Source organism: Asanoa sp. NPDC050611, assembly GCF_040654855.1.
Taxonomy (GTDB): Bacteria; Actinomycetota; Actinomycetes; order Mycobacteriales; family Micromonosporaceae; genus Asanoa.
Window position 1 is genome coordinate 1 of the sequence record NZ_JBFAIU010000018.1, and the last position, 47657, is coordinate 47657.

47 protein-coding genes are annotated in these 47657 nt (G+C 69.1%); 17 read left to right on the forward strand and 30 right to left on the reverse strand.

The features are described 5' to 3' along the window. Positions 1–75: 75 nt before the first annotated feature. The 3 genes from AB0H87_RS05055 to AB0H87_RS05065 form a co-directional block, all read right to left on the reverse strand. Positions 76–990: a conjugal transfer protein TrbL family protein gene (locus AB0H87_RS05055; RefSeq protein WP_360139821.1), complete on the reverse strand. Its 915-nt coding sequence runs from the start codon at positions 988–990 to the stop codon at positions 76–78. Next, entirely contained in the window at positions 987–1286 is a 300-nt protein-coding gene (locus tag AB0H87_RS05060) for a pilin (RefSeq protein ID WP_360139824.1), read from the reverse strand. The genes AB0H87_RS05055 and AB0H87_RS05060 overlap by 4 nt, the downstream gene beginning before the upstream one ends. Before the next feature lie 356 nt (positions 1287–1642). Then, on the reverse strand, positions 1643–2413 hold the full coding sequence (locus AB0H87_RS05065) for a hypothetical protein (protein ID WP_360139827.1): 771 nt from the start codon (positions 2411–2413) through the stop codon (positions 1643–1645). A 303-nt stretch (positions 2414–2716) separates the two neighbouring features. On the opposite strand from AB0H87_RS05065, the gene AB0H87_RS05070 reads away from it, so the two are divergent. Beyond that, a complete protein-coding gene (locus tag AB0H87_RS05070; protein ID WP_360139830.1) occupies positions 2717–3244 on the forward strand; it encodes a hypothetical protein in 528 nt (175 codons plus the stop codon). Beyond that, the gene (locus AB0H87_RS05075) at positions 3237–4079 is read left to right on the forward strand and encodes a DNA methyltransferase (protein WP_360139833.1); all 843 of its coding nucleotides are present in this window, start codon (positions 3237–3239) and stop codon (positions 4077–4079) included. The genes AB0H87_RS05070 and AB0H87_RS05075 overlap by 8 nt, the downstream gene beginning before the upstream one ends. 206 nt (positions 4080–4285) lie before the next feature. Here the strand turns inward: AB0H87_RS05075 and AB0H87_RS05080 are convergent, their stop codons facing one another. Beyond that, on the reverse strand, positions 4286–4660 hold the full coding sequence (locus AB0H87_RS05080; RefSeq protein WP_360139836.1) for a hypothetical protein: 375 nt from the start codon (positions 4658–4660) through the stop codon (positions 4286–4288). Between the two features lie 420 nt (positions 4661–5080). Between AB0H87_RS05080 and AB0H87_RS05085 the strand changes: the two genes are divergently transcribed. From AB0H87_RS05085 to AB0H87_RS05100, 4 genes are all read left to right on the forward strand, one after another. Further along, positions 5081–5551 (forward strand): hypothetical protein, encoded by a 471-nt coding sequence (locus tag AB0H87_RS05085; protein ID WP_360139839.1) that lies wholly within the window; start codon positions 5081–5083, stop codon positions 5549–5551. Between the two features lie 2 nt (positions 5552–5553). Next, positions 5554–6354, forward strand: coding sequence for a hypothetical protein (locus AB0H87_RS05090; RefSeq protein ID WP_360139842.1), 801 nt, complete (start codon positions 5554–5556; stop codon positions 6352–6354). Positions 6355–6494: 140 nt separating this feature from the next. Then, positions 6495–7190 carry a GGDEF domain-containing protein gene (locus AB0H87_RS05095; protein ID WP_360139845.1) on the forward strand — a complete coding sequence of 232 codons (696 nt, stop codon included), beginning with the start codon at positions 6495–6497 and terminating at the stop codon, positions 7188–7190. 98 nt (positions 7191–7288) lie between these two features. Then, positions 7289–8491 (forward strand): hypothetical protein, encoded by a 1203-nt coding sequence (locus tag AB0H87_RS05100; protein WP_360139848.1) that lies wholly within the window; start codon positions 7289–7291, stop codon positions 8489–8491. Positions 8492–8617: 126 nt separating this feature from the next. Here the strand turns inward: AB0H87_RS05100 and AB0H87_RS05105 are convergent, their stop codons facing one another. Next, the gene (locus tag AB0H87_RS05105; protein ID WP_360139851.1) at positions 8618–8830 is read right to left on the reverse strand and encodes a hypothetical protein; all 213 of its coding nucleotides are present in this window, start codon (positions 8828–8830) and stop codon (positions 8618–8620) included. Between the two features lie 218 nt (positions 8831–9048). On the opposite strand from AB0H87_RS05105, the gene AB0H87_RS05110 reads away from it, so the two are divergent. Beyond that, positions 9049–9309 carry a hypothetical protein gene (locus AB0H87_RS05110; RefSeq protein WP_360139854.1) on the forward strand — a complete coding sequence of 87 codons (261 nt, stop codon included), beginning with the start codon at positions 9049–9051 and terminating at the stop codon, positions 9307–9309. Between the two features lie 424 nt (positions 9310–9733). Here the strand turns inward: AB0H87_RS05110 and AB0H87_RS05115 are convergent, their stop codons facing one another. The 3 genes from AB0H87_RS05115 to AB0H87_RS05125 are packed head-to-tail and all read right to left on the reverse strand — an operon-like array spanning position 9734 to position 16298. Continuing rightward, positions 9734–11296: a class I SAM-dependent DNA methyltransferase gene (locus AB0H87_RS05115; protein ID WP_360139857.1), complete on the reverse strand. Its 1563-nt coding sequence runs from the start codon at positions 11294–11296 to the stop codon at positions 9734–9736. Further along, entirely contained in the window at positions 11293–12759 is a 1467-nt protein-coding gene (locus AB0H87_RS05120; protein WP_360139860.1) for a restriction endonuclease subunit S, read from the reverse strand. Before AB0H87_RS05120 ends, AB0H87_RS05115 begins: the two co-directional genes overlap by 4 nt. Beyond that, entirely contained in the window at positions 12756–16298 is a 3543-nt protein-coding gene (locus AB0H87_RS05125) for a DEAD/DEAH box helicase family protein (RefSeq protein ID WP_360139863.1), read from the reverse strand. Before AB0H87_RS05125 ends, AB0H87_RS05120 begins: the two co-directional genes overlap by 4 nt. Before the next feature lie 983 nt (positions 16299–17281). On the opposite strand from AB0H87_RS05125, the gene AB0H87_RS05130 reads away from it, so the two are divergent. After that, positions 17282–18121 carry a hypothetical protein gene (locus AB0H87_RS05130; protein WP_360139866.1) on the forward strand — a complete coding sequence of 280 codons (840 nt, stop codon included), beginning with the start codon at positions 17282–17284 and terminating at the stop codon, positions 18119–18121. Then, complete coding sequence (locus tag AB0H87_RS05135; RefSeq protein ID WP_360139869.1) at positions 18069–18470, forward strand: CBS domain-containing protein; 402 nt, start codon at positions 18069–18071, stop codon at positions 18468–18470. The genes AB0H87_RS05130 and AB0H87_RS05135 overlap by 53 nt, the downstream gene beginning before the upstream one ends. Positions 18471–18602: 132 nt before the next feature. On the opposite strand, the gene AB0H87_RS05140 is transcribed toward AB0H87_RS05135, so the two are convergent. Together AB0H87_RS05140 and AB0H87_RS05145 are read right to left on the reverse strand one after the other, a co-directional pair. Then, positions 18603–18827, reverse strand: coding sequence for a hypothetical protein (locus AB0H87_RS05140; protein ID WP_360139872.1), 225 nt, complete (start codon positions 18825–18827; stop codon positions 18603–18605). A 485-nt stretch (positions 18828–19312) separates the two neighbouring features. After that, on the reverse strand, positions 19313–21046 hold the full coding sequence (locus AB0H87_RS05145; protein ID WP_360139875.1) for an SEC-C domain-containing protein: 1734 nt from the start codon (positions 21044–21046) through the stop codon (positions 19313–19315). 334 nt (positions 21047–21380) lie between these two features. On the opposite strand from AB0H87_RS05145, the gene AB0H87_RS05150 reads away from it, so the two are divergent. After that, a complete protein-coding gene (locus AB0H87_RS05150) occupies positions 21381–22139 on the forward strand; it encodes a CBS domain-containing protein (RefSeq protein ID WP_360139878.1) in 759 nt (252 codons plus the stop codon). Positions 22140–22246: 107 nt separating this feature from the next. Continuing rightward, complete coding sequence (locus AB0H87_RS05155) at positions 22247–23293, forward strand: hypothetical protein (RefSeq protein WP_360139881.1); 1047 nt, start codon at positions 22247–22249, stop codon at positions 23291–23293. Positions 23294–23602: 309 nt separating this feature from the next. Here the strand turns inward: AB0H87_RS05155 and AB0H87_RS05160 are convergent, their stop codons facing one another. Both AB0H87_RS05160 and AB0H87_RS05165 read right to left on the reverse strand, forming a co-directional pair. After that, on the reverse strand, positions 23603–24142 hold the full coding sequence (locus tag AB0H87_RS05160) for a hypothetical protein (protein ID WP_360139884.1): 540 nt from the start codon (positions 24140–24142) through the stop codon (positions 23603–23605). A 19-nt stretch (positions 24143–24161) separates the two neighbouring features. Continuing rightward, on the reverse strand, positions 24162–25073 hold the full coding sequence (locus AB0H87_RS05165; protein WP_360139887.1) for a hypothetical protein: 912 nt from the start codon (positions 25071–25073) through the stop codon (positions 24162–24164). 353 nt (positions 25074–25426) lie between these two features. Here AB0H87_RS05165 and AB0H87_RS05170 point away from each other — a divergent pair, with 353 nt between their 5' ends. After that, positions 25427–26446, forward strand: coding sequence for a hypothetical protein (locus AB0H87_RS05170; protein ID WP_360139890.1), 1020 nt, complete (start codon positions 25427–25429; stop codon positions 26444–26446). A 95-nt stretch (positions 26447–26541) separates the two neighbouring features. Here the strand turns inward: AB0H87_RS05170 and AB0H87_RS05175 are convergent, their stop codons facing one another. The 8 genes from AB0H87_RS05175 to AB0H87_RS05210 all read right to left on the reverse strand — a co-directional run bounded on the left by AB0H87_RS05175 (position 26542) and on the right by AB0H87_RS05210 (position 35151). After that, positions 26542–27600, reverse strand: coding sequence for a hypothetical protein (locus AB0H87_RS05175; protein WP_360139893.1), 1059 nt, complete (start codon positions 27598–27600; stop codon positions 26542–26544). Between the two features lie 414 nt (positions 27601–28014). Then, positions 28015–29343, reverse strand: a complete 1329-nt coding sequence (locus AB0H87_RS05180) for a cytochrome P450 (RefSeq protein WP_360139896.1) — start codon at positions 29341–29343, stop codon at positions 28015–28017. Positions 29344–29350: 7 nt separating this feature from the next. Further along, a complete protein-coding gene (locus tag AB0H87_RS05185; RefSeq protein WP_360139956.1) occupies positions 29351–30643 on the reverse strand; it encodes a lanthionine synthetase LanC family protein in 1293 nt (430 codons plus the stop codon). A gap of 15 nt (positions 30644–30658) precedes the next feature. Continuing rightward, positions 30659–31645, reverse strand: a complete 987-nt coding sequence (locus AB0H87_RS05190) for an amidohydrolase family protein (protein ID WP_360139899.1) — start codon at positions 31643–31645, stop codon at positions 30659–30661. Then, a complete protein-coding gene (locus AB0H87_RS05195; RefSeq protein ID WP_360139902.1) occupies positions 31642–32418 on the reverse strand; it encodes a DUF1932 domain-containing protein in 777 nt (258 codons plus the stop codon). The genes AB0H87_RS05190 and AB0H87_RS05195 overlap by 4 nt, the downstream gene beginning before the upstream one ends. After that, a complete protein-coding gene (locus tag AB0H87_RS05200; protein WP_360139905.1) occupies positions 32415–33398 on the reverse strand; it encodes a VOC family protein in 984 nt (327 codons plus the stop codon). The genes AB0H87_RS05195 and AB0H87_RS05200 overlap by 4 nt, the downstream gene beginning before the upstream one ends. Beyond that, complete coding sequence (locus tag AB0H87_RS05205; protein WP_360139908.1) at positions 33395–34465, reverse strand: PrpF domain-containing protein; 1071 nt, start codon at positions 34463–34465, stop codon at positions 33395–33397. Before AB0H87_RS05205 ends, AB0H87_RS05200 begins: the two co-directional genes overlap by 4 nt. Beyond that, the gene (locus tag AB0H87_RS05210; RefSeq protein ID WP_360139911.1) at positions 34462–35151 is read right to left on the reverse strand and encodes a 4-carboxy-4-hydroxy-2-oxoadipate aldolase/oxaloacetate decarboxylase; all 690 of its coding nucleotides are present in this window, start codon (positions 35149–35151) and stop codon (positions 34462–34464) included. Before AB0H87_RS05210 ends, AB0H87_RS05205 begins: the two co-directional genes overlap by 4 nt. Positions 35152–35285: 134 nt before the next feature. On the opposite strand from AB0H87_RS05210, the gene AB0H87_RS05215 reads away from it, so the two are divergent. Next, positions 35286–35918 carry a GntR family transcriptional regulator gene (locus AB0H87_RS05215; RefSeq protein WP_360139914.1) on the forward strand — a complete coding sequence of 211 codons (633 nt, stop codon included), beginning with the start codon at positions 35286–35288 and terminating at the stop codon, positions 35916–35918. Here AB0H87_RS05215 and AB0H87_RS05220 read toward each other — a convergent pair. From AB0H87_RS05220 to AB0H87_RS05235, 4 genes are all read right to left on the reverse strand, one after another. Further along, positions 35915–36241, reverse strand: coding sequence for an STAS domain-containing protein (locus AB0H87_RS05220; protein WP_360139917.1), 327 nt, complete (start codon positions 36239–36241; stop codon positions 35915–35917). The two genes, AB0H87_RS05215 and AB0H87_RS05220, sit on opposite strands and share 4 nt — an antisense overlap. Positions 36242–36376: 135 nt before the next feature. Next, positions 36377–36661 (reverse strand): GlsB/YeaQ/YmgE family stress response membrane protein, encoded by a 285-nt coding sequence (locus AB0H87_RS05225; protein WP_360139920.1) that lies wholly within the window; start codon positions 36659–36661, stop codon positions 36377–36379. Continuing rightward, positions 36658–37521, reverse strand: coding sequence for an alpha/beta hydrolase (locus AB0H87_RS05230; protein WP_360139923.1), 864 nt, complete (start codon positions 37519–37521; stop codon positions 36658–36660). Before AB0H87_RS05230 ends, AB0H87_RS05225 begins: the two co-directional genes overlap by 4 nt. A gap of 2 nt (positions 37522–37523) precedes the next feature. Next, on the reverse strand, positions 37524–38288 hold the full coding sequence (locus tag AB0H87_RS05235; protein WP_360139926.1) for an alpha/beta hydrolase: 765 nt from the start codon (positions 38286–38288) through the stop codon (positions 37524–37526). A gap of 86 nt (positions 38289–38374) precedes the next feature. On the opposite strand from AB0H87_RS05235, the gene AB0H87_RS05240 reads away from it, so the two are divergent. After that, a complete protein-coding gene (locus AB0H87_RS05240; RefSeq protein ID WP_360139929.1) occupies positions 38375–38806 on the forward strand; it encodes a response regulator in 432 nt (143 codons plus the stop codon). 7 nt (positions 38807–38813) lie between these two features. Here AB0H87_RS05240 and AB0H87_RS05245 read toward each other — a convergent pair whose 3' ends face one another. From AB0H87_RS05245 to AB0H87_RS05265, 5 genes are all read right to left on the reverse strand, one after another. After that, positions 38814–39458 carry a response regulator transcription factor gene (locus tag AB0H87_RS05245; RefSeq protein WP_360139932.1) on the reverse strand — a complete coding sequence of 215 codons (645 nt, stop codon included), beginning with the start codon at positions 39456–39458 and terminating at the stop codon, positions 38814–38816. Continuing rightward, complete coding sequence (locus tag AB0H87_RS05250) at positions 39446–40663, reverse strand: sensor domain-containing protein (RefSeq protein WP_360139935.1); 1218 nt, start codon at positions 40661–40663, stop codon at positions 39446–39448. The genes AB0H87_RS05245 and AB0H87_RS05250 overlap by 13 nt, the downstream gene beginning before the upstream one ends. 38 nt (positions 40664–40701) lie before the next feature. Then, positions 40702–43158, reverse strand: coding sequence for an ABC transporter permease (locus tag AB0H87_RS05255; RefSeq protein WP_360139938.1), 2457 nt, complete (start codon positions 43156–43158; stop codon positions 40702–40704). Beyond that, on the reverse strand, positions 43155–43883 hold the full coding sequence (locus tag AB0H87_RS05260) for an ABC transporter ATP-binding protein (protein WP_360139941.1): 729 nt from the start codon (positions 43881–43883) through the stop codon (positions 43155–43157). Before AB0H87_RS05260 ends, AB0H87_RS05255 begins: the two co-directional genes overlap by 4 nt. 71 nt (positions 43884–43954) lie before the next feature. Continuing rightward, positions 43955–44530, reverse strand: a complete 576-nt coding sequence (locus tag AB0H87_RS05265) for a dihydrofolate reductase family protein (protein WP_360139944.1) — start codon at positions 44528–44530, stop codon at positions 43955–43957. Between the two features lie 139 nt (positions 44531–44669). Here AB0H87_RS05265 and AB0H87_RS05270 point away from each other — a divergent pair, with 139 nt between their 5' ends. Next, positions 44670–45482, forward strand: coding sequence for an SAM-dependent methyltransferase (locus tag AB0H87_RS05270; RefSeq protein WP_360139947.1), 813 nt, complete (start codon positions 44670–44672; stop codon positions 45480–45482). A gap of 7 nt (positions 45483–45489) precedes the next feature. On the opposite strand, the gene AB0H87_RS05275 is transcribed toward AB0H87_RS05270, so the two are convergent. Continuing rightward, a complete protein-coding gene (locus AB0H87_RS05275) occupies positions 45490–45924 on the reverse strand; it encodes a TetR family transcriptional regulator (RefSeq protein WP_360139959.1) in 435 nt (144 codons plus the stop codon). On the opposite strand from AB0H87_RS05275, the gene AB0H87_RS05280 reads away from it, so the two are divergent. After that, positions 45887–46483, forward strand: a complete 597-nt coding sequence (locus tag AB0H87_RS05280) for an aldo/keto reductase (RefSeq protein ID WP_360139950.1) — start codon at positions 45887–45889, stop codon at positions 46481–46483. The genes AB0H87_RS05275 and AB0H87_RS05280 overlap by 38 nt on opposite strands. 196 nt (positions 46484–46679) lie before the next feature. Further along, complete coding sequence (locus AB0H87_RS05285; protein WP_360139953.1) at positions 46680–47609, forward strand: NADP-dependent oxidoreductase; 930 nt, start codon at positions 46680–46682, stop codon at positions 47607–47609. Positions 47610–47657: the final 48 nt, after the last annotated feature.

Here is a 47657-nt window from a genome sequence, read left to right on the forward strand (position 1 = left end):
CGAGGTGGTTCATGTGCCGCTCCGATTGACGTAGACGTTGCGCAGCCGGCGGTAGTGGTGGCAAGTGTGGGTTGCTCATGTCGATCCGCGGGCCGGCGTCGGCGTCGTACGCCGACGCAGGTTGCGGGTCAGCCCTTGGAGGGCGACGGTGCGCACGACGAGCCCGACGACCCGCGGCCCGGACGGATGAGCAGCGAACCGGCGCATCACGCTGGGAATCTTCACTGTGGTCCAGAGGACGACGATGACCAGCAGCAGGTTGATCGTGTCCGAGCCGGGCAGGCCGAGCAGCATCGGCAGGTTCGCGTCCGGTTCTATGAGCAGGTTGACGCCGACGGTGAACGCGGTCGCCTGCAACGCGGGCGTGGCCAGGCAAGCGAGCAGGGTCCGCCACCACAGCTGCGCGACGCCCTGCGTCCAGGGGGTGGCGTAGCAGGCCAGCGCCAGCGGTCCGACACCGGCGAGGATGACCAGCAGCGCGATGCGGACGAGCCAGGTGCCGATCAGCAGGTACAGCAGGACGACGATGAGCACGCCGATGACGGCCATCAGCACCGCGGCGTCTCCGTCCGTCATCGCGGCTGTGATGCGCTTCTGCGTGAAGGTGACCGCCTCGGTGGTCGGCGCGGACATGCCGGTCATCGACACGGTCAGTGCGTTGGCGACGTCGATGAGAACGCCGGTGAGCGCGAGGGCGAACGTGGACAGGCCGAACCCGACGACCAGCCGCGGGATCAGCTCCTTGAGCCGGTACCGCATCTCGACGGAGTCGCCGACCATGCTGGCCACGCTCGTGGCGATGATCGCGAGGATGAAGCAGGCGTTGACGACCAGGGCGCTCTTGTCGGCGATCGATCGCACCTGCGGCAGCACCGTGACGTCCGGCGAGATGAAGATCGACGACGACAGGAAGGCCAGCAGGCCGGCGAGCAGGTCGACGACCGTGCCGGCGAGCCAGCCGACCATCCCGTCCATCAGCGAGTCGATCACTTGGGGCCGCCCACGATCCCGGCGAGGATGCCGAGCACGACCGGCGACAGAACCGCCAGGGCGTACCCAACCAGGGCTGACTTGAAATTGTTCTTGGCCTGTTCGACCTGGGCCGGGTCGCCACCAGCGGCCATGTACCGCAGGCCGGCGATGACGAGGAACATCGTCGCGACCATCGCGATGATGCCCATGATCCAGCCGGTGATGCCGGAAATGACCTCGTTGATGGTCTTCGGCGCGGCCATCGGCTCCGCGACGGCGGCGAGGTCGGACAGGACAGACAGAGTGGTGTGCATGACGGCGCTCCACAAGGGATCTTGGGGCCGCCGCAGTGGGGACCGGGCGAAGGCCGGTGGTCCGGTGGGGGCGCTCCTCCCTCACACGTCGGCGAAGGGATGGCGGTGTCAGTACGCCGCGCCAGGCCATGCCGGACCGTGGACCTCGCCGGACGGGGTCCCCGCCGGCGGGCATGCCGTGGATGGCATGCACCACTCAGATCTCGGCTGTCAGGGCGATCGAACTCGCTGGCGGCCTGTCACGCCCTGACAGACATCACGCGGTTCGTCCGGGTAGCCGATACGAGCTGCCGCACGGCACGCAGGAGGCCGTCCCGATCGAACCCCGGAACGGCCGCTTCAGATGGACGCGGCTGTCAGGCGGCGTCGGCGTGGTCCCTGCGGCTGGCGCGGCGGACCGGGCCGGATAGGTCGCCTCGTGCCACAGCGGCGGCAACGACCCGCTCGGCGCGCCGCCGGCGCATGCGCAGCGCCGCCGGGGTCACACCCTGCTCGGCGGCCAGGTGCTCGATCAGCGCATCACCGAACCGGGTTGCACTGATGAGCTCCGCCGCCGCCGCGGTGATCAGGCCAGCGGCAGCCGCCCGGCCGAGCAGAAGGTCCGGATGCCCGTACGGCTTCCTCGGCGAACGGGAGCCACTGGGCAGCTCAACCGGCAGCTCCTCGCCGTCGACCTCATCGACGACCGCCGCGCCGGCACGCCACGCCGCCCAGCACAACCGAAGCCACAACCGCGGCGCCACCAGATCAGCCGTGCGCAGCGCGTGCAGGAATCCGGCAAGGACTTCGGAGTCCACGTCGTCTGCGTGGCGGGCGTGGCCGCGGCTGATCCTCGCGGCGAGACGGGTCAGCGCCGGCAGGGCGACGCCGATCGCGCCGACGACCCAGGCCGGACCCCACTCGCGGGCATGCTGGGCGAGCTGGCACCACACCGCGTCGGCGGTGCCGCTGTCGTAACGCTCGCACACCAGCAACCGGCGTAGCTCGTCCAGCGGCAGTGTCTGGCTCGGCAGACCTGCCACCGCGCGAGCGTCGAAGACCAGCGGCGCCGGTTTACAGGTCAGCAAGCCGAACGCCTTCTCAGCGGTGGTCAACGCCGTGTCGCGTCCGCTGCGGTTGGTTGCCATCGTCATGCCCCCTCGGGTCCAGCGCTCCGCACTGCGCGAAGGCGCCACCTCCGATTGGGACAGCCCGGCCTGACAGCGCAGGGCGGTTGTCAGACCCGGACAGGTCCGGTCAGGTTCGTCCGTACCGGGGCCCGCCGGTGCGGCTCGGTGTCAGGTCGATGGGACGGTGCTGTCAGGGCAAGGGTGGGTTCGACCGGCCTGACAGCGGCGCACTGGGAATCGTCAGTACGCCCGCCCGGCCTGGGGGCCACCGCGCCGATGACCCACAGCAACCACGACCGCGCACCCGTTCCCATCGGGGACGTGGTACCCGGCGACCCGCCCGTACCCATCACCGTCTGGCCCGTCCGCTCCCCCGACCCCGGCGAGACCATGTCCAACGCGATGGGCGTGCGGCTGATCCACAACCTCAGCCACCCCTCGGATCTGGTCATCGACCTGACATCCGGGCCGCAGCTCGCCCGCGCTGTCATCGCCGCCCGCCGCCGCACCCACCTGCCTCACGCGCGCCCCGGCGGGTGGGGCAGAGAGGCCGCGGCACTCATCGTCACCGGCTGGCCGCTAGACGGCGCGACGCCGGCTGGGTTCTTCGACCGCTGCCGTGCCAGCCTCGCCGCGGGTGGATGCGTGGCGGTGCTCCTGCCTCACGGCGACCTCACCCTGCCCGTCGACGTCGTCATCGCCGCCAAGCAGGCCGGGCTCGCCTACCTGCAGCACATCGTCGCCGCCGACCGGCCACCTCGACGAGGCCTACGCGCCCAGATGGACATCCACACCGACGTGCTGATCCTCACCCGCAGCGCCGCCGCGGACGGCGTGGCCGATGACTGAGAGCCTGCCGGTCACCTCTGTCTGGCTGACCTGCCAGCAGCCCGCCCGAGACCAGCGGCGAGGCCGATACGTCCCGCAGACCTCCAGCCATCCCGGCAAGATGCTGCCCCACCTCGCCGCCCACGCCATCAGCGCGTACACCGCGCTCGGCGACCTGGTCTTCGACCCGATGTGCGGGTCCGGCACCACGCTGGTGGAGGCCATGCACGCGGGCCGGCACGCGATCGGGATCGACATCGAGCCCCGGTTCACCGCCTTGGCCGAAGCCAACGTCGGCCTCGCCGCCGAGCACGGCGCGACCGGCGCCGCGCAGGTGATCAGCGGGGACGCCACCGGCCTGCTCGACCTGGTCCCCGCGTCCGCGGTCGGGCGCGTGGCCCTTCTCCTGACCTCACCACCATATGGGCGAGGAACCCACGGCCTGGTCAAGACAACAGCCAGCGGTGTCCGCAAACGGGACCACCACTACGGCGACCGGGAAAGCGGCAACCTCGCCTACGGCGGATGGTCACGCCTGCTCGACGGATTCACCCAGATCCTCGCCTCCAGCCACCGCCTGCTCCGGCCCGGCGGAACCGTCGTGATCACCAGCCGGCCCGTACGCCGGCAACGGGATGATCTGATTGACCTGCCCGGGGAACTCCTCACCGCCGCCCGCTCAGCGGGGCTGACCCCGGTGGAACGGTGCGCGGCGATGCTCGCCGCAGTCCGTGACGGACAGATCGTCCACCGCGCCTCGATGTTCGGGTTGATGGCGGTCCGCCGGGCCCGCGCTGACGGCATTCCCGTTCACCTCGTCGCCCATGAGGACGTCCTGGTGCTGCGCCGCGAGTGAAACTCCGCGAGTTCGGCTGAACCCACGTGTCCTAACGGAACCACGCTGTCGTCCCGCAGTGTTGTACGGGCCGTTAGCGTCCGGGAGTCGGTGGGATCGTCCGACAAGCCTCGTGCACGATTCGCCGGGCTTCGTCGATGACCTGCGCATCGATGTCTGGTTCTGTCATGTCGGTGTACTCGATGGTGTCGTAGACGTCATCGAGTTCAACGAGTCGCTCGGCGAGAGCAAGCCGGCCATGGGCCGATCGTCGAATGCGCCCATGCGGCCAGGCTCACCGGGGACATCGTTCCGGCCAGCAGGCGGGCGGCCAACGCGGCAACAGCCGCTTCTTGGCCTGCCTGGCTACCTCGCACGTAGTAGGTCAAGCTGATGTCGGCCAGTGCGGCTTCGGCCACCTCCGGCACCTCCTCGTCCGCATTGCGGAACGGCACTGCGGCGAGCATCCGCAGGTTTGGCCCGTCGAACCCCGCCACGAGCAGGTCGCAGGCGCATCGCACCAGCTCTGCGGCGCTGACGTCGCCGACACTCCACAACGCGGCGGCGTCCCGCGTCGTGCTCAGTGCTTCGATCCCGTCCACGCGGTCATGGTGACCCAACAGCGGCCTGGACGCCTGTGGTTATCGCGGGCTGCACGGTTCAGGGGCTCGCATTCACCGTCGCCATGATGGCCGTTCAGTGGACCTCGAGTCGATGTCAGAGCGCTCCGCCGAGCTGGACGTCCCTAACCTGTTAGGTCAGGTCAGCCATCCCCGACCTGACAGCTCGGGCTCCCGTGGTGTCGGCCGGCTTAACCTGAAGTCTCTGTCTCTCCCTATCTGCTGATCTGCACGCCCGCGATCGCAACCGCGCCCACCACCTTGTGGTCGGCCGCCGTATCGCCGGCCTCAGCTCATCAGCAGTCAGGCCTGCCGCGTCGCTTCCGACGGGCCGGCCAATCCCCCTTCACCTCGCTGCGGTCCGCCGACGACCGCCGCTCAATCACGCCTCAGGGAGGTCACATGCTCAAGCCTGCGCCGTATCTCGTCGACGACGGCTTCCCCACCGAGCCGTTCCTGTCGGCCAGCTACCCGCAAGCGCACCAACTCGCGACCGCCTACGCCGCAGCCGCCGTGATCCTCAGCGACGACGGACGCTTCGACCGCGAGCACACCACGTTCGCGCTACGGCTCGGACTGCTGGCTGCGAACCGACTCCTTGACACGACCAGTCGGGACCGCGCACACCGCGACCGTGACGACCTCGCTCACCTGGTCAACGGCATGGCGCTGCTCCACGCCCACCTCGCACAGACGCTCCAGCGCCTCGCCGAGCTAGCACGGATCGCCGCCGCCGGCGCCATGACGGACCCGGCGGGCCGGCGGGCCGCCGAGTCGCTCGAGGCCGCCAGCGAGGGCGGCGAGTTCGTAGCCGGCGACCTCAAACGGGCGTACCTCGCCCTCACCCCGCCCCGACCCGCGGCCGGAGGTTGATCGTGTCGAGCTACCTCGTCAGCGTCTACCACAACCGCACCGGGCAGTTCGAGCCGTACACCGACGGTGAGTGGCTCACCGGAGCGATCCGCTGCCGCGTTCAGCTGGCAGCCCACTCGACCCCGCATGACGTAGCGGACTGGGCCTTCCAGACATTCAATGCGGACGTCGACCCGTTCAACGGGCTTCCCAGCGGGCTCCCGCCGGGTGAGGCGTTGGCTGCCTGGGTCTACCGGCTCGTGAGCCTGAGGTCACTGTCGATCGGAGACGTCGTCGCCGTCGATGCTGATCTCAACGGCACCACCTGGTGGGCGTGCGAGCCCGACGGCTGGCGTCCCATCTGCGCCCCGAACCGAATCGACCAGCCACCACTGCATGTCGACTACGTCCGCCCATACCTTCGCGGCCAGTCCGCGGTGGATGCGGCGACCGTGACCGAACCAGACACCGAAGTCCATCGGCTGTGCGTCTTCGACCTGTCGCTGGACTGCGGCCACATCGCGACAGTCGCGGTCAACGGCTGGCACCCGGTCAACATCGCCTGCTGCGACCGGCTCGGCGGCGTTATCGTGCACGGCGAGTACACCGCCTACTTCTCGACCATCGACTACGTCGACGTCCTGTCAGAGCGGTACGAGCACCGGCAGCCGGCCGCCGGGCGAGAACCCACCATCGTTCTGCGCCGCCGGCCACGGGGTGACGAACCGCGTCAGCCGTCGTGGCGGGGCGAGCCCACCAGCGCCGGACGCTTCCCGGTCCGCGTGGGCGCGACGTGGCACATCACCCACAAGGCCTGCCGCTAGACGCTCGAGCCGGCAGCTAACCCGTCCCGCTCGAAACAAACACATGGCCCGCCGTCCGGCGGGCCTTCGTCGTTCATGGACCCGGGACGCCCCGCCTCGAAACGACGGCGTCCCGGGTTCTCCAAACATGGAGGTTCCCAGTGTTTCTGCTCCTCGCCTTGATCGCCAGTGCGCTGATCGGGTTCACCGTCGGGCTGCTGGTCCGCCAGCGGTCCATCCGCCGCGCCGCCTCCCTCCGCGTCCTCGAGATGACCCGGCTACTGATCTCCGACCCGCTGACCGGGCTACTCAACCGCGACGGCCTGTTCCTCGAAGCCGACGCCGCCCCACTCGACCCGCCCACGGTGATGATCCTGATGTTGCTCGACATCGACAACTTCAAAGCGGTCAACGACACCTTCGGCCACCAAGCCGGCGACGAACTGCTCGTCACCGTCGCCCGCCGCATCAAAGACGTCGTTGCCGGCTACGACGGGACCGCCGCTCGCCTGTCCGGCGACGAGTACGCCGCGCTCGTGCCCGCAGCCGATCGTGACCCGTCGCAGATCGCAGCGCTGTTGGTCAGCCGGGTGGCTGAGCCCGTCTATGTGCGCGGCGCCGACGGCATCACCACGCAGATCACCCCAACTGTCAGCGTCGGCGTCACCGTCGCCCAGCCCGACGAGCCGTTCGAGGCGGTGGCCATGCGCCACGCCGACGCCGCGATGTACCACGCCAAGCACCGCGGCGGCGGCAACACCCACCGCCTCTACCAGCCCGGCATGACCATGCCTACCGTGACCGGTCGTCGCGGACCCCGCCCCCGGGACCACCGCACCGGGCAGGTGAAGCCGTGACCCAGCAGCCCGAGGAGATGGCCTGCCGGACCTGCCTACGCGTCCTCAACACCTCCGGCAATCCGGCCGTCTACGTCCATCCCGACGGCCACGGCCCCGTGACCGACCACCAGCCCGATCCCGTCCCGACTCGTAATTTGGACACCGTCCACCGCCGATGCGACTTCTGTGGCGACCCGCACCCACTCTGGACCCTGCACGGCGGGGACCTCACCGCCATCGCCCACGGCGCCGACACCACCCTCGTCAACCGGTACGGCGAACGCTGGGCCGCGTGCGCGACGTGCCACACCCTCATTCAGGACCGCAGATTCGACCACCTGTCCCGGCACGCCGCAAGCGCCCTCGGCATCGCCTCCCCCCGCGCATTCCAGCACGTCGCCGAATTCCACCGCGGGTTCCTCGAGCATCTGGACCCGGGCCGGACCATCCTGCTCACCACCACGGCATGGCCCGCCACCGCCATCGACCCACGCACCATCCCCAAAATCCGCGACCGGCTCGGTCGGCTGTACCGCAACCCACACCAGCTGCCGCCGGCGTTCCGGCCCGCCGCCCCCGCCGTCGCCGACGGCCTCGACCGCGGACACCTCATCTGGATCGACAGCGAGTTCACCGACCTCGCCGACGGCGCGAGCGCCAACCTGCCCGAGTTGACCGTCAGTCGCGACCTGCTGCCCGCCGACGACGGCCTGCTGGTCTGGTCACGTCCCGTTGGCGCGCAGCACGCTGGAGCCGCCTCCTGGACGAGGACCCGCACCGGATGGGACATCGTCTGCTACCGCACCATCGGCGAAGGCCTCCACGGCACACCGCTGCAAAGGGTCCGCGAGCAAGTCGGCTGGCTGCTACCTATGCGCGTCCGCAGCGTCACAGACAACGAGACGATCGGCGGAGCCGCCGAAGCGCCCGCTACCCTCGCAACCACGTGGCTGCTGATCGCCCAGGAGCTGGCCGAGCTCCGACCGTCCGCGGTTAGTAAGGCGATCCGTGGGACGTACGCCCGAGCCGGCCGTGCCGCCCCTAAGGTCACCATCGTCAGCATTCGGCAACGACCGGCCCAGAGCCGAAGCCGCGCCGACACCCTCGGCACGTCCCGCCGGCCGCTGGCCGAGCGAGTCTGGGTCACCCCGCACTGGCGCAACGTCGCCTACGGCCCGCGCAAGACTCTTCGGCGGCCGCGCTGGATTGATCCATTCCTACGCGGACCCGCGGACTCCCCGATCAAGGCGAGCACCACCGTGCGTGTCCTTGGCAGCCGCCCAGCACAACGCCCGCCCGACGCCGGCGAGAAGCCGTAACGGTCGTCGGCCTTTATGGAAGCCGAACACGCTTGTGTAATAGGAAGGGCCCCGACGGAGCGGTCGGGGCCCTTCGTCCTCGTCGCCGCGGTGAGTGCCAACTCGGAAGCGGACGATCCAAGGACCTCAATGAGGCTGGCGGGAGCCCGCGACGACAACGTCCGCGAGCGAACGGGTCAGCTTCTGTGCCTGATCGAGTGACAGAGCGACCACAGTGGTCACGCCGTCGTCGGTCAGCGCCAACCGCACGAGCGTGACCCCTGAGTCGTCGAGCCGCACGAGCGTGGCGTCGATGCCGACCAGGTCGCCCGTGGTGCTCATGGCCAGCGGCGCCGACACGTGCTCACCGCGACCGACGCAATCAGCACGTCGGCACCATGGGGGATGCGCGGTCAATGGTTCCACAGTTCCCCTTTTCGCAGCTGTCCGCACGATGGTCGGCCACAGGCGCCGACTACGCCAATTATCATTACGTATGTTGGCCTATTCGACAATAGGAAAGTGTGCCAATCACTGGCGCATAGACAGGCATAGCATGTCAACGTAAGAATGCCTCTGTGACCGAAGAATCCTCCGCAACGAGCCTTCACGAAGCAGTGCGCGCGTTAGCCCATGCGAAGGCCAAGGTCGAGCGCGCTCGCCAAGCTCTCAACGCCGCGCGAGCCGACGTTGCACAGTGCAAGAAGGCTGTTGCCCACGCCGCCGTCGTCGAGTACCAAAACGGCATGCGCCAGAAGGAGATCGTCAAGGTCACCGGCCTGACCCGCGAGACCATCCGCAAATACCTACGGGCAGAAGGAATCACCGCTTACGACTGACCCACAGACGGAGTCGTCATCGACACCCCGCTCGAACACGGCCGCTACCGCCACCCCGTCCATCACGTCCGCGCCAGCCGCGACGTGTCCATCTACGCCGTGCCCATCCTCCGGGTCGACGAATGGTCACCGCGGCTGGCGGGTGCCCATCGACCGCCCGCGGCTGAAGCAACCCGTACACAGGTCAACCCATCGATTGCCAGCGCGCTTTTCGCGACGAGAGCGACCTCGGGTTGACCGCCGCACGCGGCGCACTCCTGCGGTCCGGCGCCTCGATCCGCAGCCGCCAGGTCGGCAGATGGAGCAAGCGAACGACGGGCACCCTGGATAACCGGCGGTAACCGGTCTTGAACGCAGCGCTATACGTCGCCTTCAGGACCGGGTCGCATGATCGAGGTATCAGGGTCGCTGACTCTGTCCAAAGTCACTGCTCAGTCAGCTCGCCTACGGTCGACTCATCGGCGCCTGCCTCACCCAGCGCATCCGCGATGGCGGCAAACTCGTCGAGGGCGGCCTGAAGGTCGTCGACGATCTCGCGGGCAATCACCGCTGGCGGCAGGAGGCGGTCGCCGTCATCGAGCGCCGGGTCCTTGAGCCAGGTGATGTCGAGGTTGACCTTGTCGCGCTTAAGCAGCTCGTCGATGGTGAAGGCCTTGAACCGTTCGGTCTCGACTCGCTCGCCGTGGGGCTTGCCTGGCAGATACATTTCGACAAAATCATCAAGGTGCCTACGGCGCAACGGTCGGGTTTTGAGGGTGAAGTGCTCGCCGGCACGGAAGTCGTACACCCACAGCTTCGAGGTCCAAGGCTTGCCGTCGGTGCGCGGGTTCTTCTTGTCGAAGAACAAGACGTTGGCCTTCACCCCGCCTGCGTAGAAGATCCCTGTCGGTAGCCGCAGCAGTGTGTGGACGTCGAACTCTTTGAGCAGGCGCCGCCGGATGGCCTCCCCGGCACCGCCTTCGAACAGCACGTTGTCCGGCAGAACCACCGCTGCTCGTCCGTCGACCCTCAGCACAGACATGATGTGCTGCACGAAGTTGAGCTGCTTGTTCGTCGTGGTCGAGCGAAAGTCTGTGCGGTCGTAGGAGATGTCTTCCTTGTCGAGCCGCCCGTCGGTGCCGTACACGGTGATCGAAGACTTCTTGCCGAACGGCGGATTGGCCAGCACCAGAGAGACCCGCTCGTCGCCGGTCGGCTGCTTTGCCAGGGCGTCGCGCACGTCGATCAGCGACGGGCCGTCGCTCGTACCGACCCCGTGCAGGATCATGTTCATCGCAGCCAGCCGGGCGGTGCCCGGGACCAGTTCAACCCCGCGGATCGCACCGCTGGACAGGCGGTCCTGCTGCGCCTTCGTCATCCGCCCGCGGTGCTCGCGCGCGATGTACGCATGCGCGGCGATCAGGAAGCCGCCCGTGCCGCACGCCGGGTCTAGGATTGTGTCATCCGGTTTCGGCTGGGTGACCGCGACCATCGCGTCGATAAGCGCTCGCGGCGTAAAGTACTGGCCAGCGCCGGTCTTGACGTCTTCCGCACCCTTGGCGAGCAAGCCTTCGTAGGCATCACCTTTGATATCGACTCCGGCGGCGGCCCATTCCTGCTTTCCGATCAGATCAACGGCGAGTTTCTGCAGCTTCGCCGGATCCGTGATCTTGTTTTGGGCTTTGGCAAAGATCGTGCCGAGATTGGTGTGAGGATGCTTCGCCAACTCGATCAGGACGTGCCGGTAGTGCCGCTCCAGCTCGTCGCCCTTCTTCGCCACCAGCGACGCCCAATCCAGATTCTCGGGCACGACCCGCTTGGGCTCATCGCTCAGATCGTTTTGGTACTGCTCGTCGGCGATCTTCAAAAAAAGAAGGTACGAGAGCTGTTCTACGTAGTCGATCGTGGACAGGCCATCGTCGCGCAGCACTGTGCAGTAGTTCCATAGCTTCGCGACGAGGGAGTTCGTCTCAGCCTGAGCGGAGGCATTGATCATCTCGAGGGTCACAGCGGAAGCTCTTCCTGGATACCGACGGATACGTACTTGGTCTGCCTTGGCGGCACGGCAGATGTCCTCTGGGCGCGGGTCGTCTTGATCCGAACTCTGCGCTCAGCCTCGGTCCTCTTCAGGACCTCGATCGCCGGCTCCTCGGTTGGATCTTGTGATACGAGCTCTCCGGCGAACGTGCGCGACAGCAGCGCCTTACGCAGATGCTCCGCGCGCTGGAGCGAGCTGGTCAGCGCTTTCGTCAAGCGTTTGTGCTTGCCGAGGTAGTCGTCCACGACTTCCAGAATGGCCCGCTGTTCCTGCTGAGTCGGAAGCGGGATCGGCATGGTGGCCAGCTTCGTGCCGTTAATGTTGGCTTGGCCAACCTGTTGGCTCACCACCGAACTGAGGTAGGCACGACCGACAGGACTGTTGATCACCAGGTTGAGCCAGTCCGATTCGACTTCCGGAAGAACGCGACAGCGAATCAGATAAGAGGCGAAGGTCGCTGGGCCACAGTCGCTCCGGTACACCGCGCTCTTGCCGACAAGCTCGGCGCTATTTGTGCGGTTGAAGAGGATGTCGCCGTCGGTTAACGAGAGCTTCTGGACGTCGGGATGGCTTGATGACAGGTACTTCAACGATGTGAAATCGAGCTCGCGATTCTGAATATTGCCCATACGGATAACAGGTACGTCACTAGGCGCGGGCTCAGAGTGCGCCTTGGCTGAGGTCCCGTACTCGATACTCCAGGTGATCTCATCGACGGACTTGGTCGTCCAGTTCGTCGGAATACTCATGGCGAGCGAAGAAGAGGTAGGTTTCGGGATCGAGCGTCCGCCGGTCATTGACCGGCGGGAGCCACTAAGCCCCTGCACGTAAGGGCCGATCTCATCGGTGGAGTCGTGATTGACCAGTAACCCGCGAACGGCTTGGTCGATTACCGCCGCTTCCATAGCTTGGCACCGACGGAGATTCGCTCGGACGATTGAGCACGCGGCATCAAGGCGCGACAGGTGATCCTCGAGGGTTTCGATGACGCGCCGCTGCTCGGCAAGAGGAGGGAGAAGAATCGGAATTTGATTCATAGCTCCCTGAGTTAGCTTAAGGCGCGTCGTTCCGTTTACAAACCCTTCATAGTTGAAATGGTTCAGATAGTAACAAAGGAATCGCCTGTCGACCGACTGCTCGTGGGCTCGCAATACGTGAGCGTGGTTGTTGACCCACGCCCTGCCCGAGATCAAATAGGCTTTCGGCTTTGTTGGATCAAAGAACTGTACGCCGTCCTCACCGAGAAGGATCAAGTCCTCGTCGAACAGGTGGTCGTCTATCCATCCGACTTGTCCCGTGGCACCGTAGTATGGAATGTCTCCCGGACGGCTGGCACGTTCTCTTGCGTTTACCGGAACGCGTCTGCCGTCAAGTACATCGACGACGTCAGCCAGCTTCGCTGTTGCCCACCCGTTAGGAAGTTCGTCGGTCAAGCTAGTTCCCTATCCATCTCGGCGATGAGGGCGCGAGCACGGTCCCGGCCGCCGAAGCACTTGATCAGGCCGGCTTGGCCGCCGCGCTCGGTGAAGGGTACGCCATGGATGTCCTCGACTGAGATCCCCACACCGATGGCGACCGTGTCGCGGATCTGCTCCAGCCACCACGCCTGGTCGGCCGTGAACTCGATCCCTGCCTGCCTCTGGCGGAGCAGCCAGCCCGCGAAGCGTTCCTCAACCGCGCTGCGATACGGCTTGAGCTTGGTGTCCAGACCGAGTTCGTAGCGGATCAGACTAACCAGGTCCGGCAACTGTGCGTTCCCCCTGGGTGATGCGATCGACTTGTCGAGGGTCTCGTAGGCGTCCCATAGGATGTCCGGGGTCCACGCATGAGGTGGCCTTCGGATGCGTGCCGCGATCTCGGTGAGCTTGTCGAGCGCGTCGCGCCCGCCGCCACGGGCGGCGGTCAGGACCTGAATCGCCGTGACCTCGTCGCGATGCTGGGCAAGGTAGGCGCGCCACGACTGCACCGTCGAGGCTGCGCGTTCCTCTCTAGGCACCTCTACGAGGCTGATGACCTCGTCCTTGCTGGTCTCGTCGTAGGTGATGTCGTGGTCGCGGCGGATCTCGAGGATGCGGCCGCGCAGCGGCGGGTTGCCGGTCAGCGGAGCGATCGCGTCCTCGACGAGCTTGCGGGCGGCTGCCGACCCGCCCTTCGCGTGGGCCTGTTCCTGTCGGTCAGGGTCGATGGCGGTGACGATGCCGCGGGCGATCTCGGCGATGGTCACGCCGTTGCCGACAGTGGCCAGCTCCTGTCGTTCGGCTGGACTGATCTGATGGTTGAGGCGGGCGAGTCGGCCAGCGAGCGCGGCGGCCTCGGTTTCGTTGATGGCTTTAGTCGCGCATTTCTGGAGCAGCCTTTCGAGGCTGATCTGCTTTTCGGTTGCGGCCGTCAGGGGTTTGGCGTCGACCAGCGGGGAGTCGGTGACCCCGACCGCGTCCAGCAGGATGAAGCGGTCCTTGGCGATCCCGGCGTCTGCTCCCGGAGTGACCTCCCGCAGCTCGTCGGGGTCGAGGGTGCGTGCGCCACGACCCTTCATCTGCTCGAAGAGCACCGCGCTGCGCACGGCCCGCAGGAAGATCACGCACTCCAGGGCACGCACGTCGGTCCCCGTCGCGATCATGTCTACCGTCACCGCGATACGAAGCGCGGCGTCGTGACGCAGGTCGTTGATTAGCGTGTCTGGGTTCTTTCCCGCAGCACGGACCTTATAGGTGATCTTCGTGGCGAATTCGTCGCCTTCCCCAAAGACCAGCTTGGCGTGGCGCAGCACATCCTCGGCATGGTTGTCGTCCGCCGCGAAGATAAGCGTCTTAGGCAGCACCTGCCGGTCAGGGAACCAGCGCCGCCAGTTGTCCCGGTAGGTCGTGAGCACGGTGCGGATGTGATCCTCGGCGATAACCGAGCGGCCCAGCTGCCGGTTGGTGTAGACGAAGTCCTCGTCGAGCTGCTCCAGGCGCTGGGCACGGGTCTTGCGGTTGCGGACCTTGACCGTGGTGCCCTCGTCGATCAGCGAACCCTGCGACCCGATCTTGGTCGACAGCCGCACCACGTCGAAGTCGACATTCACGCCATCGGCGACCGCCATCTCGTAGGTGTACTCGGAGACCAAGTTCTGATGGAAGAACCCGAGGGTCTGCTTCGTCGGGGTCGCCGTAAGGCCCACGATGTGGGCGTCGAAGTAGTCCAGCACGCCTCGCCACAGCCCGTAGATCGAGCGGTGGCACTCGTCCACGACGATCATGTCGAAGGACTCCGGTGGCACCCGCGGGTTGTACTCGACGGTGATCGGCGCGTCGTTCTCGAAGTCCAGGCCGTCGGCGGTCGTGTCCTCGGCGTCGTCGACCGCATCGTCGTTGACCACGGCCTCGCCGCGCAGCAGCGCGTACATCTTCTGGATCGTGCAGATCAGCACGCTGGAGGACTCCTGGACTTGGTCGCCGGCCAGGCGCTCCACGTTGTAGAGCTCGCTGAACTTGCGCCCGTCGTCAGGAGTGACGTAATTGCGGAACTCGCCGAGCGCTTGGCGTCCCAGGTTGTTGCGATCGACCAGGAACAGAACCCGCTTGGCCTTGCCGTGCTTGAGTAGGCGATAAGTCTCGGTGACCGCCGTGAACGTCTTGCCAGCACCGGTCGCCATCTGGATCAGGCCGCGAGGCAGGTCATTAGCTAGAGACGCTTCCAGGCCGGTAATCGCATCGACCTGCGCCTGGCGCAGCCCGCTGGTCTCCAGCGTCGGCATCGACTTCAGCCGCGCCCGATAGGTGGGTGCGTCCGGTTCCTCGTCAGCCTCCCGCATCCATCCGGCGACCGTCTCTGGGCGGTGGAAGGAGAACACCTCACGGGTGCGGGCAGACGGATCCAGACGGTTGAGGAACACCGTCTCCGTCCCGGTGGTCGCGTACCGGAACGCCAAGGGCTCCGACTTTCGCCACACGGCGAGCGAATGCTCCTTCAGCACACCTTCGGCATAGCGAGCGTTCTGCTTCTGCGCCGCGGTGAGCGTCTCGCCCTCTCGCTTCGCCTCGATGACCCCGACGATCTTGCCGTTGACGTAGAGCACGTAGTCGGCCGGACCGGACGCCAGCCGGAACTCGCGGACCGCCACACCGCGCCCGGCCATGGGGTTGAGTTCGCCCATGTCCTGGACCAGCCAGCCAGCCTGGCCGAGCATGCTGTCGATCACCCGCCGCGCCTGGACCTCGTTGAGCGGCGCGGGCCGCAGCGCCCGCTCGACGATCGTCTCCCGGACTTTCGAGCTGACCTTGTTCGGCTGATCCTTGAGCACGTTGAAGGACGTCTGCTGCGCTGCTCGCAGCGCCGCCAGCTCGGCCAGCAGCGCCGCATTCTGCGTGCGCAGCTCCTCATGCCGCGAGCGGGACACCGCCACGAGTGACTCAGCTTCGACCCGCGCGCGCTCGTGCGCCTGGGCCAGATCCGCTACCTCGGTGAGCCTCAGTTTCGACTCGGCCAGCGCCTCTCGGTCACGCTGAAGTGCGATGCGCAGCTCCGCGAGCTCGGCCGGGTCGGCGATGACCGGTTCAGCGGGGGGTACGAAGCCTTCGACGGTGCGATCGCCGGACAGCGCCCGGTGCAGCCACACCCCCAGCTCCCAGGCCACCCGGATCGAGCCCAGCGCACGGGCCGTGTCGAACATGTGCCGGTGTGTCGCCTGGTTCCCGACGGTGCGCAGCGTGTCGAACGCCAAGCGCACATTGGGCGTCAGCATTCCGGCGTTCGCGAGTACGGCGACACGATGCACCTGGAGGTCGCCGGATACCCGCAGGCCGGCGCGAGTGATCAGCTCTTCCGCCAGGACCTCGCCGAACTGGCGGGTGTGCACCAGGGCGGCGTTCGAGTCGGTGAAAACGACCGCCTCAGCCTGCGCGCCATAGAGCGCCAGTAGCGGGTTGTAGTGGAAGAGCCTGCCGAAGTTGGCCGAAGCCCGAGCCAGATCAGCCAGCCGCTTATCCACGTCGCCCCACCCACCGCTCGATGAGAAAGCTTCCCGGCCTGCATCATATGCACCGCTGATCGTCTACGCGGATCTCGTTACAGCGGCCTGGACCCCATCAGTCGCCTTCGCGACACAAGGCATCTTCGAATCGCTCAACCACACCGGTCGGCGGCTCACGCAGGCCGATCTGCTGCGCAACTACCTGTTCATGCGGTTGCCCACCCCGTGATGAGCGCGTTTACCAGCACCAGTGGGTGCCGCTGCAGGCGGGGTTTCTCGCTTGGGACCGGTTTGCAGGTCGGGTCCCAGGTGGTGCGCCGGTATGGGCCGGCTGTACCGCATGGCATGGGCCTTGAGAAAGAAAACGCGCGGAAGTCGTCGACCGGCTCGGGCAGCGGTGCCTTCTTCCACCCCGCCTCAGGATCGATTAACCGAACCAAGCACAGAGACGACGCAACTCGCCGAAACACTGATGAGGTCGCGCAGCGTCCAGCGGCCTCACCGCGGACGCAAGTGCAGCGCTCCCGCGGCAGCGGCCGCCACGCGGGGGCTCCGAAAGCAGCTGCCGTCGACGCGAGGGACCGTGAGGGGAGGGACACAATCACGGGCGCTGCCGTCTTTCAGTCGACGATGGCGAGCTAGGTCCACAGACCAGCGACCCGCCCGGCACCCCCTGCGGCGCGGTCAATCACCGACGTACACGTCCGTGACCAGGGACAACCGCCCAGGCGGTGCGCAGTTGTGGGCTGTATCCCGCCGTCGAGATCTGCCTGACCCCGACCATTTGCCCAGCTCAAAGGCGGTGTATCGCTGCCCTTGAGAGTGCGTTTCGGTAGGCGGAGGTGGGGCTCGACCCTGCGCTCGATTAACTGGCCGTTGCTGGCGCGCTCGGTCAGCGGAGGGCCTCCTCTATTAGACTCATCGGCCATGAGTTTTCGACTGGTACACGGAGTTGCTGCGAGTTGCCGCCGATATCCGCTGCCCGTCGTGACCGCGCTGTCGTGACGGCGGGCTGGATGGTCCGTGCCGGGCGCACGGGCCAGCGCGAAGAAGAGGCTCTTCGTGAAGGGCTGGTCATCGTCGGCTGGCCTGAGCTGGACGATCTGACGCCTTGCCGGACCCGCGACGAGCTGCGGGAGCAAGTGGCTTCGGTCTACCCCGAGGCTTCGCGTGCCCGGATCGGCAACTGGACGGGCCAGCTGTGGCGCATCCGTGGGTTGATGGAGGTCGGGGACCTCGTCGTGACCCCTCTGAGAACGCATCACGATCAAATCGCCATCGGGCGTATCGCCGGACCGTACCGGTATCGGTCGGATGCTCCGCGCGGCTTTCAGCATGTGCGGGACGTGGAATGGCTGCGGCAGGTGAAGCGGTCAAAGATCCAGCAGGACCTGCTGGACAGCCTGGGATCTTTGCTTACCGTTTGCGAGATCAAGCGGTATGGGGCGGTCCGGCGCCTAGCTCAGGTCGTCGCCGACGGCGTCGACCCGGGGGCGGCAACCAGCGATGGCGCCGCCCTCGGTGACACGCCACGGGAGTTGATGGCGGCTGCGGCGGCTGCCGACGCGGGTCAACCCTTGACGCTCACGATTCGCGAACTCATTAGCCGGTGGGGGTTCGCTCGCCGCACCGCTCGGGTCGTGGCACGCATCGAGTCGGATCTCGCTGACGCCGGCCTTGCCACCCGACCTCCCTTCAGTGAAGGGTGGATCGGCAATCGGATCGCGCTCATTCAGGTCGGTGAGGAACCGGGTGCCGGCGTGCCAGTGGCGGTTCCCGTGCAGGCGGGTGGGCGACGCCACCGAGCCGGACGTCAAGAAGCTGACGCTTCGCCTGGGTGATCTCGCGTCGGCGAACGCCGGCGTGGCGTTCGTGCGTGCGGATCAACCTCTCGCCGCCGCCGTGACGAAGATGGTTGCCAAGGATTACTCCCAGCTGGCCGTCCTTGCGGACGATGACACCATCGTCGGGTCGGTGAGCTGGGAGTCCATAGGAAAGGCCCAGCTGTCCCACAAGCACGTCGACCTGGTGGCGGCGACCACGCCCCCAGAACGGTTGGATATCACGACGATCTGCTTGGCCAGATCGGCGAAATCTTCACGCACAACTTCGTCTTCGTCCGCGCCTCCAACGGCGGCGTCCTCAGTGGCATCGTCACGGCCGCAGACCTCACGCAGCGTTTCGGTGTGACGGCGAGCCCGTTCAACCTCATGGAGGAGGCGGAGCTCAGACTGCGTCGACGGGTCGACGGGTCGACGGGTCGACGACACGATCGACATCGAGACGATCCGCTCTTCAGCCACGAACAAGAAGAAGGTCAGTTCAGCCGCGGACCTCTCGCTCGGTGACTACAAGTACCTGCTTACTGAAGAGAACTTCGCGCTGCTGGACTGGCCGCTGGATCGCGAGGTCTTCATTGAGCAGCTCGAGAAGGTCCGGCTGCTCCGCAACGATCTCATGCACTTCTCCCCCGACCCACCGGATGAAGAGGCACTCAGCGACTTGCAGGGATTCGTCGACCTGCTCCGGCTGGTCAACGCCGCCCAAGAAGCCGCTTAATTAGCGATCTTCCGATTAGGAAGGGTCGGGTCTAGCGGAACGCGTGAACGTAGCTCGTCGTAAGGCTCGATCAGCAGAAACTCGGTAGCCGGCCGCCATCCAACCGAGACGACTCTGGCTGTGGGTACTACCGGGGTCAGCTTCATTGTTCCACCACGCGTCATACCGATACGCGCTCGATGGCAGGCCACCCGGGACCAGACCGCTGATCTCCTCGAACGACATGCGTACCTCCGACTTGCCGGAGGTACGGAGCCGATCGCGAAGCCCTGAGTACTTGCTCACTCCCGCAACTTGCCAGAGCCCAAGCCATCGACGCAAGGCGGTGCTCCTACCAGACTTGTAGTAGCCATCGCGCCGTCGCCCACCAGCGCCGGTCGGGCCTTGTCTGCGAGTTCGGTTGGATGCAGCGGAACAGCGGATCAACGCGGGTCTCCTGCTGCTCACCGGTTCGCAACCGTCGCCTCGGTGGATCAGCGGCGGCTGCGGTGGGCCAGGTAGAAGAGGAAGGCGGCGTTGCGGCGGCGGTTAACGCGGGTTGCGAAGTAAGGGGCAAGAGACGTGGCGGCGCCCAGCGCGGTGCCCGCGATGGCCGCGGGTCCGCCGGCGGCGCCGAGGGCGATTGCGGCGACGCCTCCGAGGAGTGGGGCGATGGCGTTCCAACGGCGTTCGGTGCGGAGGGTGCGTTCGAGTTGACGACTGGCGTGAGCGAGATCTTCGCCAAGGCCGGTGAGGGCGTCGGCGCGCGTGTGGAGGTCGCGGGCGCCGCGCATGGCGCTGCGGACTCTTTGGCGGAGATCTTCGACGGCTTCGTCTTCGGCGGCAGCGCGGGCCAGGGTGGCCGGGTCGGCGTCAGGCAGGATCGGGATGTCGGCCCACACCGCAGCGTGAGCCGGCTCGTCTAGCAGGGCGCCTTTGCGGGCAAGAAGCCGCGCCTGGAACGGTGAGGTGGTGAGGTAACCGGCGGTGAAGACCTCGCCGGTGACGAGGCGTTCGTTGGCGCGCCGCAGATATGCCCCGACGGCCTTGTTGAGGTTCTGCTCGCGCCAAGGCCCGTAGTCGTGCGTGGGGTCGTACGCCCCGAACAGGCGAGCCATGAAGGCGATGTCGCCGTGCTGGCCGGTCTGGACCTGGTTCTGGCGGGCGTAAAACCACGAATGAGGCCAGCGTTCGTGGTCATCCATCGCGGTGATGAACATCGCTTCCCGAGCAGTGGGTCCTTCGACGAGCAGTTGGGTGCGGACCCAGTCGGTGAGGTCGCGCCGGCGCAGATCGTGCTCGGTGAGGACGTTAACGGTGTCGGCTTGGGCGGCAATGCCAAGTTCCTCGGGGACGGGGACAACCAGACCAGCCTCGATCAGGGGCCGAAGCCGCCGCTGTTCGGTGACGGCCGCGCGGACGGCGTCGTCGTCACGGCCGGAAACGAGGGCGGCGAAGACCCGGTCGGGAACGCAAACATGATCGGCGAACAAGAGGGTCTGGCCGACCAAGCGACCCGGGTTGACCTCGTCGTTCCACAGCACCGTCGGGTGCGGCTCGGGCAGATGAGAGATGGCGGACAGGCTCCCCATCACAGCGACCGCGATCCCGGCGACGCTCTCCGCGAGGGCGTCCCGGTCGTGTTCGGTGTGGTCATAGAGGTCAAATCGATGTCTGCCCAGGACGGCGAGCGGCAGGGTCCTTACCGGTGTCGGCGCCGCCAGCAGCGTCCGAATGACGGATGTCACTTCGACGGGCCGGGCTTCGGGTCGGCCTGTCGGCACAGTGAAGGCAACGCCGTCCGCGGGCAGGCGCAAGGCGTCCCGCGCGATACGGATGTGCGGGGACACCCAGATCCAGCTCTCGTCGTCGTCGGCGCCGATCGGCTCGCCAGGCGTGGATTCGGGTCGTAAGGCACCATGGCAATGCTTGTACTTCTTGTTCGTGCCACACCAGCAGCGATCGTTGCGGCCGAACTTCGCCAACGGGTCCATCACTGTCCAGTCTGGCAGCTTCCAGCAACCGAGCCGCGACACCCGCCGCTCAGACCGACGCAGAAGCCGCTCGGGGCGGCCTTGCGAATGCGGCCGATCGTTCGCGTACAGACTTCGACGAAATCTGTGGATGTTGTCAACGCCGGCCGCGCCGTGAGCATCCAGACCTGCGCCGAACGTCCAGGTGTGGCCCACCGGTAGGCCGTTGCGCAGGATGCAGCTTCGATCGCCCACCACCTAGACACAAGGCCGTCAGTTCCCTATGTAGACCTCCCTGACCAGCGACAACCGTCCGGACGGTGCGCAGTTGTGCGACCCCGCCGCACGCTGGAACGTGTGCCTCGACAACGTTTGAGTAGGTCACGGCCCCGCCTCGATGCCTCTGAGAGCGCGTATCGGAAGGTCGAGGTGGGGCTCGCACCTGTGCTCGATTGGCTGGCGTCTTCTGGGGCTGGCTGCTTCGGGCGCAACTTTGCACCTCGACTCCAGCCACTGGTCGTCAAGTACGCTCGCATGTGCTCGGTCGATGCGAGCGCGACGGGGAGGTGTCACGCTGGGCAACGCGGCGGTGGATGAGCACTTCCTTCGGTTTGGGCAACTGGTGCCGCTGGACCAGGAGGTGATGACGCTGCCCATCGACGCACCGGCGCGCGACGCCTTGGCGCTCATGCAGCAGGAGGGCTTCGACCAGCTGCCAGTAACTCGAGACAGCGTTGTGGTCGGCGTTTTCAGCTACCGGTCGTTCGCCCAAGGCATTGGCGTCGTGCGGGCCCAGGATGATCCGTTGGGTTATCCAGTCAGCGAGTTCCTGGAGGATCTGCGCTTCGTCCGCCGTACCTCAGAAGTCGCGGAGGCAATCTCAGCGCTCAACGACAGCGGTGCGGTGCTGGTCGGCGACGAGGACAATCTGTTGGCGGTCGTAACCTCAACAGACCTGAGCACGTTCCTCTGGAACTTGTCGGAGCAGTTCATCGCTCTACGCGACATCGAGCTGGCCGTGCGTCACCTGGTCCGCTCCGCCTGCCCGGACGACGGGCAACTCCAGAGATACCTGGCCGCCGTGTCTGCCACTGGCACGCCCGCAGCGAGCCTCGACGAACTGACCTACGGTGAGCTGGTCTCGCTCATCAACCACCGGGAACGGTTTGGTCGTGTCTTCGCACGCACATTTGGGCTAAGCCGCGAGATCGCCTTCTCCACGTTGGACCCGGTTCGGGAGGTTCGGAACAAGGTGTTCCACTTCCGAGGTGAGGTGACTGCGGCTGACATGGACGCCGTCGTGACCGCCCGCCTGTGGCTGCGGCGCAAGGTAAGGATGGTCGGGTGAGGGGAGATTTTCCGCTCCCCCTGCTAAGGGAGCGCATAGCCCAAGCCGGGGATGCTGGCCGCGTGCTGGTTCGGGCGCCAGTTGGCTCTGGCGCAAGGAGAGCGCTCGTGCCGACCATCGAGGCGGCCGCGGCAAACGGCCTGGTCGTAATCGTCGCCATGGCCAGGATCGAACTGGCGCAGTGGCGTGAGCGACTTGGCATATCGCGCGTCTCAGTCTGGATGGCTACGTCCGAAGTCGCGCTCGAGCTCTCGGAGCTATCCACGGCGGCGCATCCGCCCACGGGCGTGCTTCTCACGACCCCTACGCGCCTCGACCGAGGGCTTCTGCGAAACGCCCTGCGATCGGTGCCGGTGGCACTCGCCGTCGTCGACGGGAAGCCACGAGACCTCACGAGGGCAGCATCTAGCTCGGCGAGATTAGTCGAAATAGCGGACCGGTCGATCGTCGTCGACGACCTAGTCGGTGGCCCGACACCCGAATGGCTCGGCCCGCATGCGGTAGTCGAGGTATCCCTCGACGAGGTCATCGGATCGGCCGCCAACGCACGCGCCGCAATCGGCTCTTACCAGGTCACTCTTGGGGAGGACGAACAAGAGGTGTTGGATCGGGCGGCCAAGGTCCTCGGCAGGCCCGTCGCCTGGCGCAGCCGGATCGTGTTGCATGCCGGGCTGCTCCAGCTAATCAGTACCGCAGAGCAGGCAGGCAACCACGAGGGTGACCAAATGGCGGAGGCTTGGAGCGTCGTCGACGACCTGGAGAATCTTGGACCCGATCCACGGTTGGCCGCAGTGCTACAGGCGGCCGTCAGGATGCGGAATGTGGCACCCGTCGTGATCGTGACGGGCGGGCGCCTCGTGGAGGCCGAATACGTCCAGGACCACCTGATCGAGAATGGCGTCGACGCCGACCTCTGGACCGTCCAAACCCAGCCGTCCGCTGACAAGGCAAGCGCCCAGGCGAAAGGCCCACCGTTCCCGGTGGCCGTTGCCACGACAGGCTCGCTAGATGTCAACGAGCAGTGGTTGACAGGCAGTGCCCTGGTGTATTTCACGGAGCCGCACACCGACCGAGAACATCAGCGGCTGCATGTCGCGCTTGCTACCGGGGCCATCCACTCCGCATCAACGCCACGAGTCACCGACCTGACATGACATCAACACCGATGGCACCAAGACTGCACGGAAGCCGCTTCTACCTGAGGCACGATCGGGGAAAGTGGCCCGCAGCGCTCTTGAGACGGTTCCTCCGGGTGTTGGGCTCTGCTCCTAGGTGCGCTCCGTCGACTTGAAGATCTAGTGTTGCGGGCCCCTCGGGCGGGGCGCCGCTGGCAACGTCGTCCGTGCGGCAGTTCGCGTCATCATTGGTCGCCGTACCCGGCACTGGCTGAACGGACAGCCGACCGAAGAGTCCATAGATCCTCGGCTCCGTTTCACCTCCAATCCTGGAAAACCCGCCCTGTATCACGGACTCTTGATCCACCTGGCAGAAAGCGGGGAGGCAGCGGGGCGACCTGGGTCGGTGAGGTCTTTGTCCGCGAGCGCCAGAATGCCGTCGAAGACCCATATCAGCCTTACGTAACGGATGATCGCCAGGGCCACGGCGAACTCGAAGACGAATCTGGCTCGAACAACGTCCGTGCCACGGTCCAGACTCATGGCCAACAGGGCTAGCCCACTTGACACTCCGGCCATGACAAGCAGGCAACGCCAATTTCGGCGCAACTCCGAGCCGTACAGCACGCGAACAGCCTTAGATCGATCACCACTGGCCGACTGGTAGATAGCTAAACCTATGGCCGACAGTCCGCCGAGGCTTGCAACGACCGCAGCGGTCTGCGAGTAGAGATCAGCCCGCCTCTCTGGTCCCAGCCAGAGCAGGAAATCGCCAGCGTGAATAATTTGGATGGTCAACGCGTGGGCCCCGACCACGACCGCCGCGACGACGAAGTCGATGCTCGGGTGGTCTGAAAACCATCCGGGGAGCCTTGAGAGGTGCGGCACCCGCTTTCCTCGCAATTCCTCAGTCTCGCAGATCGACAGCCCGTCGCAACTCCGCCTCGTGCGAGGCAGAAACGTCCATTATGACCTGTATTGCAGAAAGGATCTTGACCGATTGCCCCTTCTCGTTAACCGCGGCGACACGTCGTTTCGCAGTTATGTGGTGTTCCACAAGCTCGACCAGTCTGGTGTAGCCACCGCCTGGAGCGAGGTAGCTCAGCTTCGCTCGAGCCGCGTCTGCGCTACCAGGAACGACATCGGCGATATACCGGATCTCGTCGAGGAGTCGTGCTCGGACCCGTTCACGGCCTCGCCCCCGCGGAACGCTAACCGCGAGGTTGATTCGGATGTCGCCATACTCCTGCCGGAGCGCTCTAATCCCCCAAGAGAGTGCTCCACCTTTCTGAATGAGCGCGTCAGCCCCGTGCGTGCCTAGGCGCAGCTCCACGAGGACAGCACCATCGGCCATGAGGAGCTGATCGATCTCTGCCTTGGAGACCACGGGCCGGACGGCGACTGGCGTAGCAAACAGGTTGAGACCGTTGAGCCAGCGCTCCAGAGCTTTGTGGCTCGGCGCACCAACCGATCCCTGCATGAGCCCGATTACGTTGCCGAACGGCAGAAACGCCACGACAGAGCTGTCTAGGTAGCCGGTTGTCGCCGCGAGTTCCATCTCTGACCACTCGCCGGTGCTCATGTCGATCGTCGACAACCACTCCTCTTGCGCCTTCACCTTATGCAGGAGTAGATGATCCTCTCCCTGGAGGGTATGCACCGTCCCCAGCAGCGTCGTATCCCCTTCGAAGATGCGCTCCCTAAACTTTGCCCGCCCGAGGCGAGCAAGGACACCGTTCCAGTCACGGTGAGCAACGCGCTTCTGGTCTCCCTCGATGACATCGACAACCTCGTAGAACGAGACCGTCCGCTCCTTCATCCTTGGTATTGCAACCACGCGTCGACGCCTCCTGGCCTCAATCGTTCGTTTCAACCCCTGCTCAACGACCTAAGTCGGCACTAGTTGCGGCGACCTTCACCGCTTACGTCGGGAGTGTTGTGGGGCCCGGCCCGAGTGGCCCGAGCATCTCCACGCGGTGCCGACCAAACATCCACGGCTTGGGGCGGTGCAGAGCGGACCTGCGTGGGCGAGCTCTACTGACACAACGATCTCGACCCGGACAACCTTCGTGTTCGCGCCTGCGCCCGGCAACGCAGGTCTTGCGAGCAACAGCTCGGTGGGATCGTCAGCCTTTCCACGACCGTGTACTTTGTCGGGCCGGAGGTGCCGCGATGGCAGACGAACTAGTGTTCACCGTCCAAGGCGCTACTGCGACGCCCGCGAAGCCTCTGTCCTTGACGAACGCCGGGCTGCTGGAGCGACAGCATTTGCAGCAGTGGGTCATCGACTACCCGGAGCTCATCGGTGCGGGTGTCAAGGTCGTGACCTTCGAGTTCGGTAAGTGGGTCACCGCGGGAGGGTCGACGCAGGCCGACCGCCTCGATGTTCTCGGCCTAGACCGCAGCGGTCGGTTGGTTGTCGTCGAGCTCAAACGCGACCGCGCCCCGGACACCGTGACGATGCAGGCGATCAACTACGCGGCGATGGCGTCTCGGTTCAGCCTCGACGCCCTTGCCGAGGTCCACGCCGCCCACCTCGGCGGAACCACAACGTCCGCCGAGGCGCTCACCCAGCTAAGGGAATGGGCCGAGGGCGTCTCCGACGAGACCCTCGGCCCGCCGCGAATCGTGCTCATGGCTTCCGACTTCGGACCCACGGTCACGAACACCGCGCTGTTTCTCTTCCAAAACGGCATAGAGATCAGACTCGTGCGCTACCAGCTCTACCGCACCGCCGCAGGCGAGAACGTCCTGTCAGTAACCCAGCTCCTCCCCGTCCCCGACGCGGAAGCGTTCATGGTCCGACCGCGCTCCAGCGTGACCACCCAAGCGGCGTCACACGTCGCCGGCGAACGCCGCGCTGCCGCCGTCCAGCGGCTCATCGCACACAACGCGCTCCCCGACGGAACAGCCCTCACCATCGTCGTCCCCGACCTGGTAGACCAGGATCGAGACGCGATCCGGGCATGGCTGGACGCGGACTCAAGCAGAGCCCGCGTCCGCTGGCACAACGACGAAAAAGGTCCGGCCGAGTGGGAACATGACGGCCAACGCCACCGCATCCTGCCCCTCATCCGACACATCGTCACCGCCGCCACCGGACAGCCGCCACGCGCGCAGCTCTGGCCGCCAAATTGGTACCGGACCAGCGACGAAAAAACACTCCACCAAATCGCAGAGCCGCTGCCCTGATCCGCGCCACATGGAGCGGGATTGGTTCGGCAGAAGGAGCACGAGAGCGTCGAGGCCGCCCCGGCAGGGGTCAAGGACCTCCGCCGCAGCCGCTTCTAGCCAACTGGTTTTGTAGCGACGCACCCCACGACGTACAGGTCACCTGGCAACCGTACAAAGGCGGGGTGTGCTCGCATTGCCCGCCGAAGAACCGCGGCCGGGACACTGTTCCCGGCGTGCCGCAGTTCGTCTCGCAGGTCGCTCGGCGAGAGTGCCCGACCGCGCCTGGCCAGATGCCGGGCTGCAAGCTGCTCGACGGTCGGCTGGCCAGAGGGCTCCACGACGAAGATCGCCTCGCGCGCAAGATTCCACTCGCCGGTCGCGGTGTTGACCAGCTCGGCCATGGACTCCGCAGCGGTGCCCAGTCGCCGTGCGCCCGCGCGGAGGCGATCACGGTCCACGACCTTGTATCGCCACGCAAGGTAGGCAAATAGAGCAGCGATCGCGAGGGCAGGAAGTGGGAATCGAGCAGCTAGCCGTACTCCCTCGGCAACGCCGAAGAAGAGCAGCCGCGCGCCTAGTTCCACGGCGAACGCAGCATCCGCGTAAGTCGCCTCCAAACCAGCGGCCCGCATCAAGCTGTGCGCAGCAGCGACCCAGTCCACCACGGTGCTCGCCATACCGTGTCGAGCGAACACGCTGTCGGCGCTGAGAATGACGGCTGGAGCCAAAAGCTCCGCCACCGCCACCGTTTCGATGTCATCCGGGTCTCCGCGCATCGATCTTGGCAGCGCCCGATCGGTGACCAGGAGTTGTCGAGCTCGAGGCGTTAGGCAATCGCCGATCGAGACGTCCACGATGGGGATGCTGGGCATGATCTCGTCCCACAATCGACGGTCCGCCGCCCCAGCGTCCGCCCCGGTCGACGCGGCCACCTCCACCAAGTGCTCCGCGAGTTCGCCCGGGACGTGGGCGCCCGCGAATATGTTGGACCTTCCCGTCCCGGCCAAGGCGGCAACGATGCCGACCTCTCCGCCGACGCTGCCGCGGCAGGCCTGCCGTGCGAGGACGTTCGTGTCGGCGATCGCCACCAAGGCGGGCACAGGGGGTGCCATCGGCCGCATGGTTGGCACGCTCCGCACGGCGAGCAGGCGATCAAGATCGGTCTCGAACACCGCTCTAGTGTCCACCCTGGACCATGCCGTCACCATCGAGTATGCCGATCTTAGCGCGCGGGCCGTATCCCGCGAGTTGACTTGCGCGCTCGACGCTATTTCCGCAGTTCAACGGCCTTGGCCGACGTGCTGGGCCGAGGCACGGTCGTCATCACGCCGTGGTACGTGACGGCATTCGCGCACCTGCTTGGTTATCCGTCCGGCGAGATGGCGGTCTGGTACCGCCGGGGCCGCCGACCATGATCCACACCTCACGCCGCCCCATGCGCAGGTCCGGACACCACCTGCCCACCTAGCGACCCCCTACGGCCCGATCAATCGCCCACGTACACGTCCGTGACCAGGGACAACCGTCTAGACGGTGCGCAGTTGTGGGCTGTATCCCGCCGGGGGCACCCAATCTGGTTACCACCCTTACCTGACCATGGCAGTCGGCCGCAGATCCACGGGCAACCCGTCCCGCGGGTACGGCAGCGAGACGTTGCTCATTGGTGGTACGTAGTCCGCCGCCACTGACCACCGGAACCGCCCTAGGATCTGTGCCAGCACCGTTTTGACCTCGAGGTTCGAGAACGCCATCCCCAGGCACTTGTGCACTCCCCCGCCGAACGGGGCCCAGGCGAAGCGGTGCGACCGGTCCTCCGCTCGCTCCGGCGAGAACCGCTCCGGGTCGAATGACTCCGGGTCCGTCCAGAGGTCCGGTAGGTAGTGCGAGAACTGCAGGCACGCGAACGCTCGGGTGCCCGCCGGGACTGGGCGACCTGCGATCACCGTGTCCTTGACCGCCCGCCGTGCCAGGACCGGGACCGGCGCCACCAAGCGTTGGCACTCCTTGATCACCATGTCCAGGTCCGGCAGAGCGTTCAGTTGCGACACGGTCGGGGTCGGGCCGAGGGGCGCCACCTCCGCACGGACCCGGTCCTGCCACTCGGGGTGGCGACCCAGGTGGTACATCGCCGTGGACACCGTCGAGGTCGTGGTGTCGTGTGCTGCCATCAGCAGAAAGATCATGTGGTTGACGATGTCCGTGTCGGCGAAGCGGGTGCCGTCCTCGTCCTCTACCCGGGTGAGCACCGAGAACAGGTCGTCGCCGCCGGCCGAACGCGCCGCCGGCAGCTGAAGGGTGAGGAACCGCTCCAGGGTTGCCCGCCCGCGGGTCGCGCGGTGCCACTTGTTGCCCGCCACTGCCACCCGCAGGATGGCGCCCGCGGCCTGCACGCAGTCGATGAACGCCCGGTTGACCCGGTCCAGCTCGGCCGGGTCGGCGATCCGGTGCCCGCCCATGAAGATCTGCGTGGCGAGGTTGAGGGTCAGCCGCTTGAGAGAGGTGTAGGCCGGGAAGCGCGATGCCGCCTCCCAGCCGCGCAGCTCCGTGGCAACCGCGGGATGCAGGGCGGCGGTGTACGCCGCCAGCCGCGAGCGGGTGAACGCCTGTTGCAGGATCCGGCGGTGCTGCTTGTGTTCCGCGCCGTCGAGCAGCATCAGTCCACGGTGGAAGAACGGGCCCACGAGGAGCTCCCAGCCGTTGACGAAGGCCTTGTCGCCGTTCTGCAGGACGGCTCCGCAGGCGTCCGGCCCCAGGATGAACGCGGCCGGCCCGCGGCCGGGCATCGTGACCGGGGCGACCGGTCCGTGGCGCTGGTAGAGCTGGCGCATGAGCGTGAGCGGGTCATGCATGTAGGCCAGTGAGCCGCCGATCACCGGGACCGCCGACTTCGCCCGGACCCATCGATCCGTCGCCATGTCCCGATTATGCTCGCCAACCGCGACCCGGTGACCCCGCGACCCGCAATTCGTCCGGGACGCACCACCACTGGTCCGGGCGGTCCACGACCCGCGCCTCCCGCCCGTCGGAAACGACCCGGCCCAGCCGCAACAGGAACGCCGCGATGCCCGCCGCTCCCTGCATCCAGGAGACGCCCGGTGGCAGCAGCGGCGGGTCCTGTCGGTGCTCGACGAACCGCCACCGTGCCCCGTCGAGATCGCGGACCGCCCGCTCCACCAGCGCGTCGCCCATCCGTCGCGCACCCTCGAAGAGCCACTCCTCACCCGAGTCCTGGTACGCGTCGAGCAGGATGTCGCCGACCCCCGCCGTGCCGCAGCAGCGGCCGTCGTTGTCCCAGAACCCAGGGCGCAGTCGGGCCGGCACCCCTGACGCGAGCACCGAATGCAGGCATCGCCGGCGCAGGGAGACGACGTCGTGGTCGCCGACAGTCCGCACACCGGCCCGGGCGAGCGCCGCGAACAGCTGTGACGTGCCCGCCGGGCCATGGCACCAGGTGTACGTCACGGGCTCCACGTCCCGCGTCGAGTACGGCAGCGTGTGCGGCACCACGAACCCGCCGTCGCTCAGGTCGCCGACACTCAGCAGGTGCTCGGCGCCGCGGACGGCGGCGGCGACGAAGTCCGCCCGGTCCAGCGCCTGCCCGGCGACCGCCAGCGCCGACGCCACCCCGGCCGTGCCGTGCGAGAAGTTCGGGTTGCTGGAGCGGTACCCCGGCCACATCCGCCAGTTCAAACCAGACTCAGTCGACTCCGCCCGCCGGAGCAGCGCCGCCCCGCCGCCCGCCACGACGTCCACGGAAGAGCCCGCCCAGACGGCGGTGAGCACGATACCCGCGGTGCCTAAGACGATGTCACTGACCGGGCCGCTGTAGCCCAGGTCGAGCGTCGTGTCCCAGCCGTCGGCCCCGCGCAGCGCGGCGATCCGCCCCAGCGCCACCGACTCGCGTCCCGGCGCCAGCATCCGCAGCGCCAGCACACTCCCGGCCAGGCCGTCGTACAGCGACGCCTCGCGTTGTGTCCGGGCCTGCTCCAGAAGCCGCTCGACGATCCGCCCGGCCAGCTCCTGTTCGGAGGCGGTCAGGTCACGGCCGGCCGCGATCTCCGCGAGCAGCGGCGCGAGGCCGGCGACGCCCGCATACAGCGAGTCCCGGTCGGCCGGCGGCACCGTGGCACCTTCCTCCACCAGCCAGGGGCCGCCGTCGTCCCGCACCCGCGCACGCACCCACGCCCACGCGGCCTCGCCCACCCCGCGATACATCACCGCTGCACGGTATTAGACGACCAGTCGCGGGTAGACGCGCCGGGCGTTGCGCTCGTAGACCTTGGCCCGGTCGTCGGCGGGGAGGTCGAGCGCCTCGACGTAGCGTCGCGTGTCGTCGAAGTGGTGGCCGGTGCGCGGGTCGATGCCGCGGACCGCGCCGACCATCTCGGAGCCGAAGAGGATGTTGTCGGCCGGGACGACCTCGAAGAGCAAATCTATGCCGGCCTGGTGGTAGACGCAGGTGTCGAAGAAGACGTTGCCCAGCAGCGTCTCCTCCAGCGGCGGCCGGCCGAGCATGTCGGCCAGGCCACGGAACCGGCCCCAGTGGTACGGCACCGCGCCGCCGCCGTGCGGGATGACCAGGCGCAGGCCGGGGAGATCGCGGAAGAGGTCGGCCTGGAGGAGCTGCATGAACGCGGTCGTGTCGGCGTTGAGGTAGTGGGATCCGGTGGCGTGGAAGTTGGCGTTGGTCACGGCCGACACGTGCACCATCGCCGGCACGTCGAGCTCGACCATGGCCTCGTACAACGGGTACCAGCTCCGGTCGGTCAGCGGCGGCGACGTCCAGTGGCCCCCGCTCGGGTCGGGGTTGAGGTTGCACCCCACGAAGCCAAGCTCCTCGACGCAGCGGCGCAGCTCGGCCACGGACCTCGCGATCGGCACGCCGGGTGACTGGGGCAGCTGGCAGACGCCGGCGAAGTTCGCGGGGAAGAGCCGGGTCACCCGAGCGACGAGGTCGTTGCAGTGCCGCGTCCACGCGGTGCTGGCCGCCTCGTCGCCGAAGTGGTGCCCCATCGCCGACGCCCGTGGCGAGAAGATGGTCAGGTCGACACCCCGCTCGCGCATCAGCCGCAGCTGGCTGTCCTCGATGGACTCGCGGATCGCGTCGTCGGAGATGGGTGGGTACGGCGGCAGCGGCCCGCCCGCCAGCTGCGCGTCCCGCCACGCCGTGTGCGCGCCCGGCGCGGTGGTGTAGTGCCCGTGACAGTCGATGATCATGAGGCCTCCTGCTCGTGCAGGGCGACGAGCAGCTCGTGTGCGGCGGTGGTGACCCGGGGTGGGACACCCAGCCCGCGCAGCTGGTCGGCGGCCGCTGCCAGCTCGTCCGCCCGGCGCCGGGCGTGTCGGTGCGTGCCGTCGACCAGCCGGTCGATCGTGCGCGCGTCGAACCCGGCCAGCTCGGCGGCGATGTTGCCGCGCAACCACTCCGCGCAGCCGGCCGCCTCCGCGGCGGACAGGGCCTCGACGACCGCGGCGGCCAGTCCCTTGTAGAAGACGCTGCGGAGCAGCTTGCGGCCGATGGCCGCGCCGGCCGGTCCCGGCAGCACGGTCACCGCCGCGCCGAGCGGGGTGAGCAGCCGCGCGTATCGGTCGGCGCCCGCACCGGAGACCAGCATCGGCGTGCGCAGCCCACGGCCGGGAACCGGCGCCATCAGCGCGACGTCGACGACCGGCACGTCCCGGCCGTGGAGCCGGTCGACGAGCGCCGCCTTGACCGCCGGAGCAGCGGTGTTGAGGTCGGCCCAGACCGTGCCGGGCCGCAGCGCCGGCAGCGCGTCCGCCAGGGCCGGCAGCGCGTCCCGGGCACTGTTGACGCTCAGCACGAGGTCGGCGTCGCGGGCCGCGTCGGCGTCGTCCGCGCGGGCCGCGACCCCAGGCGGCGGGTCGACGAGCGGGTCGTACCCGCGGACGTCTGCGCCCGCGGCGACGAGGTCACGGGCGATCTCCCGGCCGGCCTCGCCAAGGCCGAGCACGGCGATGCGGGCCGTCATCGGGCGGGCGGTACGACGGGCGTGCCGTGGGTGTGGAACGTCTCGATGGTCTTCAGGCCCCACGCCTGGCCCTTGGCCCGCTCCTGTCGGGTCCAGCTGATCGTCTTCCAGTCGGGCGCCAGGATCAGCCGCGCGCCGGCGTTGCACAGCTCGATGCGGTTGCCGCCCGGCTCCCACACGTACAGGAAGAAGGTCTGCTGGATGGCGTGCTTGTGCGGGCCGGTCTCGATGTGCACGCCGGCGTCGAGACAGACGTCGGCGGCGCGCAGGATCTCCTCGCGCGTGTCGGTGGCGAACGCCAGATGGTGCAGCCGGCCGCGGGTGCCGGTCCAGTCCTCGGTGTAGACGAGGTCGTAGCTCTTGTTGCCGACGGAGTACCAGATCGCCTGTGGTGAGCCGTCGTCCTTGACGATCTGCTCCGTGCAGCGGGCGCCGAGCGTGTCGCGCAGGAACGCCGCGGTCGTGGGGACGTCAGCGGTCAGGTAGTTGACGTGGTCGAGGCGCCGCAGGTTGGCGCCGCGGCCGGGATAGGCGGCGGCCTGGTTCTTCAGCGCGGGCCGGTCGGTGTCGTCGGCCTGGTACCACTCGACGTCCCAGTAGAGGCCCAGCTCGTGGCCGTCGGGATCGGCGACCAGGTGCACCTCGCCGAGGTGGTGGGCGTCGGTGACGACGCCGCGGTAGGCGTCGGCGCGCTTGGCCGCCACGACCAGCCGCTCGAGCGCCGCCGGGCTCGCGGCCCGCAGGTAGGTGCGGCCGACGCCCGCGGCGTCGCGCTGGACGAGGCGGAGCGACCACGACTGGTAGTCGTCCCAGGTGTGCAGGTAGACCGACGTGGCGTCGCGGTGCACCGCGCGCAGGCCCATCAACCGGACGAAGAAGTCGCACGACTCGTCGAGTACGGGCGTGAACAGCTCGACCGGACCGACGTGCGCGATGTCGCGGGCGCGGTCGGGGTCGTGGGTCAGCTGGGCGGGGATCATGCGGTCGCCTCTCGACTGCGGGGCCAGACGAGGCCGTCGGACAGCTTGCGGGCGGTGCGGATGACGGCGCTCGTGCGCACGCGGGTCGCCGGGCCGTCGCCGTCGAGGTCGACGGAGACGTCGAAGGTGCCGGTCGGGTGCTCGACGCGGACCAGCGGGCCGGTCGGGGTGCTGGCGACGGTGCCCGGGGCGCGCACCCCGACGGCCACGGAGACGGCGCCGAGCACGCCGATCGCCGCGTGCACCCGGTGCGGGATGAACGTGCGGGTGGTGACCGTGCCGCCGTGCCGGGGCGGCGACACGATGGAGACCTTCGGGACGGTGGTGTCGGTGACGTCGCCGAGCCCCATCGCCCGGCCGGCCTCGAGCCGGATCTTCTCCACAGTGGAGCGCAGGGCGGCGTCGCCCTCCAGCGCGTCGGGCGGCTCGGTGCCGCGCAGCCCGAGGTCGGCGGCGCGGACAAGGACCACCGGCATGCCGGCATCCACACAGGACGTCTCGACGCCCGCGAACCGGTCGACCAGCCGGCCGGTGGGAAACGCGGGCGTGCCGGTGCCGGGAAAGACCAGCTCGATCGGCGCCGCCCGGAACGGGGTGCCCGCCGTCAGCGCGTCGCCGGCGTAACGGACGCGGCCACCGGGTGTCCGGATCCGGGCGCGGGCGTACGCCGTCGTCGGATTGAGGATGCGGATGCGCACCTCGGTGGTCTCGCCGGCCACGGGCACCAGGCCACGCTCGACGGCGAAGGGTCCGACGCCGGCGAGCAGGTTGCCGCAGGTCTGCGCGTCGGTGACGACGGCCCGGTCGGGCACCACCTGGAGGAACAGGTAGTCGACGTCGGCGCCCAGGTCGGGCGACGGCGTCACGACGGCGACCTTGCTGGTCAACGGATGGCCGCCGCCGATGCCGTCGATCTGCCGCTCGTCGGGGGAACCCATGATCCGCAGCAGGAGGTCGTCGCGCTCGGCGGGGTCGGCGGGCAGGTCGGCGCCCAGGAAGTAGGCGCCCTTGGAACTGCCGCCACGCATCTGCATGCAGCGGACGCCGTCGGTCTCGTGGCTCGTCACGGCAGCCGGTCCACGTACTCGACGCCGAGGTCGCGCAGCAGGGGACGCAGTTCGTAGAGGTCGACGCCGAGCGTCCCGCCGGCCAACGCGACGCGCTTGGCCTCCTCGTTGCGGATCCGGCGGGCCGCGGCTTCGGCCACGGCCGCGCCTGTCGCGGCGGCCAGGGCGACGACACCGTCGTCGTCGGCGACCACGATGTCACCGGGCCGCACGAGCTGGCCGGCGGCGACCACCGGGACGTTGACCGAGCCGGGGCTGGCCTTCACCGTCCCTTGTGCGTGGACGGCGCGGGACCAGACCGGGAAGCCCAGCGCGCGCAGCTCCCGGATGTCGCGGACCCCGGCGTCGATCACGAGCCCGACCACACCGCGGGCCATCAGCGAGGTCGCCAGCAGCTCGCCGAACATCCCGTCGGTCGAGGGCGACGTCGTCGTGACGACCAGGACGTCGCCGGGCCGGCAGACCTCCACCGCCGCGTGGATCATCAGGTTGTCGCCCGGATGGCAGGACACCGTGATGGCCGAGCCGGCCACCGTGGTGCCGGCCTGCCGCGCCTGGATCGCGGGGCCGAGCAGGCCGATCCGGCCGGCCGCCTCGTGCGCCGTGGCCACTCCCACGTCGCGCAGGGCGGCGATGAGCGCGGGATCGGCGCGGTCGACACAGCGCACGACGTAATGAGATGCCATGCGGATCCTCCCTGACGGATCGACGGTAACGATTGCCAAGGATCGTAGTCAATCCTGTCGTCAGGATTGTTGACAATATTGGTGACGCGCATAGCATGACGCGCACGGCGGTCAGTCGGCGGAAACGAGGGGCCATGAGCGATGTGCTGACGGAGCTGCGCGCGGCCATCCTCCGCGGCGACTTCGCCCCGCGCCAGCGGCTCATCGAGAGCGAGCTGGTCGAGCAGTACTCGACCAGCCGGTTTCTGCTGCGCACCGCGCTCAGCCAGCTCGCCGGCGAGGGCCTCGTCGAGCTGCGGCCCAACCGCGGTGCCCGCGTCCGGGAGATCTCCGCCGCGGAGGCGATCGAGATCACCGAGATCCGCCGCGCGGTCGAGGGACTGGTCGCCGCCCGCGCGGCCGAACGCGTGACCGACGCGGAGATCGAGCGGCTGCGCGCGCTGGGCGACGACATGACGGCCGCGGTGCGGCGCGCGGACATGCTGGGCTACTCGGAACTCAACGGGCAGCTGCACGCCCGGATCCGGGTCATCGCCGGGCACACGTCGGCCAGCCGCATCATCGAGCAGCTGCACGCCCAGCTGGTCCGGCACCAGTTCCGGCTCGCGCTCGTGCCCGGCCGCCCGGCGGTCTCACTGCCCGAACACCTCGCCATCATCGACGCGGTCTGCGCCCGCGACCCGATCGAGGCCGAACGGGCGATGCGCGTCCACCTGAGCAGCGTCCTGGCCGCGCTGACCGCGCTGGCGACCGAACCGGCGCGCTAGGGCTCGATGTCGGGGGCGACGAGCGCGAGGACGCCGGTCGCCTGGAGCTGTTCCTTGATGAAGGGCGCGAGGTCGCGGACCTCGTACTTGACGCCGGCTTCCTTCGCGGCGTTGTAGCCGGCGACCAGGGCGCCGATGCCGGTCGAGTCGACAAATGCGACGCGGCGCATGTTGATGATGATCCGTGGCGGTCGTTGGATCGTGATGGTGTGGATCAGGATGTCGCGCAAGGCGTCGTCCACTGCTATGTCGAGCTCACCGTGCAGGTCCAGCACCACACTTCCGTCGTCGAGGACCGTCCGTTTGGCGACTGCTCTGGCCATGTCACCTCCCGGGGCGATGCGTGCGGTACGGCAAAGATTCGAGGACTTTCCTACCCCGACCGGGGCTGGGCAAACGCCGCGACGAAACGGTGCCCCGGCCAATGGCCGGGGCACCGTCGCGGTGGTGCTGATGCTCTAGCGGGTGATGCCCCGGCGACCGCGCCCGGCCAGGCCGACCGTGAGGGCGACGCCGACGGCGGCCAGGGCGATCTGCAGGAGCAGTTCGCGCCAGTCGATCCAGCCATCGGTGTCGGCGAAGCCACCGGCCCGGGCGATCGCCGAGCCGATCAGGGCCGCCACGACGCCGATGACGAGCGTGAGCCAGAGCGGGATGTTTTGGCGGCCGGGCACGACCAGTCGGCCCAGCGCACCGATGATCAGGCCGATGATCAGCGCGGTGATGATCCCACCAGCGGTCATCTTTGTTCCTCCTCGTCGGGGGTGTGCGTCACGTGGTGACGGCCGTAGATGCCCTGGGTGGGCGTGCCCCAAACCCCTGCCAGAGTGGCGAACCACACCGCCGGCCGGTCGAGGTGCACGTCGTGCCCGGCGTCGGGGATCACGATGTGGTCGACCTCCGGCCGCATCTCCAGCATCCGGGCCACCTGGTCGTCCGGCACCGATCCGAGACTTCCGCGCACCAGCGTCGTCCCGGCGCGGATCCGGCCCCACTCCGCCCACCGTGCGCGCGCGGCCACCGCGCCGATGGCGGCCGTCATGATGTCGGCGTCGAACCGCGGCCAGAGCCCGTCCGGGCGCCGTTCGAGATCGCGGGCCCAGGCCTTTGCCGTCTTCGTCGAGCCGAGGAAGTCGACGGCCGCCCGCTCGTCGGGAAACGGGACCGGCCACGAGGCGAACCATTGTCCGAGGCGGTGCGGATAGTCGCTGTCGGCATCGCCGCCGACGCCGCCCTCCAGGAGCACGAGGCGCTGGACACGGTCGGGGTGCCAGGCCGCCGTCAGCAGGGCCGTGTGTGCGCCCATCGACTGGCCGACCAGGGTCACCTCGGCGGCGTCCGCGCCGACCAGCGCATCGAGGACCGCGATCACGTCGGCGACGTACGCCTCGCGTGACACGTCGGCCGGCCGCCGCGTGCTGTGCCCGTGGCCACGCTGGTCGAAGGCGATGACGCGGTGCCGCCCCACGAGGCTCGCGGCGGTCGGCGCCAGCTCGCCGGCGCTGCCGGCCAGGCCGTGCAGAAGCACCACGACGCTGCTGCCCGCGCCGTCGTCGTGGCACAAGAGGCTCACGTCCGGCCTCGCCAGCAGGGTCCTCGACATCGCTACGGGAGGAAGAACTCGCGCAGGACCGGGCCGATGACCTCCGGCGCCGGGACGTGACCGGCGCCGGCGAGGGTGCGCAGCGACGCCCCGGGCAGCAGTTCGGCCACCGCGGCCGCCGCGTCGGCGAAGAATCCGCTCGCCTCCCCGGTGACGACCAGTGCCGGTTGCCGGATCGTCGCCAGCCGGTCCGCCGGGGGCGGGCCGTAGAGGGCCGCGTCGTGGGCCAGCGTCGGGGCCAGGGTCACCAGCCCGGGCCAGTACGGCGACTCCCGTGCGGCCGTCACGTCGTCGTCGCCGGCACCGGCGAACCGCATGAACAGCGCGACCGCCTCGTCGCGGCGGCCGCCGGAAAGCGCGTCGGCCAGGTCGCGCCGGTAGTCGTCGGCGCGCGCCGCCGCGTCTGGATAGGTGTCGTACGGGACGTCGTATGCCGCGACCCGGTCGATGGCGACACCGGCCGCCGCCGCCTCGAGCGCGAACATCGCACCGGAGGACACCCCGAGCACGCCGACCCGCTCGCCGGCCACGTCGACGAGGGCCGCGAGGTCTTCGATCTCCCGGTCGACCGCGTACGGCAGGGTGTTGCCACTGCCGGCCCGGCCGCGCCGGGCGTAGTTGTAGACCGTGAACGTGTCAGCGAGGGCCGCCGCCAGGGGCACGTTCTCGGTGCCGTCGTCGAGGCCACCACCCACGAGCACCACCGGTGGTCCGTCGCCCTGTGCCACGTACTCGATCGAAGTGCCGTCCCGTGATGTGGCCCGCATGCGGCCACCTTCACACCTGGCATGCTTGCGTGGCAAAACTGGGTACTAGGTGGCTCGCGGACATCGAGAGCACAGTTGGAGGACGGATGGCACGCGAGGCAGGGCCGCTGCGGATCCTGATCGTCGAGGACGACGACGGCGACGCGATGATGATCCGCGAGGCGCTCGAGACCGTCACGACACCGGCGACGCTGCACCGGGTCCCGGACGGCGAGGAGGCATTGGCATACCTCCGCGACGCCGTCGGGCGACCGGCCGAGCGCCCCGACGTGATCCTGCTCGACCTGAACATGCCACGGATGGACGGCCGCGAGACGCTGGTCGAGCTCAAGCGCGACCCGCGGCTGAAGGCGATCCCCGTGATCATTCTGACCACTTCGGACGACATCCGCGACGTCACCCAGATGTACCAGGAGCACGCGAACGCGTTCGTCACCAAACCCATGGACTTCGACGCGCTGGAGGCCGTCGTGCGCCAGATCCGGCAGTTCTACGAACACGTGGCCGTCCTGCCCTGACCGGCACCTAGCTGTTGAGGTACGCGAGGACGGCGTGCACCCGCCGGTGTGCGTCGTCCGACGGCGGCAGCTGGAGCTTGGCGAAGATGTTGCCGATGTGCTTCTCGACCGACACCGCGGCCAGCACCAGCCGCGCACAGATCGCCGAGTTCGACAGCCCCTGCGCCATCAGGCCGAGCACCTCCCGCTCGCGCGCGGTGAGCGCGTCCACGCCCTGGCGGCCGCCGCTGCGGTTGAACAGCTGGCGCACCACCTCCGGGTCCATCGCGGTGCCGCCCGCCGCGACCCGCTCCGCTGCGTCGAGGAAGTCGTCGAGCGCGGTCACCCGGTCCTTGAGCAGGTAGCCGACTCCGCCGCGCCCGTCGGCCAGCAGGTCCGCCGCGTACGCCCGCTCCACGTACTGCGAAACGATCAGGACCTTCGCGGTCGGGTCGCCGGCCCGGATCCGCAGCGCCGCCCGCAGCCCCTCGTCGCGGAACCCCGGCGGCAGCCGCACGTCGACCACGGACAGGTCCGGCCGGTGCTCCTCGACCGCGGCGACGAGCGCCTCGGCGTCGTCGACGGCCGCGACCACGGTGTGCCCGGTCTCGGTGAGCAGCCGCACCATCCCTTCCCGGAGCAGGAGCAGGTCTTCGGCGATCACGATGCGCATGGGAGTTCCGCTCTCAGGACGGTCGGCCCGCCGGGCGGGCTGGTCAGGGTCAGCGTGCCGTCGAGGGCCTCGACCCGGCGCCGCAGCCCGTCGAGCCCGGCGCCCGTCGGGTCGGCGCCGCCCCGGCCGTCGTCCGCGACCTCGACCCGGACGGTGTCCCCGGCCCGGACGACGTCGATCGTCCCGGCGGTCGCCCCGGCGTGCTTGGCCGCGTTCGTGAGCCCCTCGGCGACGACGAAGTAGGCGGCCGACTCGACGGCGGCCGGATATCGCGCCGCCGGGTCGCCGCGCAACGCCACCGGGAACGGGCTGTCCCCGGCGAGCGCGGCCAACGCCGCGTGCAGGCCGCGATCGGTGAGGATCGGCGGGTGGATGCCCCGGACCAGCCGGCGCAGCTCACCGAGCGCGTCGTCGAGTTGCCGCCGGGCGAGGTCGACGTCCGGCCGGGCGTTGCCGTCGGTGCGGAGCTTGCGGGCGGCGAGCGCGAGGGTCATCCCGGCCGCCACGATCCGGGCCTGTGCGCCGTCGTGCAGGTCACGCTCGATCCGGCGCAGCTCGGCGGCCTGCGCGTCGACGACCCGGCGGCGGGTCTCGGCGAGCCGGGCGGCCTCGTCGACCAACCGCCGGTGTTCCCCGGGAGAGAGCAGCGCCGCGGCCAGCCGGGCCGGCCCGCGGGCGAGGGCGCGCACCAGCCACAGCGTCACCGGCAACAGCGCCAGACCGATCACGGCCAGCCCGAACCGGCCCGGCGTGGTGGTCAGCAGCGGCTTCATCGGCCACGGCGCGTGCGGGTTGGGCACCGCCCACGCCCACGCCGGCGCCACCACCGAGCCGAGCCCGACCGCGGCGACCACGATCCCGGCGGTCCCGGTGACCAGGCCGATCGGGAAGTCCAGCACCAGCCACACCAGGTCGCGCCAGGAGGCCGGCTGCCGGGCGACCGAGCCGACCCGGTCGCGCAGCCGATGGCCGGTGACCGGCAGGTAGGGCGAGCCGATCGGCGCGCCGAGCACCCAGCCCGCCCGGCGCCGTTCGATCCCGGCGAGCCGCCGGGAGACCCAGGCCGCACCGAGGAACGCGTGCCCGCCGAGGTGGGTGACCGACGTCAGCGTGATGACGAGCGCGGCGGCCAGGCTCCACCCGAACCCGATCGGCCCAGTGACCATGCCGGTCGCCAGATAGGCCAGGGCCCGTCCGGTCCTCATGATCATTTGGCGCATCTCGGTGAAGCCTAGCCGCCAGGTCACGGCGTCGCCGCCAGGTTTCGCCCGCGGATCAGCAGGCGGGCGGGCAGCACGCCGGCGAGCAGGCCCAGCGCCGCGACCCCGCCGGCCATCGCCGCGTACGTCCCCGGGTCGACGATCCAGCGCAGCGTGCCGTCCTGGGCCGTGCTGAACGCACCGACCACCACCGCGCTGACCGCCGCCCCGAGGACCAGCCCGGTGACCACCGTCACGAGCGCCTCCGCGAGCGCGAGCCGGTGCAGCTGCCTGGCCGTCGCGCCGGCGAGCCGCAGGTCGGCGTACTCCCGCCGCCGGCCGGCCGTGGCGATCGCGGCCGTGTTGAACACGGCGATCGCGGTGAAGCCGAGCGAGATCACCACCATGAGCTCCCAGGCACCCTGCTGCTCGGAGGCGTCACCGGCCGCGGCCGCGGCGGCGGTCGGCACGACCCGCAGGCCGGGCAGCTCCGGCGCGTCCCCGATGTAGCGCAGCCCGACCGTGCTGACCAGTCCCTTCGGGTCGTGCGCGGCGACCAGGTCGGCCGGGAGCACCAGGTCGCCGAAACCGCGGTCCCGGGCGTACACCATGGTCAACCTCAGCTCGACCCGCTCGCCGTCGGCCAGCCACAGCGGCACGACGTCCCCGACCCGCCAGCCGTGCTGCCGGGCCATCGCCTCGCTCGCACCGGCGCCGTCCGGCTCGAAGCGCCCGGAGCGGACGGCCAGGTCGATCGCGGTCTCGCCCTCGGCGAGCAGGCCCTGCGCGGGGTAGTCCTCCGGCTTGCCGCCCTGGACCGTGATCACCCGGGTCGGCAGCAGAGCCGCGGCACCGGTGACGCCGGGTGTGGCGGCGATCCGACGCGCGGTGGCCAGCGGCAGCGCCCCGGCGACCTGCGCGGTGGCCGGTGCGTTGCGGGCGGCCTGCTGCCGATCGGCCAGCCGGGTGAGCAGGGTGCTGTTGAGCAGCATCGTCGCGTTGATCGCGAACATCAGCACGAGCGGCACGGCGACCGCGGCCACCCGGCGGTACTCCGTCCGGGCCAGCAGCCCCGCGAGCCCGAGCGGCCGGGCCAGCAGCGTGAGCGGGCGGACCAGCCACGGCCCGATCGCGGCGACCGCGCACAGCAGCAGCGCCGACGACACGAAGCTCATGCCCATCCCGAGCGGCCCACCGAGCGGCACGAACGCCAGCACCGCGACCGCGCCGCCGGCCGTGACCAGCGCGACCAGTAGGCGGGGAAGCAGCGAGCCGGCCGGAGCGGTGGCCGTTTCGGTGAGCGCCTGGGTCGGCGCCACGCGCACCGCCCGGCGGGCCGCGATCCGGGCCGCCACGAAGGTGACCAGCATGCCGGCGGCCGCGGCCAGCAGCAGGACCGGCACGTTGACCCGCACCGCGAACTGGGCGGGCACCGCGCCGAGCGTCTGGAAGCGGGCCGCGACCAGGCGGGCGAACACGATGCCGAGCGGGACGGCGGGCACGGCGGCGACCGCGGCCAGCACGATGCTCTCCAGCCCGAGCAGCCGCCGCAGCTGGCGCGGCGTGGCGCCGGCGGTGCGCAGCAGGGCCAGCTCGCGCAGCCGCTGCCGCACGCCGAGGGTGACCGTGCCGGTGAGCACGAAGACCGCGGCGAAGGCGGTGATGCCGATGACGAAGCCGAAGATGGAGATCGGCCCGATGTAGTCCGGCAGCGCACCGGGCAGGTCGGCCCGCACCCGGTCGGGCCCGCGGTAGACCGGGGCCCCGACGTCGCCCAGGTCGATCCCCGGCGTCCCGAACACGCCGAGTGCGGTCGGGCCGGTCAGGCCGGAGGCCGCGGCGACCTCGTCGTCGGCCAGGAACAGCGCGCCCTGCGCGGCCAGCCCGTCGCGGCCGGGCGGCGCCGCGATGCCGCTGACCCGCACCGGCCGCTCTCCGGTCCGGCTGGTCACGAGCAGCCGATCGCCGACCTTGATCCGGCCGCGGGCGGCCAGGTCGGCGTCGATCACCGCCTCGCCGTGGACGGGCGCCTTTCCCGTTCGCAACGCGTACGGCGTGAGCGCCGCAGACTGCCAGCCGTGGCCGATCACCGGAGCGTCGTCGGCGCCGCGCACCGGCACGCCGTCCGGCCCCGACACCCGGACCGGGAACGCGGCGTCGGCGACGACCCTGGTCACGCCCGGCACCGCCGCGATCCGCCCGGCCAGGTCGGCCGGCAGCGTGCCCGCGCCGGTCAGCCGCTCGGCCTTCGTCTTGCGCTTGACCTTGGTCTTGCCCTCCTTCTTGTGCTTCGTCGTCTCGGTCGTGACGCTCACCTCGCGGCTGCCCGAGACGACCAGGGTGGTCGCGGCGAACCGGTCGGCCGGCGGCTTCGCGGTGAGCACCGAGAAGAGCAACAGCCCGCCGCCGGCGAGCAGGGCGACGGCGAGCATCGCCGCGAGCAGTGTGCCGGCGTACGCACCGCGGTGTTGCCGGAGCGTGCCGAGAGCGAGCCGCATCATCGGGCGCTCACCGCCGTCATCCGCGCCGCGACCTGCTCGGCGGAGGGGCTGTCCAGCGCGGTCACCACGCGGCCGTCGGCCAGGAACACCGCGCGGTCCGCCCAGCCGGCGGCCGCCGGGTCGTGGGTCACCATCACGATCGTGGTGCCCAGGTCGTCGACCGCCTCGCGCAGCAGGCCGAGCACCTCGCGCCCGGTGGCCAGGTCGAGCGCGCCGGTGGGCTCGTCCGCGAAGATCACCTGCGGTCTGGCCGCGAGCGCCCGGGCCAGTGCGACCCGCTGCCGCTGCCCGCCGGACAGCTGGGCCGGCCGGTCGTTCTCGCGCCCGGCCAGGCCGACCCGGCGCATCACCTCACGTGTCCACGCCTTATCGGGCCGCACCCCGGCGAGTCGCTGCGGCAGCAGCACGTTGTGCCAGAGCGACAACGAGTCGAGCAGGTTGTACGACTGGAAGACGAACCCGACCAGACCGCGGCGGATCTCGGTGAGCTTCGGCTCGCGCAGCCGGCCGATCTCCTGCCCGGCCAGCAGCACCCGCCCGTCGTCGGGCCGGTCGAGCCCGGCTGCGCAATGCAGCAAGGTGGACTTGCCGGAGCCCGACGGCCCCATCACCGCCGTGAACGTGCCCGCCTCGAACCCCACCGACACCCCGTCGAGCGCGCGCACCCCGGCGCCGCCCGGATATGTCTTCGTCACGCCGACCAGGTCGACCACCCTGTTTCCCATGACCATCAGCCTTCGGCAAACGACCGGGCGGCAACACACGGCGGACTGGGGCTTTCGGGGTATGGCAGGCCCTACCGCAGCGTGGGTCGGTAGACGAGCTCCTGGGTGTGGCCGTCGAGCGTGCGGCTCTCGAGGAGTTCGAGGTCGAAGTCGGGCGCACCGCTGAAGATCGGGTCCGCGCCGGTCCGCCCGCAGATCACCGGGAAGAGCGTCACCTGGACGCGGTCGACCAGGCCGGCGGCCAGCAGCGCCCGGTTCAGCGACAGGCTGCCGTGCGAGCGCAACGGCACGTCGGACTCCGCCTTGAGCCGGGCGACGACCTCGGCGGGGTCACCGCTGACGACGGTCGCGTCCGGCCAGTCGAGCGGGCCGTCAAGCGTGCTTGACACCACCGTGGCCGGGAGGTTCCTCATCCGGGTGACCCAGGCGTCACGCTCCTGCGACCCCTCGGTGCTCGCGGCCAGCATCCGCGCGTGCGCCCGGTAGGTGTTGGCACCGAAGACCATGCGCTGGGCCTGGCGGTACAGGGCATCGCGGCGTTCGAGCAGCTCAGGGCCCTGCTTGCCCCAGTAGCCGCCCCAGTCGCCGGTGTGGGCGCCGTAGCCGTCGAGGGTGGCGAAGACGTCGAAGGTGTAGACAGCGGTCACGATGCTCTCCTTGGTCGTGGTCTCGTCCCTACTACGAACGGCCCGGGCCCGATCCGACACAGGGCAGCGGATCCCGTCTCTTCGGTGCATAGTGGACGCCAACCCTGTTCGATGGGACCGAGCGGAGGACGACCACGTCGTGGACGCCACAACTGACCGTGCGACCAAGCCCGCCACCGCCGCGCGGATCTACGACTACCTCCTCGGGGGCACCCACAACTTCCCGGCCGACCAGCAGGCCGCCCGGAAGATGATCGAGATGTTTCCCATGGCACCGGGCGGCGCCCGCAGCAACCGGGCGTTCCTGCGCCGGGCGGCGCGTTACGTCGCCGAAGCCGGTGTCTCGCAGTTCCTCGACATCGGCTCGGGCATCCCCACTGAGGGCAACGTCCACGAGGTGGTCCAGGACGTGACGCCCGGCGCCCGGGTGGTCTACGTCGACATCGACCCGGTGGCCGTGTCGGAGAGCCTTGACCTGCTCAAGGGCAACGACGACGCCACCGCGATCCGCGCGGACCTGCGGGAGCCGCAGTCGATCCTCGACCATCCGGAGGTGCGCCGGGCGCTCGACTTCGACCAGCCGGTCGGCCTGTTGCTGTGCGCGGTCCTGCATTTCGTCCCCGACGACGACCTCGCCACCGGCCTCGTCCGCACGTTCGTGAGCGCCCTGCCGCCCGGCAGCCACCTCGTGCTCTCACACGGCTCGGTCGACGGCATGCCCGAACGCGCGGCGCAGCTCGAGGACGCCAAGGACCTCTACAAGCGCGACACCGCGAGCCAGCTCTTCCCGCGCCCGCGGGACCAGGTCGCGCGTTTCTTCGACGGCCTCGAGCTGGTCGAGCCCGGCGTCGTGTGGGTGCCGCGATGGCGCCCCGAGCCCGGCGACCCGACCGACTTCGCCGACAACCCGACGCAGAGCGCGTCCGTGGGAGGCGTCGCCCGGCTGCCCTGAGGCGGGGTCACCCGCTCTCGGCCGCCACCGCGCTCAGCGCCTTCGTCAGGTAGGGCGCCAGGTGTTCGCCGTCGGTCAACGCCGAGTCGTGCAACACGTTGCGCATGAGCTGGACGCCGGCGCAGATGGCGATCAGCAGCGCGGCGCGGCCGGCGCGGTCCGAGCCCGGCAGGCCGTCCGCCAGCTCGCGCTGATAGTGCCGTTCCACGTGCTCGCGCATGATCTCCGCCGCCCGCGGGTTCGCCGCCGAACGCAGCGTCAAAATCATGCCGTCGCGGGCCGGCGGGTCCGCCGTCAGCAGGTCGGTCGCCGCCTCCGCCGCGTGCTCCGGTGTCAGCAGCAGCGTCTTCGCGAACAGCTCATCCACCACTTCCGCGAGCTGTTCCTTGGAGCCGAAATAGCGCGTGATCAACCGCGCGTCGACACCGGCCGCGCGGGCGATGTCACGGGTGCCGGCGCCGTCGTACCGCGTCGACGGCTCGCCGGCCTACGTGCGCGAACGGATCGAGCGGTCCCTGCGCCGCCTGCGGACCGACTACGTCGACATCTACTACATCCATCGGATCGACCCGGACACCCCGATCGAGGAGACCATCGGCGCGATGGCCGACTTGGTCCGCGAGGGCAAGGTCCGGCACCTCGGGATGTCCGAGGCGCACCCGGACACGCTGCGCCGGGCGGCCGCGGTGCACCCGATCACCGCGCTACAGACCGAGTGGTCACTGTGGACACGCGACATCGAGCGCGAGATCCTGGCCGTGGCGATCTCGTCGACGGCCGACCTGCCCGCCAACGACTTCCGGCGCGGCATCCCGTGCTACTCCGACGAGAACCTGCGGCAGAACCTGAACACGGTCGACGTCGTACGGGCGATCGCCGCGGAGCTCGGCGCCAAGCCGGGCCAGGTCGCGCTCGCCTGGCTGCTGGCCAAGGCCCCGGACGTCGTGCCGATCCCGGTCACCCGGCGTACGTCGCCGAGAACGCGGCCGCCGCCGAGCTGACGCTCACCGCGGCGCAGCTGGCGGCGCTCGACGACCTGCGCATCGTCGGCGACCGCGAGACGCCCACGGCCCAGGCCGCCGACAACTGGTTCGACGGCCGCACGCCGCCGCTGGCCCGGTAGCGAATCAACTGTCCTATTAGGTCCGTCACCAGGATGGCCTTTCGCCACCCGCCGGCGAGCTCCATACTGGACCGATGTATGGCGTCGTGGTAGCGGAGCTTGGTGGACCTGACGGGCTGCGGGTGACGGAGCTGCCTGATCCGCAGGCCGGGCCCGGGCAGGTCGTGGTGCGGGTGCGGGCGGTCTGCGTCCAGCCGGCCGACCTCGCCGCCCGGGTCGGCATGATTCCCGGCGGCCCGGTGCCGCCGCCCTTCCTGCCCGGCTGGGACGTCGCCGGCGAGGTGGCCGAGGTGGGCGCCGGCGTCACCGACCTGCGGGTCGGCGACCGCGTCGTCGGCATGGTCCCGTGGTACCTGACCCGCGGCACGCCCGGCACCTACGCCGAATACGTGGCCGCTGACGCCGAGTGGCTCGTCCCGCTGCCCGACGGCCTCGACGCCGCCGCCGCGGCCACGCTGCCGCTCAACGCCGTCACCGCGCACCAGGCGCTCGAGATGCTGTCGCTCGACGAGCCCGCGACGGTGCTCGTGACCGGTGCCAGCGGTGGCGTCGGCGGGTTCGCGACCGAGCTCGCGGTCCGGCGCGGCCACCGCGTGCTCGCCCTCAGCACCCACGACGACGAGGCCTGGGTCGGCGCGCTCGGTGCCGCCGAGGTGGTCCCGCGCGCCGCCGACCTGGGCTCGATCGGCCCGGTCCAGGCCGTGCTGGACGCGGTCCCGCTCGGCGACCCGGCGCTCGCGGCGGTCAAGGACGGCGGCGTCGTCGTCACGACGCGGCCGACTCCGCCGGCCGACCCCGCCCGCGGCATCCGCACGCACCTTCAGCTCATCCACGTCGACCGCGCCGTGCTGGCCGAGCTGGTGGCGCTGGCGGCCGCGGGCGAGCTGCGCACCCGGGTCGCGGCCACACTGCAGCTGACCGAGGCCGCCGAGGCACACCGCCGCGCCGAGGCGGGCGGGCTGCGCGGCAAGATCGTGCTGACCGCCGGGGATCAGCCGGCATAGAGCGACGTGAGGCCGGCGACGGTGGCGCTGATCCGCGCCCGCAACGCC

What these genes read in the sequence shown, in the direction of transcription:
- AB0H87_RS05060 (WP_360139824.1), bottom strand. Translation starts at nt 1,286, where the DNA reads ATGCACACCACTCTGTCTGTCCTGTCCGACCTCGCCGCCGTCGCGGAG.
- AB0H87_RS05065 (WP_360139827.1), bottom strand. Translation starts at nt 2,413, where the DNA reads ATGGCAACCAACCGCAGCGGACGCGACACGGCGTTGACCACCGCTGAG.
- AB0H87_RS05075 (WP_360139833.1), top strand. Translation starts at nt 3,237, where the DNA reads ATGACTGAGAGCCTGCCGGTCACCTCTGTCTGGCTGACCTGCCAGCAG.
- AB0H87_RS05085 (WP_360139839.1), top strand. Translation starts at nt 5,081, where the DNA reads ATGCTCAAGCCTGCGCCGTATCTCGTCGACGACGGCTTCCCCACCGAG.
- AB0H87_RS05165 (WP_360139887.1), bottom strand. Translation starts at nt 25,073, where the DNA reads ATGAAGGAGCGGACGGTCTCGTTCTACGAGGTTGTCGATGTCATCGAG.
- AB0H87_RS05170 (WP_360139890.1), top strand. Translation starts at nt 25,427, where the DNA reads ATGGCAGACGAACTAGTGTTCACCGTCCAAGGCGCTACTGCGACGCCC.
- AB0H87_RS05180 (WP_360139896.1), bottom strand. Translation starts at nt 29,343, where the DNA reads ATGGCGACGGATCGATGGGTCCGGGCGAAGTCGGCGGTCCCGGTGATC.
- AB0H87_RS05185 (WP_360139956.1), bottom strand. Translation starts at nt 30,643, where the DNA reads ATGTATCGCGGGGTGGGCGAGGCCGCGTGGGCGTGGGTGCGTGCGCGG.
- AB0H87_RS05190 (WP_360139899.1), bottom strand. Translation starts at nt 31,645, where the DNA reads ATGATCATCGACTGTCACGGGCACTACACCACCGCGCCGGGCGCGCAC.
- AB0H87_RS05195 (WP_360139902.1), bottom strand. Translation starts at nt 32,418, where the DNA reads ATGACGGCCCGCATCGCCGTGCTCGGCCTTGGCGAGGCCGGCCGGGAG.
- AB0H87_RS05200 (WP_360139905.1), bottom strand. Translation starts at nt 33,398, where the DNA reads ATGATCCCCGCCCAGCTGACCCACGACCCCGACCGCGCCCGCGACATC.
- AB0H87_RS05210 (WP_360139911.1), bottom strand. Translation starts at nt 35,151, where the DNA reads ATGGCATCTCATTACGTCGTGCGCTGTGTCGACCGCGCCGATCCCGCG.
- AB0H87_RS05215 (WP_360139914.1), top strand. Translation starts at nt 35,286, where the DNA reads ATGAGCGATGTGCTGACGGAGCTGCGCGCGGCCATCCTCCGCGGCGAC.
- AB0H87_RS05220 (WP_360139917.1), bottom strand. Translation starts at nt 36,241, where the DNA reads ATGGCCAGAGCAGTCGCCAAACGGACGGTCCTCGACGACGGAAGTGTG.
- AB0H87_RS05225 (WP_360139920.1), bottom strand. Translation starts at nt 36,661, where the DNA reads ATGACCGCTGGTGGGATCATCACCGCGCTGATCATCGGCCTGATCATC.
- AB0H87_RS05230 (WP_360139923.1), bottom strand. Translation starts at nt 37,521, where the DNA reads ATGTCGAGGACCCTGCTGGCGAGGCCGGACGTGAGCCTCTTGTGCCAC.
- AB0H87_RS05235 (WP_360139926.1), bottom strand. Translation starts at nt 38,288, where the DNA reads ATGCGGGCCACATCACGGGACGGCACTTCGATCGAGTACGTGGCACAG.
- AB0H87_RS05240 (WP_360139929.1), top strand. Translation starts at nt 38,375, where the DNA reads ATGGCACGCGAGGCAGGGCCGCTGCGGATCCTGATCGTCGAGGACGAC.
- AB0H87_RS05245 (WP_360139932.1), bottom strand. Translation starts at nt 39,458, where the DNA reads ATGCGCATCGTGATCGCCGAAGACCTGCTCCTGCTCCGGGAAGGGATG.
- AB0H87_RS05250 (WP_360139935.1), bottom strand. Translation starts at nt 40,663, where the DNA reads ATGAGGACCGGACGGGCCCTGGCCTATCTGGCGACCGGCATGGTCACT.
- AB0H87_RS05255 (WP_360139938.1), bottom strand. Translation starts at nt 43,158, where the DNA reads ATGATGCGGCTCGCTCTCGGCACGCTCCGGCAACACCGCGGTGCGTAC.
- AB0H87_RS05260 (WP_360139941.1), bottom strand. Translation starts at nt 43,883, where the DNA reads ATGGGAAACAGGGTGGTCGACCTGGTCGGCGTGACGAAGACATATCCG.
- AB0H87_RS05285 (WP_360139953.1), top strand. Translation starts at nt 46,680, where the DNA reads ATGTATGGCGTCGTGGTAGCGGAGCTTGGTGGACCTGACGGGCTGCGG.